At 65.4% G+C, this 51,942-nt stretch carries 57 protein-coding genes and 1 pseudogene; 29 read left to right on the forward strand and 29 right to left on the reverse strand.

The features are described from left to right. Window positions 1-66 precede the first annotated feature (66 nt). Window positions 67-363: a plasmid pRiA4b ORF-3 family protein gene (locus KBY96_RS14020; protein WP_254980122.1), complete on the reverse strand. Its 297-nt coding sequence runs from the start codon at window positions 361-363 to the stop codon at window positions 67-69. Window positions 364-567: 204 nt separating this feature from the next. Between KBY96_RS14020 and KBY96_RS14025 the strand changes: the two genes are divergently transcribed. Then, entirely contained in the window at window positions 568-1,239 is a 672-nt protein-coding gene (locus tag KBY96_RS14025; protein ID WP_254980124.1) for a hypothetical protein, read from the forward strand. A gap of 1,145 nt (window positions 1,240-2,384) precedes the next feature. Here KBY96_RS14025 and KBY96_RS14030 read toward each other — a convergent pair. After that, entirely contained in the window at window positions 2,385-3,329 is a 945-nt protein-coding gene (locus KBY96_RS14030; RefSeq protein ID WP_254980126.1) for a hypothetical protein, read from the reverse strand. A gap of 47 nt (window positions 3,330-3,376) precedes the next feature. On the opposite strand from KBY96_RS14030, the gene KBY96_RS14035 reads away from it, so the two are divergent. From KBY96_RS14035 to KBY96_RS14110, 16 genes are all read left to right on the forward strand, one after another. Then, window positions 3,377-4,129 carry a hypothetical protein gene (locus tag KBY96_RS14035; protein WP_254980127.1) on the forward strand — a complete coding sequence of 251 codons (753 nt, stop codon included), beginning with the start codon at window positions 3,377-3,379 and terminating at the stop codon, window positions 4,127-4,129. Window positions 4,130-4,214: 85 nt separating this feature from the next. Continuing rightward, complete coding sequence (locus tag KBY96_RS14040) at window positions 4,215-5,318, forward strand: tetratricopeptide repeat protein (RefSeq protein WP_254980129.1); 1,104 nt, start codon at window positions 4,215-4,217, stop codon at window positions 5,316-5,318. A 124-nt stretch (window positions 5,319-5,442) separates the two neighbouring features. Then, window positions 5,443-8,799 carry a DISARM system SNF2-like helicase DrmD gene (drmD, locus tag KBY96_RS14045; RefSeq protein WP_254980131.1) on the forward strand — a complete coding sequence of 1,119 codons (3,357 nt, stop codon included), beginning with the start codon at window positions 5,443-5,445 and terminating at the stop codon, window positions 8,797-8,799. Window positions 8,800-8,801: 2 nt separating this feature from the next. Next, window positions 8,802-9,947, forward strand: coding sequence for a Fic family protein (locus KBY96_RS14050; RefSeq protein WP_254980132.1), 1,146 nt, complete (start codon window positions 8,802-8,804; stop codon window positions 9,945-9,947). Between the two features lie 119 nt (window positions 9,948-10,066). Then, window positions 10,067-14,236 (forward strand): Eco57I restriction-modification methylase domain-containing protein, encoded by a 4,170-nt coding sequence (locus KBY96_RS14055; RefSeq protein WP_254980133.1) that lies wholly within the window; start codon window positions 10,067-10,069, stop codon window positions 14,234-14,236. Continuing rightward, window positions 14,233-14,550, forward strand: coding sequence for a type VII toxin-antitoxin system MntA family adenylyltransferase antitoxin (locus KBY96_RS14060; protein ID WP_254980134.1), 318 nt, complete (start codon window positions 14,233-14,235; stop codon window positions 14,548-14,550). Before KBY96_RS14055 ends, KBY96_RS14060 begins: the two co-directional genes overlap by 4 nt. After that, on the forward strand, window positions 14,547-14,921 hold the full coding sequence (locus KBY96_RS14065; protein WP_254980136.1) for a DUF86 domain-containing protein: 375 nt from the start codon (window positions 14,547-14,549) through the stop codon (window positions 14,919-14,921). The genes KBY96_RS14060 and KBY96_RS14065 overlap by 4 nt, the downstream gene beginning before the upstream one ends. A 3-nt stretch (window positions 14,922-14,924) precedes the next feature. Beyond that, complete coding sequence (locus tag KBY96_RS14070; protein ID WP_254980138.1) at window positions 14,925-15,056, forward strand: hypothetical protein; 132 nt, start codon at window positions 14,925-14,927, stop codon at window positions 15,054-15,056. Continuing rightward, on the forward strand, window positions 15,053-15,364 hold the full coding sequence (locus KBY96_RS14075; protein ID WP_254980141.1) for a nucleotidyltransferase family protein: 312 nt from the start codon (window positions 15,053-15,055) through the stop codon (window positions 15,362-15,364). The genes KBY96_RS14070 and KBY96_RS14075 overlap by 4 nt, the downstream gene beginning before the upstream one ends. Continuing rightward, window positions 15,354-15,710 carry a DUF86 domain-containing protein gene (locus KBY96_RS14080; RefSeq protein ID WP_254980143.1) on the forward strand — a complete coding sequence of 119 codons (357 nt, stop codon included), beginning with the start codon at window positions 15,354-15,356 and terminating at the stop codon, window positions 15,708-15,710. The genes KBY96_RS14075 and KBY96_RS14080 overlap by 11 nt, the downstream gene beginning before the upstream one ends. 2 nt (window positions 15,711-15,712) lie before the next feature. Then, window positions 15,713-19,252 (forward strand): DISARM system helicase DrmA, encoded by a 3,540-nt coding sequence (drmA, locus tag KBY96_RS14085; protein WP_254980145.1) that lies wholly within the window; start codon window positions 15,713-15,715, stop codon window positions 19,250-19,252. A gap of 19 nt (window positions 19,253-19,271) precedes the next feature. After that, on the forward strand, window positions 19,272-21,170 hold the full coding sequence (drmB, locus tag KBY96_RS14090; RefSeq protein WP_254980147.1) for a DUF1998 domain-containing protein: 1,899 nt from the start codon (window positions 19,272-19,274) through the stop codon (window positions 21,168-21,170). Then, a complete protein-coding gene (gene drmC / locus KBY96_RS14095) occupies window positions 21,167-21,952 on the forward strand; it encodes a DISARM system phospholipase D-like protein DrmC (RefSeq protein ID WP_254980148.1) in 786 nt (261 codons plus the stop codon). The genes drmB and drmC overlap by 4 nt, the downstream gene beginning before the upstream one ends. Window positions 21,953-22,167: 215 nt before the next feature. After that, window positions 22,168-22,656 (forward strand): hypothetical protein, encoded by a 489-nt coding sequence (locus KBY96_RS14100; protein WP_254980149.1) that lies wholly within the window; start codon window positions 22,168-22,170, stop codon window positions 22,654-22,656. Window positions 22,657-22,950: 294 nt separating this feature from the next. After that, window positions 22,951-23,307 (forward strand): hypothetical protein, encoded by a 357-nt coding sequence (locus tag KBY96_RS14105; RefSeq protein WP_254980150.1) that lies wholly within the window; start codon window positions 22,951-22,953, stop codon window positions 23,305-23,307. 85 nt (window positions 23,308-23,392) lie between these two features. Beyond that, window positions 23,393-23,575, forward strand: coding sequence for a hypothetical protein (locus KBY96_RS14110; protein WP_254980151.1), 183 nt, complete (start codon window positions 23,393-23,395; stop codon window positions 23,573-23,575). Between the two features lie 60 nt (window positions 23,576-23,635). Here the strand turns inward: KBY96_RS14110 and KBY96_RS14115 are convergent, their stop codons facing one another. The 6 genes from KBY96_RS14115 to KBY96_RS14140 all read right to left on the reverse strand — a co-directional run bounded on the left by KBY96_RS14115 (window position 23,636) and on the right by KBY96_RS14140 (window position 29,424). Next, window positions 23,636-24,463, reverse strand: coding sequence for a hypothetical protein (locus KBY96_RS14115; RefSeq protein WP_254980152.1), 828 nt, complete (start codon window positions 24,461-24,463; stop codon window positions 23,636-23,638). A gap of 488 nt (window positions 24,464-24,951) precedes the next feature. Continuing rightward, entirely contained in the window at window positions 24,952-25,182 is a 231-nt protein-coding gene (locus KBY96_RS14120; RefSeq protein WP_254980153.1) for a hypothetical protein, read from the reverse strand. Continuing rightward, window positions 25,182-26,093, reverse strand: a complete 912-nt coding sequence (locus KBY96_RS14125; protein WP_254980154.1) for a hypothetical protein — start codon at window positions 26,091-26,093, stop codon at window positions 25,182-25,184. The genes KBY96_RS14120 and KBY96_RS14125 overlap by 1 nt, the downstream gene beginning before the upstream one ends. 88 nt (window positions 26,094-26,181) lie before the next feature. Further along, a complete protein-coding gene (locus KBY96_RS16445) occupies window positions 26,182-27,339 on the reverse strand; it encodes a LysM peptidoglycan-binding domain-containing protein (RefSeq protein WP_254980155.1) in 1,158 nt (385 codons plus the stop codon). Continuing rightward, the gene (locus KBY96_RS14135) at window positions 27,332-27,844 is read right to left on the reverse strand and encodes a hypothetical protein (protein WP_254980156.1); all 513 of its coding nucleotides are present in this window, start codon (window positions 27,842-27,844) and stop codon (window positions 27,332-27,334) included. The genes KBY96_RS16445 and KBY96_RS14135 overlap by 8 nt, the downstream gene beginning before the upstream one ends. Then, a complete protein-coding gene (locus KBY96_RS14140) occupies window positions 27,841-29,424 on the reverse strand; it encodes a DUF4055 domain-containing protein (RefSeq protein WP_254980157.1) in 1,584 nt (527 codons plus the stop codon). The genes KBY96_RS14135 and KBY96_RS14140 overlap by 4 nt, the downstream gene beginning before the upstream one ends. Window positions 29,425-29,958: 534 nt before the next feature. Between KBY96_RS14140 and KBY96_RS14145 the strand changes: the two genes are divergently transcribed. The 3 genes from KBY96_RS14145 to KBY96_RS14155 all read left to right on the forward strand — a co-directional run bounded on the left by KBY96_RS14145 (window position 29,959) and on the right by KBY96_RS14155 (window position 32,391). After that, window positions 29,959-30,360 (forward strand): hypothetical protein, encoded by a 402-nt coding sequence (locus tag KBY96_RS14145; protein ID WP_254980158.1) that lies wholly within the window; start codon window positions 29,959-29,961, stop codon window positions 30,358-30,360. Further along, window positions 30,350-30,745: a hypothetical protein gene (locus KBY96_RS14150; protein WP_254980159.1), complete on the forward strand. Its 396-nt coding sequence runs from the start codon at window positions 30,350-30,352 to the stop codon at window positions 30,743-30,745. The genes KBY96_RS14145 and KBY96_RS14150 overlap by 11 nt, the downstream gene beginning before the upstream one ends. A gap of 137 nt (window positions 30,746-30,882) precedes the next feature. Beyond that, entirely contained in the window at window positions 30,883-32,391 is a 1,509-nt protein-coding gene (locus KBY96_RS14155; RefSeq protein WP_254980161.1) for an ATP-dependent endonuclease, read from the forward strand. Between the two features lie 96 nt (window positions 32,392-32,487). Here KBY96_RS14155 and KBY96_RS14160 read toward each other — a convergent pair whose 3' ends face one another. Genes KBY96_RS14160 through KBY96_RS14170 form a run of 3 tightly spaced genes read right to left on the reverse strand, consistent with a single transcriptional unit; the run spans window position 32,488 to window position 35,194 of the window. Further along, window positions 32,488-33,045 (reverse strand): sigma-70 family RNA polymerase sigma factor, encoded by a 558-nt coding sequence (locus KBY96_RS14160; RefSeq protein WP_254980163.1) that lies wholly within the window; start codon window positions 33,043-33,045, stop codon window positions 32,488-32,490. After that, on the reverse strand, window positions 33,045-34,643 hold the full coding sequence (locus tag KBY96_RS14165; protein ID WP_254980165.1) for a terminase: 1,599 nt from the start codon (window positions 34,641-34,643) through the stop codon (window positions 33,045-33,047). Before KBY96_RS14165 ends, KBY96_RS14160 begins: the two co-directional genes overlap by 1 nt. After that, entirely contained in the window at window positions 34,643-35,194 is a 552-nt protein-coding gene (locus tag KBY96_RS14170) for a hypothetical protein (RefSeq protein ID WP_254980166.1), read from the reverse strand. Before KBY96_RS14170 ends, KBY96_RS14165 begins: the two co-directional genes overlap by 1 nt. 340 nt (window positions 35,195-35,534) lie before the next feature. On the opposite strand from KBY96_RS14170, the gene KBY96_RS14175 reads away from it, so the two are divergent. Beyond that, complete coding sequence (locus KBY96_RS14175; RefSeq protein ID WP_254980167.1) at window positions 35,535-36,020, forward strand: hypothetical protein; 486 nt, start codon at window positions 35,535-35,537, stop codon at window positions 36,018-36,020. Window positions 36,021-36,539: 519 nt separating this feature from the next. Here KBY96_RS14175 and KBY96_RS14180 read toward each other — a convergent pair. The 17 genes and pseudogenes from KBY96_RS14180 to KBY96_RS14255 form a co-directional block, all read right to left on the reverse strand. Then, the gene (locus tag KBY96_RS14180; RefSeq protein WP_254980168.1) at window positions 36,540-37,007 is read right to left on the reverse strand and encodes a hypothetical protein; all 468 of its coding nucleotides are present in this window, start codon (window positions 37,005-37,007) and stop codon (window positions 36,540-36,542) included. A gap of 559 nt (window positions 37,008-37,566) precedes the next feature. Then, complete coding sequence (locus KBY96_RS14185) at window positions 37,567-37,899, reverse strand: hypothetical protein (protein WP_254980171.1); 333 nt, start codon at window positions 37,897-37,899, stop codon at window positions 37,567-37,569. Window positions 37,900-37,971: 72 nt separating this feature from the next. After that, complete coding sequence (locus KBY96_RS14190) at window positions 37,972-38,355, reverse strand: hypothetical protein (protein WP_254980172.1); 384 nt, start codon at window positions 38,353-38,355, stop codon at window positions 37,972-37,974. Window positions 38,356-38,622: 267 nt separating this feature from the next. Further along, a complete protein-coding gene (locus tag KBY96_RS14195) occupies window positions 38,623-38,889 on the reverse strand; it encodes a hypothetical protein (protein WP_254980174.1) in 267 nt (88 codons plus the stop codon). Beyond that, window positions 38,889-39,203 (reverse strand): hypothetical protein, encoded by a 315-nt coding sequence (locus tag KBY96_RS14200; protein WP_254980177.1) that lies wholly within the window; start codon window positions 39,201-39,203, stop codon window positions 38,889-38,891. The genes KBY96_RS14195 and KBY96_RS14200 overlap by 1 nt, the downstream gene beginning before the upstream one ends. Then, window positions 39,200-39,904, reverse strand: a complete 705-nt coding sequence (locus tag KBY96_RS14205) for an exonuclease domain-containing protein (protein ID WP_254980179.1) — start codon at window positions 39,902-39,904, stop codon at window positions 39,200-39,202. Before KBY96_RS14205 ends, KBY96_RS14200 begins: the two co-directional genes overlap by 4 nt. Continuing rightward, window positions 39,904-40,329: a hypothetical protein gene (locus tag KBY96_RS14210; RefSeq protein ID WP_254980180.1), complete on the reverse strand. Its 426-nt coding sequence runs from the start codon at window positions 40,327-40,329 to the stop codon at window positions 39,904-39,906. Before KBY96_RS14210 ends, KBY96_RS14205 begins: the two co-directional genes overlap by 1 nt. A 226-nt stretch (window positions 40,330-40,555) precedes the next feature. Further along, window positions 40,556-40,768 (reverse strand): hypothetical protein, encoded by a 213-nt coding sequence (locus KBY96_RS14215; RefSeq protein ID WP_254980182.1) that lies wholly within the window; start codon window positions 40,766-40,768, stop codon window positions 40,556-40,558. Window positions 40,769-40,776: 8 nt separating this feature from the next. Next, the gene (locus tag KBY96_RS14220) at window positions 40,777-41,151 is read right to left on the reverse strand and encodes a hypothetical protein (RefSeq protein WP_254980184.1); all 375 of its coding nucleotides are present in this window, start codon (window positions 41,149-41,151) and stop codon (window positions 40,777-40,779) included. A gap of 3 nt (window positions 41,152-41,154) precedes the next feature. Beyond that, complete coding sequence (locus KBY96_RS14225; protein ID WP_254980185.1) at window positions 41,155-41,532, reverse strand: hypothetical protein; 378 nt, start codon at window positions 41,530-41,532, stop codon at window positions 41,155-41,157. 40 nt (window positions 41,533-41,572) lie between these two features. After that, a complete protein-coding gene (locus KBY96_RS14230; RefSeq protein WP_254980186.1) occupies window positions 41,573-42,733 on the reverse strand; it encodes an ERF family protein in 1,161 nt (386 codons plus the stop codon). A gap of 43 nt (window positions 42,734-42,776) precedes the next feature. Beyond that, window positions 42,777-43,484 (reverse strand): hypothetical protein, encoded by a 708-nt coding sequence (locus tag KBY96_RS14235; RefSeq protein WP_254980188.1) that lies wholly within the window; start codon window positions 43,482-43,484, stop codon window positions 42,777-42,779. A 36-nt stretch (window positions 43,485-43,520) separates the two neighbouring features. Beyond that, window positions 43,521-43,928 (reverse strand): hypothetical protein, encoded by a 408-nt coding sequence (locus KBY96_RS14240; protein WP_254980189.1) that lies wholly within the window; start codon window positions 43,926-43,928, stop codon window positions 43,521-43,523. Window positions 43,929-44,254: 326 nt separating this feature from the next. Further along, a complete protein-coding gene (locus KBY96_RS14245; RefSeq protein WP_254980190.1) occupies window positions 44,255-44,947 on the reverse strand; it encodes a hypothetical protein in 693 nt (230 codons plus the stop codon). Window positions 44,948-45,025: 78 nt separating this feature from the next. After that, window positions 45,026-45,439 (reverse strand): hypothetical protein, encoded by a 414-nt coding sequence (locus tag KBY96_RS14250; RefSeq protein ID WP_254980191.1) that lies wholly within the window; start codon window positions 45,437-45,439, stop codon window positions 45,026-45,028. A 429-nt stretch (window positions 45,440-45,868) separates the two neighbouring features. Next, window positions 45,869-46,090: pseudogene (locus KBY96_RS16575) on the reverse strand (helix-turn-helix domain-containing protein); the annotation flags it as partial. Next, window positions 46,090-46,338, reverse strand: a complete 249-nt coding sequence (locus KBY96_RS14255) for a hypothetical protein (protein WP_254980192.1) — start codon at window positions 46,336-46,338, stop codon at window positions 46,090-46,092. The pseudogene KBY96_RS16575 and the gene KBY96_RS14255, both read right to left, overlap by 1 nt. 78 nt (window positions 46,339-46,416) lie before the next feature. On the opposite strand from KBY96_RS14255, the gene KBY96_RS14260 reads away from it, so the two are divergent. The 4 genes from KBY96_RS14260 (at window position 46,417) to KBY96_RS14275 (ending at window position 48,176) form a co-directional block, all read left to right on the forward strand. Further along, window positions 46,417-47,115: a hypothetical protein gene (locus tag KBY96_RS14260; RefSeq protein WP_254980194.1), complete on the forward strand. Its 699-nt coding sequence runs from the start codon at window positions 46,417-46,419 to the stop codon at window positions 47,113-47,115. 122 nt (window positions 47,116-47,237) lie between these two features. After that, a complete protein-coding gene (locus KBY96_RS14265) occupies window positions 47,238-47,723 on the forward strand; it encodes a hypothetical protein (RefSeq protein WP_254980195.1) in 486 nt (161 codons plus the stop codon). After that, complete coding sequence (locus KBY96_RS14270) at window positions 47,720-47,911, forward strand: hypothetical protein (RefSeq protein WP_254980196.1); 192 nt, start codon at window positions 47,720-47,722, stop codon at window positions 47,909-47,911. Before KBY96_RS14265 ends, KBY96_RS14270 begins: the two co-directional genes overlap by 4 nt. Before the next feature lie 4 nt (window positions 47,912-47,915). Beyond that, on the forward strand, window positions 47,916-48,176 hold the full coding sequence (locus KBY96_RS14275; protein WP_254980197.1) for a helix-turn-helix domain-containing protein: 261 nt from the start codon (window positions 47,916-47,918) through the stop codon (window positions 48,174-48,176). Here KBY96_RS14275 and KBY96_RS14280 read toward each other — a convergent pair. Continuing rightward, entirely contained in the window at window positions 48,149-49,399 is a 1,251-nt protein-coding gene (locus KBY96_RS14280) for a site-specific integrase (RefSeq protein WP_254980198.1), read from the reverse strand. The two genes, KBY96_RS14275 and KBY96_RS14280, sit on opposite strands and share 28 nt — an antisense overlap. A gap of 394 nt (window positions 49,400-49,793) precedes the next feature. Here KBY96_RS14280 and KBY96_RS14285 point away from each other — a divergent pair, with 394 nt between their 5' ends. The 4 genes from KBY96_RS14285 to KBY96_RS14300 all read left to right on the forward strand — a co-directional run bounded on the left by KBY96_RS14285 (window position 49,794) and on the right by KBY96_RS14300 (window position 51,673). Further along, complete coding sequence (locus tag KBY96_RS14285) at window positions 49,794-50,090, forward strand: DUF4326 domain-containing protein (protein WP_254980199.1); 297 nt, start codon at window positions 49,794-49,796, stop codon at window positions 50,088-50,090. Window positions 50,091-50,251: 161 nt separating this feature from the next. Further along, window positions 50,252-50,473, forward strand: a complete 222-nt coding sequence (locus tag KBY96_RS14290) for a type II toxin-antitoxin system Phd/YefM family antitoxin (RefSeq protein ID WP_254980200.1) — start codon at window positions 50,252-50,254, stop codon at window positions 50,471-50,473. Beyond that, a complete protein-coding gene (locus KBY96_RS14295; RefSeq protein ID WP_254980201.1) occupies window positions 50,473-50,919 on the forward strand; it encodes a type II toxin-antitoxin system VapC family toxin in 447 nt (148 codons plus the stop codon). The genes KBY96_RS14290 and KBY96_RS14295 overlap by 1 nt, the downstream gene beginning before the upstream one ends. A gap of 370 nt (window positions 50,920-51,289) precedes the next feature. Further along, window positions 51,290-51,673 carry an AbrB family transcriptional regulator gene (locus KBY96_RS14300; RefSeq protein ID WP_254980202.1) on the forward strand — a complete coding sequence of 128 codons (384 nt, stop codon included), beginning with the start codon at window positions 51,290-51,292 and terminating at the stop codon, window positions 51,671-51,673. Window positions 51,674-51,942 lie beyond the last annotated feature (269 nt).

The following is a 51,942-nucleotide window of genomic DNA, read 5'->3' on the forward strand; positions in this document are numbered from 1 at the left end:
TGCTCCGAACAGGGTCACAGACCGGCCCACCCATTGCCACAGCTGAGATCTGAGGGAGGCGAGCCGTCAGCCCCGGCGTAGCCGGGGCTGATCCTCCCGAGTTACACCACTCCATGGGACGCCGCTCTTGACGCGGGTTTCATCGCGCTGGCGGGCCATGAACTCCGGATCCCCGAAGCCGTCGTCCCAGGGCGGCATGAAGAACACCTGGTCTTCGAAGCGCTCACCGGTGATGAACTGGTGGAGGTGGTAGTCCTGCCAGCCCATCACGATCTGCAGCACCTCGTGGAGGCGGCCGAGGGTGATCGTCTCCTCCACCCAGAAGCGGCGCCAGATCGGCGGTTCGATGCCGTTGAGGCTCACCTGCAGCTGCCGAGGCGGAATCTCTACCGGGTTTGTATGGGTACGGGGATGACATGGCGTGCATGTGCTAAGGGCATTGCCCGCGTTTTAAGTCCAGGTTTGCGTTGCTTAGAAATCTATAAGTGGCACAGATCAGCCAGCCTGGGTAATGTGGTTTTTGATTGATGCGCTGCTATGCCTGCATATCCAACAGACAGTACGGGTATGGCCCTGAACTTTGAAGGCAGGCCTCCCGGAGGGCTCAGGGCTGACGCACTAAGCGCCAGAGCCAAAGTAGAGGCTCTCTACTATTCGCTTCTAAATCCTTATCTAAGTGACAGGCAGAAGGCCGTGCTGGAGGTCTGGTTCCAACTGCCAGTCGTTGTTTTTACATATGGGTATCTAGCTTTCAGCATTGTCTCAGATGCATTGCCAGTCAAACCAGTATTCTGCGCTATTTATCTCTCGTTGATAGCCGGATGGCTTATGACTGCAGCTGCCAACGAGGCCACTCTTGAACCGCTTGTTCCGGTACTAGCTGTAGCAAATAACGCCATCGTCAGCTTCGGGCTAATTATCTTGGTGGCTTTAACCGGGAACATAACCTGGTATTCGGCTGCTGGCCTTGGCGTAATATCTATGACGGGTCTTCCAAATGCGGGAATGCAGCTCGCGGGCACTTGGGCGACAAACAAATATCCAAGGCTGAACCCAAAGTATGGAGCAGCAAAGGAAATTTTTCGAAGAGAAGGATCACCTCTTGAATTTGCTTTTGAGAGGTATTTAGATTCGTCCGGGGAGGATGCGGGCATGGATGAAGCTTCGGCCAAAGGCAAAGCGATTTTGTGCTGGATATATCTAGCACTTTTGACTGCTGCCACTGTTTTGTGGGGATGAAGCCTGTACATGCCTCAGGTCATTCAGCCACTCAATCAGGAAAACCGCCGTTCTCAGTTGGTTGATCGCTTCTGATTCTTGATCGGATTACCACGGATCGGAGCAAACACGGCGCGGCGACCCACAACAGAAAGCTAGGCTCTGCTTCCCGAAAGAGTCTTGCCCGATGGCGCATTGACACCGGTATACAATTATGAAACTCCCCAAAGAAGCAGGATACCGCTAGAACTAGCAATGTGACTCTATAGCGACGCCGGAAGGAGTAGGTGTAGGCACCCAGCAAGATGCAGCGCTAATGAGACACAGTTCTACGGGAATAAGTTGAAAAGTCGAAGTTATATCCGGGCTGAGGCTAGGATCGCTGCTCGTCTTGCGTTGGAGTGCCTGGGTATAGACAGTAAAAACATAAGGCACCACACCCGAGGACCTGTGTCGCTCAGTGCTGCTAACAAGCAAGCCCATGGAGCGCATAGGATAGCAGGAGATTGTGAATAACGAGTCCCGCCATGGCTTGAATCAACCGTGAATCATACTGATGCGGGCACTTTCCGCTGCCGTCGCTCGAGTACAAGTGCTGAGGACGAAGTCCCCAGTTGACGAAGCAAAAGATCCTGGATACAATCGAGACTTGGAATACTATGCTGCATAGAGAAGAACAATATGCTACAAAATGTCAAAAGGAATGGCGCAGGCGTCTGATCCTCAACTCAATAGCCTGTACCAACAACTTGCTTTCCACAAAGGATGACCGCAGTTCAGCGGGAGCGCTAGTTTGTGGCCGATAGGCAAGAATACACTCTTCGTAAGCTCTTTGAACGTATAGAGTCGCAACAAGTTCGTCTTCAAGGTTCTTGATCGCTGGGGAACCAGAGACAGGAAAGACGGGATATATATCGAGGCTGCCGATACGCACTTTCACCAGGCTACCCCTTGAACGATCCACTGCTGAATAGGTGGCAAGATTGAAGAAAGTCTAGCTAGGTCAGAGTGTAATGCAGCAATGAAGCTGGGGTTATCTTAGGCCTAGGTTAATTGCCATTGCCTTGAGGGGTCTGGAAATCAAGCCAATGCACAGCATTGTTGCCTGCTCATGGTTTGCCGGTGGCCTTTGCTACCAGCCTTGACGTAGGTGCGTATCTATAGGGTCACCCCGCCAGCACTGGCTCCACCCACTCCAGTGGTGCCGCTAGTGGATCCTCCAGCGGCGACAGCGGCCGCCAGTGGCCCCGCTGCCAGCTCCCTGCCGGGAGGTCCGGCAGCTCAGCCGCCTGCCGTTGCAGCTGGTAGTCCTTCCCCAGCCACACCGGCCTGGGCACTTCGCCTCCCTTGCCGGCTGAGCTGCCTGCGGGCTTGCCGCCAAAGCCCTTGCCGCCACCTGCCGCCGGCACCTCGCCCTCGCTCACCAGCTCGGGAACGTAGAGCTGCACCAGCAGGGCATGGACGCACAGCTGCTCCATCCGGGCTGCGGTGCCCTTCACACCATCGGCATCCCACTCCCAGTGGGGGGCGCTGAAGTCGGTGTGCTCCGGCTGCTGGGCCTTGGCGGAGGGATCCAGCAGGGAACTGGCCTGCGTGGCGCCGTCCTCGCCCAGCCCCACGCAGGCCAGGCCGCCGCCGGCCAGCCGGAAGTTGTCGGGCAGCCAGCCCTCCATCGCGCGCACGTCGGCAACCAGCACTGAGCGGATCTCCGGGCCCTCCTCGCTGTACAGCGTCGCCTTCGGGAGGAACAGCCGGAAACAGGGCAGATCCCGCGGCAGGGAAGGGGTGAGCAGGGGCCGCTCGCTCTGCAGAAACGCCTGGGCCAGGGCCGGCGCGAGAAACCGCGGCTCGGCGTCCTGCTCCCGCGCCCAGCGGCACACCATCGCCCCCCAGATGCCCACGTGGTCGTGACGGCTTTCGGACTCCTCCAGCGACAGCTCCACCGCCACCGCCTTGCTCCAGTGCTCCGCCCAGCTGCCGAACCCCGCCGGGGAGCGGTGGCGGTGCTCATCGGCCATCAGGTCGGGCCGCAGCTGGCGCAGCAGCTTGGCCACATCCCGCATCATCCGCTCACGCCCGCGGGCGTCACCGAGATCGAAGTGCCGGGCCATCGCCTGCTCCCGCGTCACAGTGGGGCTCCCCCCAGTGTCCCGCCTGGATGGCTCCCTCCCCGGCCGCTGCCGCGCTGATCAATGAGGTGGAGCAGCGCAGCGGCTACCCGGTGCAGCTGCTGCAGGATCCAGAGCTGAAAGCGAAGGCCTCGATCCGGCGCGCCAGCGGCACCGTCACCGCCCATGTCCTGCGCTACCGCGACGAGGACGCCCTCACCGACTACTTCATTGCCTACCAGTGCGGCCTGCTGCTGCGCAGCCTGGCCGAGGATCCCGAGCCGCCCGTCAACCTCGCCAGCAAGCGCGACCGGCGCGAGCGGGTGATCAGCCAGGTGGAAAAGCTCAATCCCCACCTCAGTGCCGCCCAGAACCGGCAGGTGGGCGGCGGCTTATACGACGCCCTGATGAGCCAGCTGCGCTCCACCGCCCCGGGCCTGCTGGTGGACCGGCAGTTGCACCGTGCCTGGCCCGAGCTGCATCCGGCCCAGCGCCAGGCGATGGAGGCCGAGATCCGCAGCACCCTCCCGGCCCTGGCACCGGGCTTCGGGAAGGGGTTACCGCAGGAGCTGATCACCGCCAACCGGGCGATGATCAGCGCCTATGCCGTCGTGGCGGCTGATCTGTTCGCGGCGCCGGACCTGTCGGTGCCCTATCTGGCGGCGGGGCTGGAGCCCACCGCACGCCGGTTGATCGCCCTGGCGGACACAGCCGAGGCCGAAGGCCAGCGCGACTGCCAGCTGATCGATGCCTGGGCCAAGGTGATCGGCCTGGCCGGTTGGTACCGCTGGCAGCAGGCCTGAGCCACGACGCCAGCCCATCGCGGTGCCGGCCACATCCTGCATGCAGCTGCCTGGGGGAGACTGCCGGTGGCAGATCGCCAGAGCGATGGATACCAGCGCCGAAGAGCTGAGGTTCAGCCTGCCTGAGGCGGGCTTCGATCGCAGCCAGTTGCCGGCCGGCACCGGCGAGCCCGGCACCGGCAGCTTCCGCCAGACCGTCACCGCCTTCTTCCAGAACGCCTACCGCTCCCGCGGCGGCCGCCTCGATGTGGCCTTCAGCGAGGGCCGCATCGATGTGCACTGGAGCGGAGCCCAGGAGCAACAGGATGCGCTCCAGCGGGCCCTGGCGCTGATCGAGCAGGGCCGCCGCCCGGAAGCCCGCGAGCTGCTGGAGACCCTGCTGCAGCTCGAGCCCGGCAGCTCCGAGGCGCTCTACAACCTGGGCCTGCTCTGCTCCGATGCCGGTGAACTGGAGCGCGCGGCCGAGCTGCTGGAGCGCTGCGTGGCCCTCGATCCCACCCACGCCAATGCCTGGGTGGCGCTGGGGATGGCAGGCCTGCGGGGGGACACCCCGGAGCAGGCACGGCCGGCGCTGGAGAAGGCGGTGGAGCTGGAACCCGGCAACCCCGATGCCCTGCGGGCCTACGGCACCCTGCTGCTGATGCAGCACGAGCCCAGGGAGGCCGTGGCGGTGCTGCGCCGCGCGCAGGTCGCGGCTCCGGGCGACCCGGTGGTGTTGCTGACCGTGGCCCAGGCCTTGATGGCCGCGGATCTTGATGCCCATGCGGCTGAAGCCGACCAGCTGCTGCGCCGGGTGCTGGAGCTGGTGCCGCGGGGGGAGATCGCCGAGAAGGCCCGACGGGCCTCACAGCGCATCGCCAACCACAACCTGCGCCGCAGCCAGGGCGAAGGCCTACGCCCAATGGTGGTGGACGGTCTGCGGCAGGCCCTGCAGATCTACGAGGGCCTGAAGCCCGAGCAGCGCAAAGCGGTGCTGGTGGAGGTGAGCGCGATCGGCGAGAAGGGCTTGCCAGTGAACCAGCCGCTGATCGCCTACAACCTGGAAACCCTGCCCGGCTCCTTCTCGGCGTTGCAACTGGCCTGCCTGATTGAGATCGGCGCCCGGCAGGTGCTGGGGATGGCGGATGCAGGGTTTGGGTTTGAGGGGGAGGTGCAGGAGGCGCTCGAGGAGTACAAGGCAGGTCCTTGATCTAGGTCGCGACGACGGTGTTGGTTTACAGCCAAGCCAAGCGCCCTTGCAAAGGGGCTGACAGAGGGTGACAGCCCTTGAATCCTCAACTGACAGCTGCCCAGGCACAAACCAGGATTGGGTGATGACGAGCACCGCGACCGGCCGCCGCCAGAAACTCAAGCCCGGTGCCGTGGTGCGTTGCCGCACCCGTCGCTACCTGGTGGAGGACGTCCAAGCCCCTTTGGAGCCAGGCGCCGACACGGTTGTGTCGATGGCCTGCATGGAGGACGACGCCATCGGAGCCCGGCTGACGGTGTTCCGCGAGCGAGAGATCGACTTCGAAGTTCTGGGGGAGAGCAGCTGGGAGGCGGTGGCCCAGCGGGGCTTCGACCAACCCAAGCAGTTCTCCGCTTACCTCAACACCCTGCGCTGGAACTGCGTCACCGCCACCGACGCCGAGCTATTCCAGGCCCCCTACCGGGCTGGCATCGACGTCAAGGCGTACCAGCTCGAACCACTGCGCAAGGCCCTGCAGATGCCCCGGGTGGGCTTGTTCATCGCCGACGACGTGGGCCTGGGCAAGACGATCGAAGCAGGTCTGATCCTGCGGGAGATGCTGCTGCGCCAGCGGATCAAGCGTGTGGTGATCAGCTGCCCACCGTCGGTCTTGAGGCAGTGGCAGGAGGAGATGGCGAGCCGTTTCGGCCTGGCCTTCACCGTGATGGACCGGGCCTACCTGGCCAAGGTGCGCCAGGAGCGGGGCTATGGAACCAACCCCTGGAGCACCCACAGCCGCTTCCTGATCTCCCATGCCCTGCTGCGCAATTCGGAGTACTCCGCGCCGCTGCGGGTGTGGCTGGAGCAGGGCAAGGGTGGGGAAGACCAGGCTCCTGTCCAAAGCCTCCTGATCCTTGATGAAGCCCACAACGCCGCGCCGGCCAGCAACACGCTTCGCTATGCCATCGATTCCGGGCTGACCCGCAGCCTGCGGGACCTGGCGCCCCTGTTCGAGCACCGCATTTTTCTTTCGGCCACACCCCACAACGGCCACAGCAACAGCTTCACCGCCCTGCTGGAACTGCTCGATCCGGCCCGCTTTGTGCGCGGTGTGCCCTTCGAGCCCAGTGATCTGGACACTGTGCTGGTGCGGCGCCTCAAGGACGATCTGCGCCGCATCGGTGAGGAGTTCCCCGAGCGGATTGTTGAACCCCTCTCCGTACCCAAAGGCAGCTTGCCGGCAGATACCCCGGAGCTAGAGCTCTCCCGGTTGCTGCAGAAATACCGCAAGCAGCGGGAGCAACGGCTGATTCAGGGGGGTGCGACGAAGCGGCAGCTCAATGCCGACCGGCTGGTGATCACCAATCTGCAGAAGCGATTGCTCAGCTCGATCGAAGCCTTCGCCCGCACCCTCAAGGTGCACCGCAGGAGCTTGGATCAAAAGCAGGAGCAGCGCCGGGAAGCTTTGGCGGCAACGGGAGCTCAACTGGATCTGCTGCTCGGCGGTGCCGATAGCAACAGCGACCTGGCCGAACTCACGGAAGACGAACTGCTCAATCTGGAGGAAGCGCAAACCCGAGCGGCCCTGCGCCAGACCTTTGAGGCGGATCAGAGCGATCTGGCCCTGCTGGAGCGGATGGGCGAGATCGCAGCAGCCAATCGATCCCTACCCGATCCCCGCATCCATCTGCTGGAGACGTTTCTGCGCACCCACCTCTGCCCCAGCCTCGGCGAGGCCAAGGCTGCATGGAACCCAACCCGGCTGCTGATCTTCACGGACTACGTCGACACCAAGCGCTACCTGGAGCGGCAACTGCGGGACCTGCTCGGGAATGACGATGCCGATCGCCGCATCGCCTCCTTCACCGGCGGCATGAGTGAAGACAACCGCGAACGACTGAAGGCCCAGTTCAATGCCGACCCCGATCAGGAACCACTGCGGATCCTGATCGCCACCGACGCCGCCCGGGAGGGGGTGAACCTGCAGAACCACTGCAAGCACCTGATTCACTTCGACATCCCCTGGAACCCCAGCAAGCTGGAACAGCGCAATGGCCGCATCGACCGCAAGCTGCAGCGCGCTCCTCAGGTTTGGTGTCACTACTTCGTGCTGGAAGACCGGCCGGAAGACCGGGTGATGGATGTCCTGGTGAAGAAAACGGAGGTGATCCGCCAGGAGCTTGGCTCTCTTTCACCCCTGGTGCAGCGGCAGGTGGATGAAGTGCTCGAAGGCGGCATCGACACCGACGACACCGAGGCGGTGGAGCAGCAGCTGCTGGCGATGGATTCAGCCAGCACCGATCGCGGCGCGATGCTCAACCGCGCCCGCGAGGAGCTGGAAGCGACCCGGCGGGTGGAGAAGCTGCAGCAACAACAGGATGAGCTGCGCCAGCTGCTGGCCAAATCCCACGACTGGCTGGGATTCGATGACGACCCCTTCCGCGATGCCCTCAACTGCTCACTCGATCTGCTGGGCGTGAGTGGCCTGGTGAAAGGAAACGACGAGAAGGGGCAATCCTGCTGGCGGCTGGATCATCCCGAGGCCCTGGTGGCCGGCAGCAACGACCGCAGCTGGGAGAACACCCTCGACAGCCTGCGAGGCGTGTGGGATCGCAAGACACCCCTGTGGCAGTGGCGCCAGGAACACCCGGTGCGGCCGGTGATCTTCTCGGATCCAGGCCGGCTCAATGCCGAGGCTGTGCACCTGCATCTGGAGCACCGCTTGGTGCAGCGGTTGTTGAGCCGCTTCCTCAGCCAGGGGTTCCTGCACCACGAATTGAGTCGGGCCTGTGTGCTGGCCAGCACCGATCCGCAGCCGAAGGTGTTGGTGCTGGGGCGGCTGTCGCTGTTTGGCCAGGGGGCCACACGACTGCACGATCAATTGATCAGCGTGATCGCCGACTGGCATCCCGGCGACAACCGCGCTTCTGCGCTGAAGCCACTGGTGGGTGCTCAACAACAGCAGGCCTGGGCCGCCCTCACCAAGGCGATGGAGGCTGGAAACGCGGAGGCGATCTCGGCTGCCATCCGCAGCCAGTTGCAAGCCGATGCCCCAGCCGATGTCGCGGCCCTCAAACCAGCGTTGGATGCGGCAGCCGAACAAGCCCAGGCCACCGCGGCTGAACTGCTCAAGCAGCGGGGTGCCACCGAGGCCGATGCACTGAAGGAGGTGCTCCGGGCCCAGCGCAAACGCATCAATGCCACCGTGAGACAGCGCAACCGGGATCTGGCCAAGCTCGATCGCCAAGCCGCGGCAGCCGATCCCACCGCACTGATTCCAGGGCTGGAAGAGCAGCTGGAAGTGCCGGCCCTGGATCTGCAGAAGCTCTCCAGCCAGGAGCGCAAACAACTCTCGGCTGATCAGAAGCACTGGCAACGGCGGCTGGAAACGATCGAAACGGAGCTGGCCACCGAACCGAAGCGGATTCAGGAGAGCTATCGGGTGATCACCCACCGGCTGGAGCCGGCGGGGCTCGTCTACCTCTGGCCCATCAGTGGATAGGCATGAAGCGTTCCTCGCTCACGCCCTGGAAACCCCGCTTCTCCTACAGCGATGCGTTGGTGGCTGATCTCTGCGCCATCGCCGATGCCCGGGCCAGGGTTGCGTTGCTGCCTCTGCCAGCGGATGAAAGCCTGCGCTTGCGTCACGCGGCCTATCAGCGCAGCACCCGCAGCAGCACGCGCATCGAGGGCAACACGCTGGACGACGCAGCCGTGCGGGTCGCGATCGCGAAGGCGGATCGTGAGCGAAGCAAGGCGGAGCATGAGGTGCGCAACTACTGGCGTGCCCTCGATCGGGTGGAGGAATGGGCCCAAGGCAGCAGCCCCCTCAGTGAGGCATGGATTCAGGAGCTGCATGCTGTGGTAATCGTGCGCGGCCGCGGCAGGCGCCGACAGCGATCGCTGTTTCGCGACGAGGAAGTGCCAGTGGTGGACACGCTGAGCCGCCGCATCGACTACGCCCCGCCCAGACCCGACGATGTGGGCCCCTTGATGGAGCAGCTGTGCGACTGGTGGCAGGCCAGTGAGCAACTGCCGCCGCTGATCAGGGCGGGGTTGCTCAGCCATCGCTTCATTTCGATTCACCCCTTTCCCGACGGCAACGGGCGCTGTGGGCGTCTGCTGGCGACGGCCTCGCTCTGGCGCAGTGGCTACGCATTCCGGGGGTTGCTGAGCTTTGAGGAGTGGTTCGCGTCCGATCGGGAGCGCTACTACACAGCCCTGCAGCTCGGCTGTGCCGTCGACTTCTACGAAGGGCGCCATGACCCTGAGCACAGCGCCTGGCTCAGCTACTTCGTGGATGTGATCCAGCAGGCCGCTGCTGATCTGGCCCAGCGCGCCGAAGCCCTTCAGGGCCATCAGGAACCGCCCGATCCTCACCCGTGGGAGGGGCTGGATCGGCGCAGCCAGCAGCTGCTCACCCGCTTGCGGGCATGCGTCGCCGCTGGCGAGGGCCAGGCGGAACAGTTCAAGCCGTCTGATCTTGAGGAGTGGTTTGCCGTGTCGTCAACCACAGCCCAGGACTGGCTGCGTCATTGGCAGGAACAAGGATTCCTGGAGCCGGCCCGGCCGGGACAGCGCATCCGCGTCTGGCGCGTCTGCGAGCCCTGGGCGAGCTGGGTCTTAAGCCAACCGCAGCAGCGGGAATAAGCCAAGTGAATCCTGAGCTTTCCACCCGGTATCTACCCAGAAACCAAGCTTTTACGGGGCTCTGAGCCACTCGATAAGACAAGTGAACCGCCGATCCCCTCACCCATTTCCCTGAGCCCATGCCCCGCCGCCCCTCCACCATTGACCCCGAGCTCCTGGCCCACCAGGAGTGGCTGGGCTACCTGCAGCCGGTGGGCCTGGTGGTGGCTCCTGCGGCGATGCAGGACGCCGGCTGGGTGGTGACCCGCAGTGGCAGTGAGCTGATCGAGCGGCAGGAGCGCTACCGGGAATCACTTGAAGCCCTTGGCTCTGATGAAGAGGCGGATGCGGAAGACCGGGAGCTGGGTTTCTCCCGCATCGAGACCTTGCTGGTGGATCACCTGGGCTGGAGTGGCGATCAGGTCCAGAGCGACCCGAACCTGATCGAGGGTTACACCAGGGACCTGCCTGAACTCGGCGAAACCTTGCAACCTTCAGCCGTGGTGCCTGCTGCGGCCGGCGATGGTGCCCAGCTGCTCGTGCAGGACTTGCCATTACTCACGCCACTGGATCAGAAGGTCAGCGGCGGCGAGCACCTCTGGCGCGCGAGCGCCCAGGAGCGCTTTGAGCGGCTGCTGCGCGAAACAGGCGTGGAGGCGGGGCTGCTGTTCAACGGCAGCCAGCTGCGGCTGGTGGTGGCCCCGAAGGGTGAAAGCTCTGGGCACATCACCTTCTCACTCAAGGATCTCGCGGCGGTGAGCGGCCGGCTGATGTTCTCGGGCCTGGATCTGCTGCTGGGCCAGAGCCATATGTTCCTCGATCCCGATGGCTACCGGCTCGCTGATGTGCTGAGGAAAAGCCGCAGCTTCCAGGCGGTGGTGAGCAATGCCCTGGCCGATCAGGTGCTCGCCGCGCTGTGGGAGTTGCTGCGGGGCTTCCAACAGGCCGATGAACTCACCCAGCGCCAGGGCGGCCTGCTGCTGGGGCATCTGGCCGAGAACGAACCAAAGCAGCTCTATGGCGGCCTGATCACGGTGCTGATGCGGCTGGTGTTTCTGCTCTACGCGGAAGACAACGCCTTGCTGCCAAAGGATGCGGTGTATGAGCAGAACTACAAGGTGAGCGGTGTCTTTGAGCGGCTGGAGCAGGACGCCGCCGAATTTCCCGACACCATGGAGCAGCGCTACGGCGCCTGGGCCGGGTTGATGAGCCTCTGCCAGCTGGTGTTCGCCGGCGGTGGCGCCACGGTGGATTACCTGCCGGCGCGCAAAGGGCAGCTGTTTGATCCGGCGGTCTACCCCTGGCTGGAAACACCCTGGATCAGCGATGGGGTGGTGCACGAGGTGCTCTCCAACCTGCTGGTGGTGAAGGGCGAGCGCATCAGCTACCGGGCCCTCGATGTGGAGCAGATCGGCTCGGTGTACGAGGGGATCATGGGCTATGCGGTGCGTCGCATCCCCGGCCGCTGCATCGGCCTGAAGAGCAAGCCCCAGGGGGCCAAGAAGCAGCTCACCACGGCGGTGGACCTCGATGCCTTGCTGGCTCTTCCGGGTGCCAAGCGCAAGGCCTGGCTGGAGGAGCAGGCCGCCACCACCCTTCCAGCCAAGGCGGCCAATGCCCTGAAGGCGGCGACCAGCGAGACCGAGCTGTTGGAGGCTCTGGCGCCACGCATGAACCGCGAGCTGTTCGACGGGCCCCAGGCTGCCGGCAGCCTGGTGTTCCAGCCCACTGAGGAACGGCGCCGCAGCGGCAGCCACTACACACCCCGGGCGCTGACGAGGCCGATCGTGGAAGAAGCCCTGCGGCCCTGGTTGGAGCGCTGTGGCGGCAAGCCAACGGTCGCCCAGATCCTGGCGTTGAAGATCTGCGATCCGGCGATGGGCTCAGGCGCCTTCCTGGTGGAGTGCTGCCGTTACCTGGCCGAGCTGCTGGAGCTGGCCTGGAGCAGGGAGGGCATGCCAGATGGCATCAAGCCCGGTGGCTCTGCCCACGGGGAAGAGCCCTTGATCTATGCCCGCCGGCTGATCGCCCAGAGCTGCCTGTACGGGGTCGACAAGAACCCGTTTGCGGTGAACCTGGCCCGGCTGAGCCTGTGGCTGGTGAGCCTGAGCAAGGACGCGCCGTTCACCTTCGTGGATCACGCCCTCAAGTGCGGCGATTCGCTGGTGGGCATGGAGCGCACGGAGATTGAGAAGGCACTGAAAGGAGCTTCTCGGCAGGGTGAACTGCAGGAGGCCTACCTCGATCAGCTGCGGCAGCAGGAGGCCCGCAGCTTCGCGTTGTTCCATGCCGACAGCCGCAGCGATGCCGACGACGCCCAGAAGCGCGAGGCCCTGAACGATCTGAATGCCAGCACTGCCTACCTGCGCACGGTGGGCGATCTGCTGGTGGCAGCGTTTTTCAATGGCAAGAAGCCGAAGGACCGCGAGGAGCTGAAGAAGGACTACCTGGCCGAAACGGTGAAGACAAACTCAGCCACTGAGCTGAAGAGGGAGCTGGCGAACGAGCTTCAGCAGCTCTACGACGGCGAGAAGGGCATCACGCCCCTCCACTGGCAGTTGGCCTTCCCGGATGTGTTCGGCCGGCCGGAGCCAGGCTTCGACGTGTTCGTGGGCAACCCGCCCTTCGCTGGGAACAACACCCTCATCCAAGGCTACCCCGAGGGAATCCTCGACTGGTTCAAGCAGCTACATCCTGAGAGTGGTGGGCTTTGCGATCTTGTGGCCCACTTCTTCCGCCGCTGCTTCCAGTTACTGCGGCCAAGTGGATCCCTGGGGCTGATCGCTACCAACACCATCGCGCAGGGTGACACTCGCAGTAGCGGCCTACGCTGGATCTGTCTGAACGGCGGCACGATCTACTCCGCCCGCAAGCGCTACAAGTGGCCTGGCGTGGCAGCCGTGGTGGTGAGCGTGGTGCACCTATACAAGGGAGCCTACGCCGGCGTGAAGCTTTTGGAGAAGCGGCCAGTGAAGAAGATCACGGCCTTTCTGTTTGCCAACGGTGGCCACGATGATCCAATGCAATTGCTTTCCAATGCTGGCAAGAGCTTTCTTGGATCGAAGATCTACGGCCAGGGCTTTACCTTCGACGATTCTGGGCCGGCTGACAACGACACTCCTGGTATCCCCTCTCCAATCGCCACGATGGAGCGGCTGATTGCCGAGAACCCGAAGAATGCAGAGGTGGTCTTTCCGTATATCGGCGGCGAGGAGGTGAACAGCAGCCCCACTCATGCCCATCATCGCTATGTGATCAACTTCGGGGAGACGACCGAAGAAGCGTGTTGGCAGGAGTGGCCGGAACTGATGGGGATTGTGGAGCGGAAGGTGAAGCCTGAGCGTGATCAGTTGAATGACAACGCTGATGGCCGGCGACGCAAACAATTCTGGTGGCAGTTTGGTCGCGCCACACCTGCACTTGAAGCTGCAGCTGGGCACTGCGAACGCGTGCTTGCCTTGTCGAGAGTCAGAGCCACAGGCTTCGCATATTTGGCGCCAAGGGCTGTTATCTCAGAGCAAACCATTGTCTTCCCAGTCCAACAGTTTTGCTTTTTTGCCTCGCTTCAGTCTCAACTGCATCAACCTTGGTCATATGCCTTCAGTGGATCAGCTCTTGACCTGATTCGGTATTCCCCATCCGACTGCTTCGAGACGTTCCCTTTCCCCGCAGCCCTCCTCGATTCCGCCGCCAGGGATCCTGCCCACGAAGCCACCCACCAGAGCCTCGAAACCATCGGCGAGCGCTACCACCAGTGCCGCGCCGAGCTGATGGTGGACAACAACGAAGGCCTCACCAGCACCTACAACCGCTTCCACGATCCAGCCGAAACCAGCAGCGGCCTCCTGGAGCTGCGCCGCCTCCACGGCGAGATGGATCAGACGGTGCTGGCCGCCTACGGCTGGAGCGATGTGCCCACCGCCTGTGGCTTCGGGCTCGACTATCTCGACACCGAAGACGACGCCCAGCTCCCCGATGAGCTGCAGCAACGCATCGACAGCGGCGAGCTGTTCTTCTGGGATGCAGGCGCCGCGCTCGATTTCCAGGGCCAACTGCAGGCCTACGGCGCCATCACAGGCCGCCGCAAACTGCCCTGGCGCTATCGCTGGCCCGATGCCGTGCGTGACGACGTGCTGGCTCGGCTGCTGGCCCTGAACGCCGAGCGCTATGCGGAGGAGGTTGCGATGGGGTTGCACAGCAAGGGGGGCAAGAAAGCTGCCGCAGCCACAGCCGCAGGTGGCAAACGACCCGGCCGGCCACCCAGGGCCACTCAGGCTGTCGATACTGAGCAGATCGGTCTGGGGATATGACTAGCTCAGCCGCTCTGCCTGTTCTCAGCCCCGATCAGGTGCTGCCCCTGCTGCGAGAACGCCAGAACGAATGGCGACAGCGCTACCAGCTGCAACGCATCGGCCTGTTCGGCTCCACAGCCCGCAACGAAGCCACACCCCAGAGCGATGTTGATGTGTGGGTCGAACTCGATCCCCTCACCCCCTACGCCACCGTCCACCTGAAGCAGGAGCTGGAGGAGCTGCTGCAGCGCCCAGTCGACTTGGTGCGGCTGCGGGAGCGGATGAATCCCGCCCTGCGCCAGGCCATCCTCCGGGAGGGGATCAGCGCATGAGCGGTGATCGGCTTGTGCTGCTCACACCCCTCCGGCAGGCACTGGAGCGGATCGAGCGCAAGGCTGCGCCCCTGCTCGCCGATCCGGCGCTGCTGGACGGCGAAGAAGGCCAGGACCTGCTCGATGTCATCTGCATGCAGTTCCTCGCGGCGGGCGAGGCCCTCAAGCGGCTGGAGAAGCTTGAGCCTGGCCTGCTGGTTGCCAGGTTCCCCGACATCGATTGGAAGGGAGCCATGGGTTTCCGCGATGTGATCGCCCATCAGTACTTCGATCTGGACGCTGAGCAGGTGCTGCTGATCTGTCAGGACGCTTTGCCAGGCGTGCTCAGCGCGATTCGCTCCCTCGAAGAACAAGCCAGCAAGAGCACCTGAACCATGGCCACCTCCACCGAAATCCGCCAGCAGCTGGTCGCTGCCATGAACGGCTCAGTCAGCAGCGCTCAACGCGGCAGGCCTGCGAAGGCCGCTGATCCGGCCGATACTGAGCAGATCGGACTGGCGCTATGAGCCTCGCCCTCGCCCAACCCCAGCTCGACGCCATCGCTGACGCCTGCCGGCGGCATCAGGTGTTGCGCATGCACCTGTTCGGCTCGGCCCTGCGCGACGACTTCGACCCCAGCCGCAGCGACCTGGATCTGCTCGTTGAGTTCCAGCCGATCGAGCCGGGTGCCCTGGTGAAGGCCTATTTCGGCCTGGAGCGCCAACTGGCCGCGATCACCGGCAAACCAGTGGATCTGGTGATGGCCGATGCGGTACGCAATCCCTACGTGCGCCGCGATATCGAGGCCTCGAAGCAGTTGATCTATGAAGCGTGATCCTCGGGCCTTCCTCAGCGATGTGATCGAAGCCGGGCAAGCCATCCACCAGGCTATTGCTGGCATCAGCCTCGACGAGTACGGCAATAGTCGTCTGATCCGCTCCTCTGTTGAGCGTGAATTCATCACCATCGGTGAAGCGCTGATGCAGCTGTCTCAACGTGATCAGGCGTTGTTCGGAGAGATCGAACAGGCACCGCAGATCATCAGCTTTCGCAACAAGCTCACCCACGAGTACATCAACATCAACAACCAGTTGGTCTGGGGTGTCATCAAGACCAATCTGCCTGTGTTGGTCGATCAGTGCCGTCAGTTGCTCGATCGCCTCGATCGGGAGCTTCCCTGACCATGGCCACCTCCGCTGAAATCCGCTCCCAGCTCGTCGCTGCCCTCCGCAGCGATCTGATCGGCCCCAGCTGGGACGATGTTGCCCGCCGCCATGAGCAACTGCCCCAGCCGCCCTCGGTCTGGTTCACCACCGGCTTCCTGGTGCCCCATGTGTTCCAGCAGGAAGCTGGCCGCACCACAACAGACGAGCAACTCTCCTTCTCTGATCTCGCCGGAGAAGAACCCAGCAGCGATGCCGCCAACCGCCTGGAGAAGCAGGAAAAGGACGACGACGCCAACGATGCCCTGGATCAGGCCAACACGCGCCGCAGCTGGTTTACCTCCTCCTGCGGCTTGAGCTTCATCCTGGAGCGCGGCTCCACCATTGAAGCCACTGTCTCCTGGGGGGATTACACAGCCCCGGCCGATGGCGACGACGAGAAGCTCTGGCTGCGCAGCCCTCAGCGCCAAAATGCGACTCTGACGATTGCCGGCGAGGGCACCAGCCCAGACATCCCATTGGAGGCCAAACCTCAGGGCCTTTGCCTGCGCTGGATCGCCCGGCCAGCCCCCAGCAAGCTCGGCTATCCCAGTGATCAGCTGTCGGTGTCGCTCTTTCTGCTCAACAAGCGGGAGCCGCCCAAGACCAACCAGATCCGTCACCGCGATCCGGTGTCTGCTTTCCAGGTGGAGCTGAGCCTCCACTGCCCCCAGGGCTTCCCACCGCGTCGCGATGCCCTGCAGCAGGCCGCCAAGGATCCCGACGAACGCCTCGCAGCCCTTCAATACCGGCACGATACCTGCTTCGCGAGCGGCCACAACGTCGCCGTGATCGCCTCAGGCATCCCCGACGACAACCCCGCCCGCTGCCACACGCTCACCACCACCTGGCTCCCCACCGCCCGGGTGTTCCGCACCCTTCCCGAACCACCCCCCGGCACCAACGTGCCAATGGGGATGGAGGCCCTGGCGGATCTGGCCCGCAGCGAACGCATCGGCCAGCAGTTGATGCCGATGGTGACGGCCTACCGGGGTTGGATCACCCAGCAACCGAAACACCCCATCAGCGACAACGATCAGAACGAAACCGCCAAGCAGCTCCGGGCCCAGGCGGAAGCCTGCGCCAAGCGCATCGAAAACGGCATCAAGCTGCTGGCTGATCCCCTGGTGCGCGAGGCCTTCCGCACCATGAACGTGGTGATGGCCCGCGCCAGCCGCCAGCGCAGTGCCTTCAGCGCCAAGGTGCCGCCCGATCAGATCGGCATGGCTCCGAACACCCGCAGCCCGAAGTGGCGCTTCTTTCAGCTGGCCTTTGTGCTGATGAATCTGCCGGGCCTGGCGGCTCCAGAGACCCCCGATGGCCGGCTGGATCGTGAGGCCGTAGAGCTGCTGTTCTTCCCCACCGGTGGCGGCAAGACGGAGGCCTACCTCGGCCTGGCGGCCTTCCTCCTGGTGCACCGCCGCCTGCAGAGCCCGGGGATCGAATCAGCCGGCATCACGGTGCTGATGCGCTACACCCTGCGGCTGCTCACCCTCGATCAGCTCGGCCGCGCCGCCACCTTGATCTGCGCCCTGGAGCTCGAGCGCCTGGAGCGAATCGAGAAGAGCGCCCCCTACCTGCTGGGTGAATGGCCCTTCGAGATCGGCATGTGGGTGGGCAAGGCCGCCACCCCCAACAAGCTCGGCGGACAGGGCGACAGCGACCAACAGTCCACCCACGCCGTGCTCACCAAGTGGAAGGCGGGCAAGCGCGATCGGCCGATCCCGATCGAAACCTGCCCCTGGTGCAACCGCCCCCTCCAGCCGGAAGGCTTTCACCTGTTGCCCCCGAGGAATCCCGATCGATTGGAGATCTACTGCCGCGAACCCCGCTCTCCTGAGGCCAAGCAGGATTTCGCCCACATGGGGCCATGCCCCTTCCACAAGGGCACGCCATTGCCAGTGCTGGCGGTGGACGAGCAGATCTACCGCCGCCTGCCCTGCTTCCTGATCGCCACGATCGACAAGTTTGCCGCCCTCCCCTGGGTCGGCAAAACGTCTTCGCTGTTCGGCAACGTCAGCACCTATCAGTTGCCTACGAGGAGTGGACCTGCCGGTTTCTGGGGTCCGGCCGAGAAAAGCGCCGGTGGCCTCAAGATCCCCCATGGCCGCCTACTGCCGCCGGAACTCGTCATCCAGGACGAACTGCACCTGATCAGTGGCCCCCTCGGCACGCTCGCTGGCTTGTATGAAACGGTGATCGAGGGGCTGATGCGGCCGAACGCCTCCACCCCACCACCCAAGATCATTGCCTCCACCGCCACCGTGCGCCGGGCCGAGGCCCAGATCAAGGCCCTGTTCGCCCGCAGCCAGGTGCGGATCTTCCCGCCACCGGGCCCAGAGCGCGACGACAACTTCTTCTCTCGCACCATCCCCGATCCCGACCAGGCGCGGCTGTATGTGGGCCTCTCGGCGCCGGGCCGCAACCTCAAGGGTGTGCTGCTGCGCTCTTACCTGGGCCTGATGGCCGCAGCCCAGAAGGGCTGGAACGACAACAAGGCCATGGGCGCCAACAACTCAGCCGATCCCTACATGACCCTGCTGGGCTATTTCTCCAACCTCAAGGAGCTGGGCGTGACGCGCAGCATCCTGGAAGACGAACTCGGCGGCCAGCTGGAGCAATTTGCCAAAAACCGGTCCCTCGCCATGGAGGGTTTCGTCAATCCTTTTGCTTTCCGTAAGCGGCCCAATGAACCACAGGAACTCACGTCCCGGGTGAACACCGCCAAGATCAGCAGCACCAAAGACCGGCTCTCCAAGCCCTACATCGATAAAGACCACCTCGATGTGGCCCTGGCCACCAACATGATTTCCGTGGGCCTCGACATCTCGCGCCTCGGCTTGATGGTGGTGCTCAACCAGCCCAAGACCGCCGCCGAGTACATCCAGGCCACCAGCCGCGTTGGCCGGCAGCTCAGCGACAACCCGGAGCAGAACAAACCCGGCCTGGTGCTGGTGCTGCTCAATCCCAATCGCCCGCGGGATCGCTCCCACTTCGAGCTGTTTTCTTACTGGCACCAAACCTTTTACCGCCATGTGGAGGCCACCAGTTGCACGCCCTTCGCCAGCCGGGCTCTTGATCGCGGCCTGCCTGGGGTGGTGGTAGCGATGGCCCGCCACGGCGATCCAGCCCTGGCTGGGGCGAAGGGCGCCATGGCCGCAGATGCCCTGCAGAGCATCAAGGCTCAGATCGCCCAGGCGCTGCAGGATCGCTGCGTCGCCACCGGTGCCGCCGATGACAGCCTCGACGAACACCTACCCACAGAAGTGCGCGATCACGTGATCGATCTGCTCGAAGCCTGGTGGAAGCTCACCCAGGAGCCGGAAGCCAAACTGCAGTACTGGACCCATGAAGAAAAGGGTGCCGGTGCCGGCTTCCTGCACACCGCCCTCGACAACGATCCGATCTACCAAGCCGAGGGCTACAAGCAATTCACCACCAACTGGAGCCTGCGCGATGTGGAGCCCTCCGCACCGATTCGGATGGTGAATTTCAAGGAAGAGATCACCGCCGACGACTGAACCAGTCGCCCACATCCCCATGCCCCCCTCCACCCGCCGCAAAGCTGCTCCCCCGCCCCTCGGTGAGGCGCGTCAGAGCCAGGTGCTCCAGCTCTACGGACCTGGGGCGATGGTTGATCTGCCCGACTACTCGCTACTTATTGGCGGTTTGGATTTCTGGAACGATCGTGGCTGCGATCTGATCCATGAGCCGCGGCTGCTGAACCTGGTGCGGCAGGCCACGGGGATAGCACGCGTCGACCTGCGCACACCACCCAAGGAGGTGGATCCGCTCAAGAACATCAGCGGTTCGATCAAGGCGCTGCGCTTCCCCGAGTGGTCCGTCGCTCAGAAGGTCAGCGAGAGAATCGCCTTCGGGGTTCCCTGCCGCGCCAGGCCCCTGGTGCATTTCAACGACGGCTGCATCTCGGACTGGCGCACCTATCAGGACGACGAAGGAAAATACCAGCTGGTTCCTGTTCGCTTCGTGATGGCTTGCCCCCACGGCCACCTCAGCGACATCCGCTGGCGCGACTTCTGCTTCCGCCAGTTCGGCTGCAAGAACACCGAGCGTCTCTACCTGCTGGAAGCCGGCACCGGTAACGACTTCACCCAGATCTATGTGCAGTCAGAAGGCGGCACCACCCGCAAGCTTGCCGATGCCCTGGTCACAGAAATGAGTCCTCTGGGGCTTTGTCAGGGGTACACGCCCTGGCTGGGCCGCAACACCCGTGACTCCGAAAAGTGCACAACCGATGGTGAGCCCACCAAGAACCGCCTGTTGGTGCGTTCGGCCACCAACGCCTACTTCACCGAGACGATCTCGGTGATCTCGCTGCCGGAAGAAGCCAACTCCCTGGCCAAGCGCGTCACCGAACTCAAAGACGACCTCGCCTTGATTGAAGCGGAGGCTGATGTGTCCGCAGCCATCAAGTTCAACCCACGTCTCAAGAGTGTCTTCGCCGGGGTGGATCCAGCAGTCCTCTGGCAGACGATTGAGGCCCAGCGGGGCGGAACCAGCGGCCAGCTCGCCCAACCCAAGGATGAGGAGCTGGCGCTGCTGATCGGTCCGATGGATGGGGTCTCCAGCTCAGCCGAGGGGAGCTTGTTCGAGGCGGATGTGTGGCAGCCCCCCAATGCACCAGCCTGGTTCCGCAAAGCCATCAAGCGGGTGCTGCTCGTGCACCGTCTGCGGGAAGTGCAGGCCCTGGTGGGGTTTACCCGCTTCACGGCCCGTACCAGCAGCCTGGGCGGCCTGCCGATCGACACCACCAAGGTGAACCGCCGGGCAGCGCTGGCCAACGATCTGCGTTGGGTGCCGGCCAGTGAGAACAAGGGGGAAGGGATCTTCATCGAATTCGATCCCGCCACAATCAAGGCCTGGGCCGCCAGTGATCCGGTGGTGATGCGCGCCAGCCAGTTCACCAAGGCCTTCGAGAACGAGTGGCTCGCGTCCCGCGGCCTCGACGAAACCCAGTTCCCCTTCCCCGGAGCCCCCTACCTCCTGCTGCACAGCCTCAGCCACCTGTTGATCACCGAGATGGCCCTGGAGTGCGGCTATGGCGCCAGCTCGATCCGCGAGCGGATCTACGCCAACAGTGAGATCGGCTACGGCATCCTGCTGTTCACCAGCAGCTCTGGATCAGAAGGCACCCTGGGTGGCCTGGTGGGTGCCGGGAAGCGGATCGTGGCCTATCTGGACAAGGCCTTCGAGCGCGGTCAGCTCTGCAGCAATGATCCCTTCTGCTCCGAGCACGACCCCAACCACCCCTTTGACATCCGCCCCACCCATGGCGCCGCTTGCCATGGCTGCGAACTGATCGCCGAAACCTCCTGCGAGATCCGCAATGAGTTCCTCGATCGAGCCCTGGTGAGCCCGACCGTTTCGGCAAACCCCGAAATCGGTGATCCATCCTTCTGGGAGTTCATCAACGCATGAGCCTCACGCTGCCAGCTCAGACACTGCGGGCAGTCGCTACAGATCTCCGGCGTCTGAACTACACGCCCACCAGTTGGCAGGGATTGCTCTCCACCCACAGCGAAGCGATCCGCCTTCAGCTCGAGCCACTGTTGGTGGAGATGGTGCGAGAGGGAGCCCATCCCCGCCTCATGGCGTTGCTCCTTGATCGCCTCGCCGATGCCCAAGAAGCTCTCCAGATGGAGCGGAACGCCTGGAGCTTCGTGTGGTCTGGCCCGGATCCTCTCCATGCCAGAACTGCCGACACGTTTGCGACGGTGGATCAGCTGATCCGTAGGGCCCGCTCCAGCCTGCTGATCGCCACCTACAACATCGGCCTCTCCTCAGGGTTCCGCGAGCTGTTGGAGACCATCGCCCTGCGCCTGGAAGCGGGCCAACTGCAGCGCGTGGAGCTGTTCTTCCACCCTGTGCAGATCGCCCACCAGCTGGGCTCCGATCCCCTGGCGGCGATCAAGCAGTGGTTCCATGCCGAGGTGTGGCCCTGGCCCGCCAAACCTCGGGCCTATGTCGACCAGCGCCTGGTGTCTGGCTCTGCTGAGCGCTGCTACCAGCACGCCAAGGTGGTTGTCACAGATGCCGCAACCGACCACGCCAGCGCCCTGGTGTCCAGCGCCAACTTCAGCGAAACCGCCCAGCGCCACAACTTCGAGGCCGGCTGGCTGGTGCGAGAACCCTGGCGCGCGAACCAGGTGAATGATCACTTCATCAAGTTGGTGGCCGAGGGACTTTTTGTGCCCATCTGAAGCGAGGGTAAGCAATCAGCCACGCTTCCTGGTTCTTCAATGTCACGGATCAGCTCGGCGTGCAGCCTCGGTGCGCCGGTAGAGCTATCGGGACGAGGCTGCATTGCCTCTCAGATCAGGCAGTGACCGGAACCTGAGATGTTCGGCGTCGGCCTGCCTCAGCGTGCGCGGCGGGGCAAGGGCTTGGCAAGCGGCCTCGCTGCGCTCTGCCGCCCTTGCCCTCCCCGCGCCTGGCTTCGGCGTCCTTCGCCAGCTTCGCCATGGCGTCCACACCGTTTCCGGTTGTCCTCCACGATCACACCAAGGCCGGCATCCGCTGGCGGGTCTCCATCCATCCCGAGCACTGTGCTGAAGGCACCGTGGTGGTGCGCTTCCTCAAACGCGGCAGGTCCGGCAGGCTCCTCGATCAGCTCTGCCGTTGGAGTCCCCAGGGCGGCTGGGCTCCAGGTCACGCCCCCAGCGCCCGGGTGCCGCAGCTCCTGCGGAGGCGCATCGAAGCGGAGCTGCAGCGGCGCCATCGTCGTTCCAGGCAGTCCCCAGTGGCGGCAGCCACCAAGGCGCCGGTTCATCGCAGCAGCATCCCCGGGGTCACCGAGGCGGTGGGCTGCGGCCGGATGAGCTTCCCGGCCTTCCTGGCGATGGAGCTCATCGAGGCCTATCTGCCCCTCTGGGATCCGCGGCACACGGCATCCCAGGCCCACTGATCAGCCTTGCCGGGGGCGGCTGGCTTCGGCTGGCTGCCCCCTTTGAGGCGACGGTCGATCCGGCTGCGCCGGCCGGTTCGCGGGCGCACACACCAGCACGGGCGGGGTGGGCGGAGAGGCGCTCAGCAGGGCTGAGGCGGTGGTCCCTGGCGCTCGGCGCACACCTCCCCGATGGTGCAGCGGGTAGCCAGCAGCCGATCGCTGCGCTCACGGGCTGGCGGGTGCCGGGGGGTCAAGGGCAGGACAAGCGGCTGCGCCGCCCTTGACACCCCGGCTGGCCGCTGCGGAGGGGCGGTGTTCTTCGCCTCCATCGCCATGGAAGCCACCACCCTCCAGCGCAAAGCCCGCCTGGCTCTTGCCCACACCTTCGCCGCAATCTGGCTCGCGTGCGAGCTCACCCATCAGGCCGGATTCGCCTGCGGCTCTGCCGTCCATCGCCTCCATCAGTGGATGGCAGCCAAAGCCGAGAGGCCGGCCCCCGATCCCCAGCTGCAGGGCGTGATCGATGGCTGGGAAGAAGCCTGCGCCGCCGGCCAGTGGCAGGAGCCCGAGCCCGTCGAGCCCCTCTGCCCAGGGGCCTGGTGGGATCTGATCGATCCCGGCAGCGCAGCTGAGGCCGATCCGGAGCAGCCCCTGCGCTGGGCCGTCTGAGCACGGCCTTCCCCGGCGGGGGAAGCCCCGCTGCCGATGGGCTCAGCCGTGGCAATGCTGGAGCTGTTGCCTCCCGCCCGACGCCATGGATGCCACCGATTCCCGCCATCAGCGGCTCGCTGAGCTGCGCCTCCAGCTGGCCGAGCTGAACGACAGGGGCCGGCAGCCAGCTCCCGGCTCACCCGAACGCGATGCCGTGCTGCAGGAGTGGGCACCAGTCCACACCGCGGTGCTGGCGCTGGCCGATGAGCTGGAGGGCGAGGCGTGATCTGTGGCAGCACCCTGCTGATCAAGCAGCAGGGTGCTTCATTCAGCACACGATCGGACCTCAGCGTTTGACCCTGGCCACGATGTGGAGATCCACGAGGCGACTCAGGCAACGGAAGCGGTGCCGGGAGCCATCAATCCGCCAGCGTCGATCCCGCACCCAGTGCAGCTTGCGGCGTCTGTTGCTCAGAAGCGGCAGACCCACCAACCCTGAGTCGTCCAGCTGAGGGCGGGCCGGTGTGATCCCGAGGGTGACGTTTGTGGGCCCCCTCGGGAAAGCGGCGAAGCGGCGGCGATCCAACCACTCCCTCACGATCGCCGTCACATCCACAGAAGGGAGACCGGTCTGGATCAACTCGCCAGCCACACCCTCCGAGCTGAACCGGGGAAACCTCTGCTCCGTCTCCAGGCTCGCCTCGGTGATCGGCACGCCGATGAGCACCGCACCACCCACCTTCACCGCCGCGCAGCCGGCATCCGAGTTCGGTGTCTCATCGCCATCAGGCAGCCAGGGCTGCTCGCGGAAAAACAGTTGGGCCTCAGCAATCTGGGAAGAATCGACATCTGCAGCGGGGAAGATATCAAACCGCACCGCCGGGTAGTAGCGCACCTCGGTGTTGATGGTCAGGCTCCGCACCTTCAGAGGTCCGCACTCATCACTGGAAAACACATCCAGGCCCACCACGGCACCGAGCTGCTCTGCACGGTCGACGACAGTGCTGAGACCAGGACCGGGCCAGGGCGCTTCACTCCCTGGCAGGTATTCAGCCCGAGCGAAGGGCCCACCCAGCCCCCCCCGATCCACGTAAAAGGGCCCTTGTGGTGCCTGCCGAAACCGGCTGCTGAAGGTGCGGGTTCCGGTGGGGCGGAACAATCGGAGATCGGCCATCAGCACAGGCGACAATCGCAGCCAACGCTAAGTGGCTCACGAGCTGATGCAATCCGCACGGCCTGCTGCGCTATGCCCTTGCGCCTGCTGCGGGCTGCGCTGGCCCGGGCGGCGCCGACGATCGCGGGAAGTTCGCAATACCAATTTCCAGATTTTGCGACATTTCGAGAGCTGGTCCGCGCCGGAACCGAATTAGGGGGTGTAATACGGCTGCACCTTTTTAGAGGAGGTGTATTTATTCGGTTGCCAAACAGTATTCCTGGGCTGGCGTATCTGGGGGCTGGGATTGTTTGCTTGCTGCGGGTTGGCTCAGCTGGTTCGATTGGTAGCGGTGCAGGTGATTGGTTGAGCGTGGCGGATTGGCTGTGCCTCGCTCCGCTCGGCGCCGTGTGTCTGCTCCCTCGCTGCGCTCGCTCGCTCGGCCGCTGCGCCCGCCCCGCTGGTGTGTGGCGCGGGGAGAGACGGGCGCTCGTGCGGCCGGGGAAGCGCTACGGGCTGGAGCGGTAGCGGCTGCGCTGGCCGATCAGCCTGCGGTCCTGCGCGTTGGCCCGCTGCACGCTGAGCAGTCGGCCGTAGCCGGCCTTCCGTCTCGCATTGGCGCGTGTGCGTGCGGACGCGGATGTCGCAGCACGCACCACCGTGGCAGTGCTGCGACGGCTCCAGAAGACCAGGAACCAGGCCATGGCGGTGATGGCCCGGTTGCCCCGGCCAGGAGGCATCAGCCGCGGGAGCCGGCGGGCTTGGTGGCAAACGAGGCGCGGTAGAGCTCCGAGGGGCTCATGTCCTGCAGGTTGCTGATCTGCCCGTTGCCGTCGAATTCGGCGATCGTCGTGGCCGGGCCGAGGCCACCGCGCTGGGCGAACAGGAAGCTCAGCACCGGGTGGGTGCGCAGGCTCTCCACGTGCTCACTGGCGCTGAGCGTGCCGCCATCACCGAGGAGCACGTTGCCTTTGGAGTCGGTGGGCTCCAGCCGGTCACGGCCGTTGGCGTCCTTCACCAGGCGGAACTCGCCGCCCACCTGCTGCTTGAAGATCTCGAAGAAGCTGCCGCGGTTGTCGCCACCGGGGCGGCCTTCCGCGTCGATGAACAGGCGCTCCAGCAGGCGGTCCTTGCGCAGCTCCTCCACCTGACGCAGAGCATCGTCGCGTTCCTTGGCCACGGTGCGCACCTTGCGGTCGGCATTGGCCTGCAGCTGCCGCTCGCGGCTGGCGATCTCCCGCTCCAGCTGCACCTTCTGGCGCTCGGTCTCCTGGAGGCGCTCGTACTCATCGGGGTTGATCTTGGAGAACTGGGCCAGCTGGCGGCGCATGGTGCGCAGCTCCCGCTCCAGCTGGTTGGTGCGGCGGCGCTCGGCCTTAAGCGCCTCGTTGATGCCATCGCTCGGCGGCGGCTCATCGGCGGGCTCATCCGCCGGATCGTCGGCATCGAGGTCGTCGGGATCGCCGCCGAGATCATCGTCCTCACCGTCGAGATCGTCGTCGAGGCCGGCGGCGGCGTCGGGGTCGGTGTCGTCGCCGTCGTCAGCAGCAGGGGGCTGGTTGGGCCATTGCTGCTGCTGGCTGTAGCTCACCAGGGCCTGCGGCAGCGGGTGCTGCAGGGCCTGGAGGTCTTGGAAGAAGCGCTTACTCATGGGTCCACCCATCGCGGCTGTGGTTGGTGTGAGCACCCCGTCCGGGCTGCGCCCACGCCTTCTATTGCCACCGTCACCGGCAGCAGCCTCAGGGCGCCGGCTCCGGTTCAGGCTCCGGCTCTGGTTCGGGCTCCAGCTCGGGCTCCGGCTCATCCAGATACGAGCGATCGTCCGGGTCCGCAAAGGACCGCCGCCGCGGCGGCAGGTGCAGCCAGCCGTCAGGTAGCAGCGTGGAGGGCCTGAACAGCGGCACCAGCAGCTCCTGTCCCGGATCGAGCGGTGTCGAGGGCCGGGTCAGCGGCACCACCAGCTCCGCGCCCACTGGCAAGGGCTCCGACTGGCTCCAGAAGTCGTAGGTCGGGGCGTTGTACTTCCGCAGCGACGCCGGGCTCGTCCCGTAGAGCTCAGACAGCGAACTGAGCGTGTCGCCTGCCGCCACCACATGAACGCCCCAGCGATGCACGTCGGGGTTGTTGGCCATCAGCCACTCCACCGTGGTGCCGTACTGGCCGGCGAGCGAAAGCAGGGTGTCGCCCTCTGCGGTCAGCACCGTGTCGAGGGGCAGCAGGAACGGGTTGATCCTGCGCAGGGTCTGCACCGTGGTGCCGTAGCGATCGGCCAGGCCCTGCAAGCTGTCGCCGGGCTCGGTGGCGATCACCCGCTGGGGCTTGAGCACGAAGTCGATCGCCTCCCCCAGCTGGGGCTGCACCAGGCGGCCGATGCCGCCCTCGCCAAAGGGGAAGCCAGCGGTGAGCAGGGAGCAGCCGAGCAGCTGAGCACGGGGCTGGGGCGGCAGCACACCAGGCGACTGGAGCGCCTCGAGATCCCCCAGCCAGGCCACACCCAGATCCACCGGGGGCTGGAGCACCCGCGGCCGTGGCGTCCAAGTGCTCTGGGGTGCCTGCGGATCGCCCGGGCTGAGCGGCTCCGGTAGCGGCTGCGCCGCCGGCTGGTGCACGGGTCGCAGCGCATTGGTCTGCCAGGCCATGTCGGCAGCAAGCCAGGCCCAAGGGCTGGAGAGGCTCGCCGGCAGCTCCGCGCCACGGGTGATGAAGCCGCTGCAGAGCACATCACCGTTGTCCTGGCCGGGGCCGGCGTCACGGCTGGTGAGCAGCTTGCGCTGCTTGATGAAGGCCTCCAGCACATGCCAGGCGATGGTGAGCGGTGACTTGGCACGCGGGTGATCCAGCAGCGGCAGCAGCAGCCGCACCGAGGCATGGAGGTGGAGCGGCGTCGGCTCAGCCACGGATCATCTGCCCCTCGAACAGGGAGCGCGGCCTGGGCATCCAGCCCTCGAGACGGGGCAGGATCAGCAGCAGCTGCTCCACATGCCGCTGCCGCTGGCGGGCCGGATCAGCAGCAGCGGCAGCCGCCGAGGTGGCATCGGCCGGGATGGCGTACTCGGTGGACACCTCCTCCAGCAACAGCTCGGTGGCGTACTCGATCACATCGAGCTTCTTCTGCGGCAGCTGCTCCGGCACCGGCCCGGCCGCACCCTTGCGCGTCACCTTGCGGATCACCGGCTCCGCCGGCAGCTGCCCGCCCGGCTCACCCGGCGGTGGCGGGGTGTCGATCAGGGCGATGGCATCGAGGTGGGCCTTGGCCGCCGGGATGGCGTCGGGGTAGGTGCGCTCCAGCGCCGCCATTTCGTCATTGATCACCCGGATCGAGGCCGGTGACACCGGGATGCGCAGGGCAACCCGGATCGCCTCCAGGTCGCTGGGCCGCCAGGCGTGGGTGGGGGTGCTCATTGGCTTGCAGGGACATGGAGGGTGTCACTGCTGCCATCACCAGCGGGGTTCACCACACCCGGCATGGCGGCCAGATCCAGCTGGTGCCGCAGTTCGGCATCGGTGACGATTCCGCGCTCATGCAGCTGCAGCCACTCGCCGATCGACGGCAGCGGCCGCGGCGGTGGTGTCAGCGGCGAGACGGTGAGCGACACCCCCGATTCGGGGTTGTGCTTCTCGCCGGTGAGCGCGCACCAGTGCTCAAGCAGCAGGGAGAACACCGAGGTCTTGCGGGCCGCAAGCGACTGCAGCAGCGCAAAGGCCTGGCCGGCCGTGAGGCTCACCTCTGATTCGCTGCGGCCCGGGCCGCGGTTCTCGGTCGGCACCAGCGCATCGCGGCGCATGGTGTCCTCCAGGTGCAGCAGGTGGGCGCGGTGCTCAGCGAGGCTGCGGGCGCGGATCTCCTTCCAGTTGAAGTCCGCCCCATCCGGCAGATCGAGGAAGGAGTTGGTGGAGAGCACCAGCTGCTCGGGCTGACGCGCTTCTCCCTCCTCGGACGGCACCGTGCCGTAGCGGTCCACCACGCCGGTGCGCACCCCCACCGGCAGGGCGCAACGGCTGAGCAGGTCCTCGTACTCGGTCTTGAGCCGGAAGTGAGTCAGGTACTGGTGCGCCAGCCCCAGGTGCGGCAGGTCGCCCTCACCGAACTGGGCGCCATCAGTGGCGTACCAGACCGCCGGCAGACGGCTGTGGCCCTGAAGCTCCTGGGGTTTGCCCGCCGGCCGGGCCTGATAGCCGCTCGGGTGAGCCGTGGAGCGCTCGGCCGCGACCGTGCGAACCGTGAAGCCCTCGGTGGTGAGCAGGAAGCGGGTGTAGAGCCAGTCCTCGATCCGCGGGGCCTCCAGCAGCTGCCCGTCGGGACCAACCATCAGCACCGGCGTGGCGCCGTACTGCAGGGGCCGGACCGGACGCCGCTCATCGCGGCGGATCCAGAACTCCAGCAGTGCCCGGCTGTCAGTGGCCAGGCGCCAGTGGAGCAGATCAGCGCGGGGCACCAGCAGCAGCCGGGGCAGGGAGGCCCGATCGCCCCGGGCGATCGCTTCCAGCCGGTGTCCTTCTGACTCGTGGCTGGTGACAGGCGGCAGCACCAGCACCAGACAGCCGCCATCACGCAGCACCAGCAGGTCAGCGATGAACAGGAACACCGCCAGGTCGGTGCCCATCCCGTCCACATCACCGATCACCCGCTTGAGCGAAGCCGGCAGCGCCCGCCAGTGCAGGAAGCTGAGCATCCCGGCGTAGGTGCGCAGGGCATCACGGAAGAAGCCGGTGGGCTGGGCGTGCTGGATCCGGGAGGCGTAGACCGGATCGGGCTCCTTGATCCCCTGCGGCAGGTAGGGCTTGCGCCGGCAGGCCCCATCCGGCGCGCGGAGCAGGTTCCAGGCATCGAGCACCAGCTGCAGCCGGTCGCTGATCGCGGTCAGGGTCGGGTGGACACGGGCCCAGGGGGCATCCTCGGCCGCATTGGTGAGCCTGGTGGCCTCCTCTTCAGCAGAGAGCTTGCGGAAGCGGTTGCGCTTCTGGTGGCTGCGGGTGGGCAAGGGAGCAGCGCGGGGGGCTGCTGGCTATTGCCACTGAGGTTTGGCTGCCCCCCCCCCTCAAGCACGGGGGGTGTGGGACGTCGCGCAGATCCAATGGGCTCGCAGGGGGATCGATGACTGTCCGATGTGCGGGGATACCCGAGGGGGACTGTCAGTTGTTACGCAGAGAACGTGACAGATCAAGCGATCGATGGGCCTTTGCGAAGATCTGAGAGGTCCAGCCCTGCGTCCAACTCATGAGGCATGTTGTCTGCGCCCTCGTCAAGAGCGTGAACCTCGAGGGCGTGAAGACAGAGGGACGTGCAACTGGTGGCAGAGCCGACAGGATCGGCAGCGGCGAAGGATCTGTAGCGAGACGAACTGATTTCTGCAGATCTACCCAAGAAACTGGAACTCGGAAGAACCCATCGAAGATGCCTTGGCGCAACAAGTCTCTGCCGATTTTGTTCTGCTGGCCGAGCGCTCTTATGCTGCCATGGGCACCGAGACAGCAGCTTTAGAGGGATCGACCCAAAGTTTGCTAGCGAGATTAAGATGATCGAACTTGCCGAACTCCATCAGGTCGTCAGTAATCGCCGCCAAGAACTGACAATGCAGTGGGATCTTCCCCGCCACCTGGGCCAGTTTTCCGATGCCCTTGTCACTCGTCCTCCTAGAAAGACAGTTAGCGCATTTGCTCTTCCGTACTCCCGGAGTGGCGCCAGGCCAGACTGGGCAAAGATTGTTGCATTTGGGCGATTTCGAATTCCTTTTTCGGTTATTGAAGAATTAGCCAAGTTGTTGGCTCCTCAGGTTGTTCAAACCGGTGTGGTGCCTGTTATTCTCCCAATTGAAGTCCAAGAGCTTCGGTCGATGACTTGGAGAACACCGATTATCAAGTCTCTCAGAAAATATGGCGTTGCACTCTTTGAAGGAGGTCTAACTAATGAGCGTTGATGATGCCTATGTAGAGGTGGCTGAAAGGGCCCTATTGGCCGCTCAAGGGGCTCAGTCCAACTCAGTACACGAAAAAGCCGCCTTCATGGGGTATCACGCGTTTGAGTCAATTGGTGGGGCTTATTGCAGGAACCGTGGCACGAGGTATCCCAAAAGCCATCCAGGAAAGGTCCGCGAGTTCGTGAATAAATCATCGAGAGAGCGCTTTGCCCTACAAGCTGCTGAGTTGGCAATAGCATATGGCTCACTGAGAAATTCTGTGCTTTATCCAGCGGAAGTGAATGGGCACGTTTCGAGACCCAAAGATGCCATTTCTCCAGTACAAGCGGTTCGCTTAATTGGAAGAACAAGAACGCTAGTGGAAAAGGTTAAAAAAGTACTGTGATCAGGCATCCCACTAACAACGCTTTTGTGATCGGTACACTTTCGTGCGCGTGGCTCAACGTGCGCGTAAGCTTGTTACGGGTGCATGCACCCGTAAGATAGTGAGAGATCCTGTTCCCCTCCTATTGGAGCTTAGCCTTGTTCCAAAGCGAAATTCGACCGAGCCAGGTAAATGACCTATTCGAGAAGGTTCGCAATCACAATTACGGTAAATATTTGCTAAAGATGATTATTGCCAAGGCAAGAGGAATTGAAAACCGAACAATCGATTTCGAGTTTCCTGTCACTGCAATTGTTGGGCCCAATGGAGGTGGCAAGACCACGATTATAGGGGCAGCTGCTATTCTCTACAAAAGTGTGACTCCGGCCCTCTTTTTCGCAAAAAGTGGGAAGTATGACGCCAGCATGCTTAACTGGAAGATTGAGTATGAAGCCATAGATCAAGAAGCTCGCACGAACGATACCGTCCGACGGACTGCTAAGTATCACAATCTCAAATGGGCAAGAAATACATTGGATCGGGAGGTGCTGGTTTTTGGTGTATCGAGAACCGTTCCAGCTGCAGAAAGAAAAGAGCTGAGGCGTTGTGTATCGAATAAGTTTGAAGTTCCCGATGATCGCATTGATAATTTATCAGAGTCAGTGGCGCGATCAGTGGCAGCAGTACTCGATAAGGACGTAAGTGGCTACAGACACATTCGAGTGGATGACCGAGGTAATGTAACGCTGCTCAGCGGTATCAACGATACCGGTGAATCCTTTTCTGAATTCCATTTTGGCGCTGGAGAGTCGAGCGTAATTCGGATGGTACTAGAGTTAGAAGCGGCGGGCAATAATGCTCTCGTGTTGATCGAGGAGATCGAAAATGGGCTGCATCCCGTTGCAACTATTCGTATGGTCGAATACTTGATCGAACTTGCTGAGCGCAAAAGACTACAAGCTATATTTACTACACATTCGAATGACGCACTCCTCCCTTTGCCGAATAATGCAATCTGGGCATCTGTAAAGGGCGAGCTCTATAAAGGAAAGCTTGACATCCGCTCCCTACGAGCGATCAGCGGTCAAATAAGCTCCAGGCTAGTAGCCTTTGTTGAAGATGACTTTGCAGCACTATGGGTCCAACACATTTTTTCGGCGATACCAGATGTTGCCTTGGACTCGATTTCAATTCATCCCATGAAAGGTGACGGAACCGCGCTTAAGGTACATAATCACCACAGAATCGACCCAAGCGCGCAGCAGGCATCTGTTTGCGTAATTGATGGTGATTCCAGACAACAAGACTCTGCAGCGGATTTCGTGCTTCGATTGCCAGGTCAATGTCCTGAGTCCTCAGTTTTTGATAATGTATACGAGAATATCAAAAACGTTTCAGGGGTACTTGCCGTGTCTCTTCTGAAACCATATGAGTTTGAGTCGCGTCTGCAACAAGACATGGAGAGCGTGCGAAACACAAACCGCGACCCACATCTACTCTTTGCACAGTTGGGAAAGAAAATTGGCTTTGTTGCTGAGGCAAGAGTCAAAGAGGCATTTCTTTCTGTTTGGGTCAGCCTTAATGAACCCTATATTAATTACTTCTCTGAAGCCCTTGGGGAGCTTATTCCTAAAGAGACTGACACTGTTAATATGGGACAAGGCTGATATCAGGTTCTAATGGCAGATGCTAATGATTCATGAGCGCTACACAAGAATACTTCCGCCGCTGATCTTGGCATTCAGGCTATCTCTGGAACAAACCTAAGTTTCTGGCGGCAACGCCACAACTGTGATCGAACAAGCTTCCTGAATCTCCTGCCAGCGTTGAGGCGTGATGCCAAGCCGTTGGGGCAGCTGGCCAGGCGGTAGGCCTTGGCGCAGCAGCTTCTGCCCGCTGGCGTACTGATCCCTCCATGTGGGGGGCACCTTGATCGCAAAGCCCGAATCACGCAGGTAGTGGATCACTTCTCCATTGGCATAGGTGCGGGCATAGGGCCGGAACGGCCGGCCGCCTGAGGGATTGAACCGCTCTGCTGCCTTGAGCAGCCCGATGATCGCCACCTGGCGCAGATCCTCAATGGGATGGATGGTGCGGCGGGCGAAGTTGCCGGCGATCGCATCGGCCAGGTCCAGGTGCTGCAGCGCCAGGGCGTGAGCGGCAGCACGGGGATGGGGCCTGCGACGACGCCGGCGGCCGGCACCCGATGGGGTGGCCGGTGCCGCCGGCAGATGCCCAGTCGTGGACTGCTCTGGTGCCGTCGCATCCGGTGAGTCCTCCAACGGCGACGGAGTGTGAAAGAGCGAGAGCTGCTGGCCCATCAGCGCGACAGCAGCAGCGGCACCGGCGCGTCCTTGACGCCCAGGCCCTTCCAGTAGCGCTCCTCCAGCCACAGCGCCCCGTGGCAGAAGGCGTCGGTGAGGTCCTTGCTGCCCTTGGGGAACCGCGGCAGCTCCTCGCTGAGCGGCTCGGCGCGGTGGTGGAAGCCCACCTGTCCTGCCTCCAGCAGCGGGGCGACCGCATGGGCGCGCAGCTCCTTGCTCCCGCGGGCCGGCACCGGCAGCAGGCCCCGGATCTTGCGCTTGAGCGTCTGGACCACGGCCGGGCCGTTGGCCGCGTCCTCCACCAGCACCGCATGGGGCCGCAGACCCTGCTGCTGCAGCGCCGCGCTGGCGGCCAGCAGGAAGTGGATGGTGCCGGGCAGTCCCAGCCGTTTGCGCACCGCCCACAGCACCTCGATCTCCAGCTTCTGCACCTGGCCCGGGTCCGGTGCCAGCAGCCCCATCAGCACGAAGCCGCAGTAGCAGCTGTCGTCCTCGTCCTTGAAGGTCAGATCGCAGGCCAGCACCAATGGCGCAAAGCGGCGCTTCTGCTTGCGGGGGAAAGCTCCCCGCAGCCAGGCGCGCTGGAAGATCCCCCCGGTGGCCGGAGCAGGCCGCTGCTGGTAGAGCGCCGACCACCAGAAGGCCCCGGTGCGGGCCCGGATCTTGAGCAGCTCCTGCAGCGGGAAGCGCTCCGGACACAGCGCCTCGCCTGGCTGCCGCCAGTCCGGCTCCACGGTGACCGTGGGTGGGTAGGTGGGCCGGTCGGCCGGATGCTCGGCGATGGCCGGCAAGTCGAGCACATGCCAGTGCTGCGGCGCCTCCTCCAGCTCCTGAGCCAGCAGCCAGCCGACCATGTCCTCCTCGTCCCAGCGGGTGAGCACGATCACCTGGGCCGAGAGGTTGCGCTGCAGTGCCCCCTCGCCGGCATCGACGTAGGAGGGCTCAGCCCGGAGGAACCAGACGGACTTGAGCCACTCGACAATCCGCGAACGGACGCTGGGAGAGCCAGCGTCGTGGGGACCCTTGTAGGGGTCATCAATGATCCCGAGGCTGTAGCCCTTGCCGTTGAAGGGGCCGTCGACACCGGCGGCGATGCAGCCGCCGCGCATAGGGGTGAGCCAGTTGCCCACCGCCGCTGAGTCCTTGGAGAGCGGGTTCCCGGTGGCGCGGTAGAAGTGCCGCGCCTCACGGGAGTGGGCATAGGCCAGTTCACCGCTGTAGCTGGCTATCGCCGAGAAGAGCTGCGGGTGGCGGTAGACGAAGTAGGCGAGGAACAGCTTGCTGATCAGCAGGGATTTGCCGAGCCGCGGCGGGCAGGTGACGATCAGGCGCGAGAGCTCGCCATCGGCGATCTGCTGCAGCAGCGCGATCAGCACCAGCGCCCAGCGGTGGAAGCCGTAGGCGGGGAAGGCCCCGGCGATGAACTCCCGCAGGCTCAGGGGCGCCGCGCTGTCGGCAGCCAGCGATGGGTCGCGGAAGCCGAGCACGCCGCAGTCGTGCCAGGGGTCGCCATGGGCCGGAGAGCCCAGCACGCCACCAGCAAGGCCAGGCGCCAGTCGCGGGGCAAGAATCGCTGGAGCAGGGAGGGCCAGCATCAGGTCCCCGTCGGCGGCTTGACCGGAGCGCGGAGCATCCCGGTGATCTCGGCCAGCACGCGGTGAGCACCGACGGCAGCGGAGAACTGTTCAGCGTCCGCAGCACGCCGCGCCACGTCCTGCAGCGAGAAGATCGCCTCGGCCTGGTGAACCAGCCGGTCCTCAACAAGCTCCTCGACCATGCGCGCACGGGCGACGCGCAGGTACTTCTTGAGGGTGCAGTAGGAGGTCATGCCCCAGAGCAGGGCCGCTTGGTCGCGGATGTCGCTGCTGGGGAGGCGCTGGGCGAGCCAGAACTGGAGCTGAGCGATGCGCTGCTCCACTTCCGCCCGGGTGGGCCGCTTGGAGGAGGCCTGGCCCGGGAAACGGTGACCCGCGCCTTCGGCAGCGGGGTTGCGTTTGCGGCGGCCCTTGGGGCGTTCCTCGGGGGCCGGCTCAGGCCAGCAGGGATTGCCGTCGGCGTCCTCGAGGGGAGCCGAATCGCGCAGCAGCTCCACGGCGGGATCGTCGGGCGTGATCTCGCCGAGGGCGAACATCAGCGCCACACGCACCTGGTGGCGAGGATCAGCCGTGGTGGGTTCGGGAGCCGTAGCCGCTATGCAGTAGCGAGCCCAAGCCTACAGAGAAAGAAAGAGGGGGAGCTCAGCAGCGCGGGCCGGCCTGCGAGTCGGGCAGCGTGTCACCCGGCGCAAGGGCTGCGCGAGTTCGGCCTGCGGCCTCACCCTTGCGCTCGGGCGATTGGATCGCCTCGCCGCCACCCGGCTGGGGCGGCTGGGTCATGGCCGCACGGGGCCTGCCGCTGCGCGGGGGCTCGGCGCCCGCAGGCCACTGCTGTCAGTACCAGGCCCTAAGCCGTGTCACTGCTAGGATAGTGTTCGCTAGGTTTCAGGTATGGCAGTGGATCTCAGCGGGCAGGCGCTGCTGCCCGCCGCCGCCGTGCCCCGGATCGGTGAGTTGGTGATGGTCACCACCGGCAGCCGCTCGCTGGCCTGGCCGTCAGCGCAGATCGAAGCGGCGCTGCACTCGGCCGCCGGCGGGCAGCGGGTGCTGGCGTTGTTCCACGGCGCGGCCCGCGGCGCCGATGCCCTGGTGGATCAGGCCGCCCGGCGGATCGCCTGGTCGGTGCGGCCTGTGCCCGCCGCCTGGTCGGTGTTCGGGCCGGCGGCCGGGCCAATCCGCAACCGCCAGATGCTCGAGGCCGCCGCTGCGCTTGCCCTGGGCCATGGCGCCGGGCTGCTGGTGCTCGCGTTCCCTGGCGGCAACGGCACCGCCAGCTGCCTGCGGGAGGCACAGCGCTGGCACCGCCTCGCTAAGCGGCCGGTGGCACTGGAGGTGGTCGATCTGAGTAGGCGGATCGATTGGCTCGACCAGGGCTGACGCAACCAGCATTCCACTTCTATGAAGGTGCTGATGGGGAGCCAGTGAATGAGCTGCGCGAAAAGGCTACGCCGCTCCATCCTGCCCAATCCCGCAACCCTCCGGCGCTGAGAACCTTCTCATTGAAGGAGATGGTGTGGGCGATGTGGAAGTCGGCCTGCCGCACCGCGGAGTGGAGGCTGTACAGCACCAAGGTGAGGGGCTGGCCCTCGGCGAATGCTCACGCGGTGGTGATGCCATTCACGGTACGGGTGTGCGTGTCAATTGCGGGGGGCAGGATCGCCCGGCCGCTCTGGGTGGTGGTGGATCTTGAGGTGGCCGTGGGCCAGGGTGATGTGCTTTTTGTTGAGGGAGATTGTGCGTTGCCGGCAGCGCCGTTGGGGTCGACAAACGTGCTCGGTCGGCTTGTTGTTCGCCTTGGTCTACTTGCTATCACTGGAGCTGGACTACCAAACAAACTCCTATTGGCTGGAGATCCTAACAGCGTTGCTTTCTTGTAAGAGGGCCTCCAAGTGCACCCTATCCAAGTCCGGTTAAGAGGTCTTGGATAATTGGAATCTGCGGACCACCTGAATCATCCTTGCACCAGTGGTGGCATTGAATAGAGAGACTCTCAGAAGTCACAACAAGTGCATAGCCTCCGCAACCGCCCCTACGCGAGCATTCGGCATGGCACCTTTGGTGACAGGCTATGAATTGATCAGCTATCCAGTCGGGTTTCTTCTTTTTCCCAAATGCTGCAACCTCTGCATTGCCAGTAATCAGGGCTGGGACCTTCCCGCTTTCAGGGTCGACAACAATCAACATGTTGACGGGGGTTTGCTTGAGCCGATCTGACGCATCGCGAATCGACGCCTTTGCGGATATGGACCAAGGCGCTAACTTAAGAAGGGCTAATGCCTCAGTAGTAGAGAATGACTGTATCAGCGAATTGGCGACGAGAATGATGCCTGGCGATGATTTACTCGGCGCATCGGATTCAATCATTTTCGATCAAGGAAGATCAATTCCTGGCTCAGCGTAGACAAGATGGATTTTTCGCGCATCACACTTAATGTTCCTTAGCATCGCTGCACAGGTTGCAAAGTGGCGGTGGCAAGGGCAGTAAAAGCCGAGGGTTATGCAGGGGCCGAGAGGATCAAACCACCTATGCCCTCAGGAGTAAGCATGCGGGCGTCGGGGTTGTCCAGAGCCACAGCTTTAATGTCCCCAGCAGCAAGGGGTAACGGCATCTCAGCCTCTGTGGCCACCACCTCAAAGGGATGTCCGGTGCGTTTAGAGAGCATGGCGTCACGGATTCGCCTGTCCAGCAAGTCGTGGTAAGGCTCGTAGGGGTGATCGAGGGTGAGGACAAGCCGGCCCAGGTTGCGCTGCCGAAGATCTCCATGTCGTGCAACGGCCGCATCCTCAGCAACGCCATCACATTCTTCGGGTCCTCGAGCAGCTGGGAGACGTTGGGCCGCCAGGCGATGAACAGATCCGCCTGGTCACGGCGCCGCTGGCGCTGGATCCAGAGCTCACCATCGGGTGGAGGTGATCGTGCTGCTCATCGGCGCCGGTGGTGGAGAGCAACTGCCGCATGGTCGCCAGGATCCGGCGCGGCGGCAGGTGGAGCAGCCTGGATCAGCTCGAAGCAAAATGGGGTGGGATCAGCACCAGGGGGAATCTCGGCCCACTCCCAGATCGTGGTGCCCCAGTCGGCCAGGCCGTCCAGCTGCGGCACGCGGCGGACGACAAGGAGATACCAGGCCGGGCCCCGGTAAGGATCAGTCGCCAGGGCGAGCCTGCGGGCCCGGCGGCGCCTGCGGGCGTAGATGTAGCCGCAGTGGTGCTCGGCCCGGGCGGGCCAGACCAGCCAGGCCCGGGTGAGCTCAGCCATCGGCCGGGAGCGGTCCGATCAGCCACCAGTGGCCACGGCCGGCCAGGTGCAGCGCCTCACTGCGCTGGTGGCTCACGACACCAGCTCACGCAGCAGGCGGGGCTGGCGCACCAGGTCGAGGGCCCAGTGGACCACCGCCAGCTCCCGCTTCCAGACTTCCGGCACCGCGGTGCCGGCCTGGCCGTAGCGCTCGATGGCCGCCAGCAGCTCGGTGCGGCGGTCATGGACAGCGAACTCCAGGGGCCGCAGGCCGAGCGGTGGCTGCTGCTGCGACTGAGCAGGCGGATCCGTGTGGGAGGCAGCTGGGGCAGCGGCTGGCGCTGGCGCCGCGTGCATCGCATCGAGGAAGCGGTGAACGACCGAAGCGGAAGCACCGCCGAGCTGCCGGGCGGCAGCCTTCGCCTCCGAGAGGGAGGGCGCCGGATGAAGGTATGGAGCAGAAGGGTCGTGCGCCATCTGGATGGAGTCAGGCATCCGCCCACTCCATGAGCGAAGCCGGGGGGTGCGGGGTGATGCGTTGATCGTGTCGCAGCGTGATCTGAAGCGCTGAATGACGGCCGCAGTAGCCGCACTGAAATCCGATCAGCACGGCGTCCGTACCGGCCTGTTTCTGTGTAGTGGGCGCTGCATTCGTGGGGCTCAGGGCGTCGGCGTGACAATGGGGGCACAGAAGCGCCCCCACGTGTGGGGACTAGGTAATTGCGTGGGCGAAGTTGTCGGTGGTCATGGCAGTTGTGCGGGTGGATCCTGCAGCTGCTGTAGCAGGTGGCGGACGAAGGACACGCGGGCGGCAGCCACCGCCAGGCGGGAGCCGGAGGCGCGCGGCCTGTCGGCCGGAGCACGGAAGGCGATCAGGCCATCAGCCGGAAGCTCGATGGTCTTGACCTTGCGGCCGCAGGCGCTGCAGCAGCGCTGCCGCAGGCGCCAGGCGGGGCCGTGGTTGCCGGTGACCACCCGCAGATCGGGGTGGCCGCAGCTGGGGCAGCGCATCAGTAGTTCAGGGATTGGCGAGCCTCGGCCTCACGCCGATGGCGTCGGAAGTAGACAGCCCCGATCTGCTCCTCAGCGCTGTGGAGCAGGGAGCGGAGGCGGTTGAGGGTGTCGTCGCAGTAGTCGATGTGCCGCTGCTGACCCGGATCGTTGAGGCGCTCGTAGCCGGAGCGCTGGTGCTCGAAAAAGCGGATGCGCACCGACAGGGCGTGCAGCAGGGCCCACCAGTCGTCCTCAGCAAGCTGCTCGAAGGTGACGGTCTTGGGGCCCTGGGGGTAGTCGGCGGGCGGGGTGTCCTTCTTGGTGCGGCTCATGGGGTGTCCTCCAGGGGAATCACAGCGAAGGGCAGGGCTTCGATCTGATCGGCCGTGCAGCGGCGCTGCCACTGCTTGGCCTCGGGCACCCAGCGGAAGCCGGCCGCCTTGGCCTCGTCCTTGCGCGAGAAGGGCAGATCGGCCGCCACCAGTTGCCGGGGCTGCAGTCCCTCGGCCAGGTGCTCCTCCAGCAGCGGATCGCGCTGCAGGATCTGGGCCAGGTAGATGCAATCGGTGAGCGCCCGGTGGGCCGCCCACACCGGGATGCCATGGGCCAGGGCCAGGGTCGCCAGCGACGGATTGGGCCTGATCCCCTCCCAGCTGATGCCCTCGCAGGTGCAGATCCAGGGTTTGCCCTGGGCCCTGGTGTCGCCTTTGCTGGTGGTGCTCAGCCAGGCGTCAATCCAGGGCCGATCGAAGGCGGCGTTGTGGGCCACCAGGGCGTCAGCACTGGCCACCATCGCCAGGAACAGGGCGCGAGCCTCCACGGCGGGCTGCTCCTCCAGCGTCAGAGCTGGGGCAATGCCGTTGACGTCCTCGGCCGGGTTGGTCACGACCGGCAGCAGGAAAGAGAGCTGCTGCAGCACCGAGCGATGGGGCACCGAGAACAGCACGGCGCCGATCTCGCAGAGCTCAGCGGTGCCGGGCTCCAGGCCGGTGGTTTCGCAGTCGAGCAGCAGCAGGCGGGAGAGCGAGGCCATCAGTGGCGCGCCTGGGGCGGGTTGCGGGGATCAGGGCCGGAGCGGATGGCAGCGGCAAGAATCCGCTCGACCAGCTCCTCGGCATCGCTATGGATGCCCCATGCAGCCGCGATCGTGGCCTGCGTCGGCCGGGTGAACACCAGCGCAGTGCCGGCCGGGTGGCGGCTACCTGCGGCGGCGGCAAAGCCATGGCGGTAGGCCGTGAAATAGAGCAGTCGGGTGGAGAGGAGGTCAACGTCACCGGGCGGCACCGGATTGCGGAGCCGCATCCACACCGCAAAGGCCCAGCGCAGCAGGTGGTTCAGCGGGATCGGCGCCACCCAGTGCTGGTGGGCGTAGAGGTCGCTGACCACCAGGCCGTAGCCGCGGGGCAGGCGCTGATTGGGGGGATGGCGGTGGAGCACCTGGGGGAGAGGGGAGGCCATCAGAAAGGGGCGGGGGCGATGAGTCGGTGGCGATCTCGAAAGCGGGGATCAGGCATGGGAAGGAGGTGGCGGAAGGATTGGCCGGAAGCAGGCCACTGCCCTCCCGCAGCCGGGGCATAGCGCGGTGAGCAGGCGGAGGGTGTCGTGCTGAACCGTGGTGAGGTGCAGCAGCACTCGCGGCATTCCCACGACAGGGCGGAGGCGGGTGGTGGGCCCGGTGCCGCCCTCACGCGGTGGGGGTCCCCGATTCGAGGGTCTGGAGCACAGAGGCCATCAGCGGCGCGGGATCAGCGCTGGTGTCCATGGCCTGGTGCAACACCCGCAGTGGCGCGGAGAGCAGGCGAGCGCGGTCGTGGTGACCGGCCCAGAACTCGCGCTCAAAGGCATCGAGGACGCGCCGAGCGAGCTGGTGATCCGTGGTCTGCAGGTGGGTCGGCATAGGTCCAGTCAGAAGGGGATCTCCTCGTCGTCAAAACCGCCGCAGCCCTCATCGGAGCGCGGGGTCCATCCAGGAGGTGGAGAGCTGTACGAGCGATTGCCACGCCCAGCGCTCGCTGGCGCCTGGGGGCCCTCAAGGTCTGCTGGATCGCGGAGCTGAATGGTGCGGTAGGTGTTGCCACCCTTGCTGGTGTTGTTGTATTCGAAGGCCAGCAGCTTCACGACGGTCTGCTGGAGGTAGGCGTCGTGTTCGCCGTGTTGGCCAAGGAGCCACTCAGCGAAGGCGTGAACATCAGAAATGGCGATCGAGAGATTGCCGCTTGATGCGTAAGCCTTTCCCGGCTTGGGCGGAAACAGTTTGATGGTGAGTTTCGGTAGTCCCATCGATCAGCAGGCGAGCGGGATAGAGAGTTGGCCTGGCAGCTCACCGGCGAGCCTCATCGCCTCGGGATCAAAGAGGTACGGCGCTGCAGTGGCTTTGGGCGGGAGCTTGGTGAGGATCTGATCCGAGAGGATCATCTGGCCGGGGGTGTCGGGGTTGCTGGCGACGCGGATCTTGAGGGTGATCTCACCCGGCCGCTCGTTCTCAGCGCAGGCGAGCAGCACCTTGGCCAGGGCCTCGGTGAGGTCGGCCTGGAGCTGGCCCTGGCGGTGCTGAACGATCCAGCCGGCAGCGCCGGTGGGGTGGCGCAGGGCGCGGGTGAGAAGGTCGCCGTCGATCTCCAGCGGATCGAGGGCGGCGGCGGTGAGGGTTTGCTCAGCCATCGAGGGATTGGGTGCGAATGAACAGGAAAGCTGCGAGCGATCAGAGCCCCGCCTGTGCAGGCTTGAGCGCGTCGACGTGCTGGCGGATGAAGAGCGCATGGGCCGCCGTCTTGATGTAATCGGAGACGAGTGCCGAGCTGGGCAACTGGAACTGCTGGCGGAAGCCGGCGACAAGGTGCGGCACCTTCTCGGTGGGCAGGGTGCGGATCAGGGCGATCAGCTGCTGCACCTCGGCAGGGGTGAGGGCGTGGTCGCCGCTGCCGTTGGCCGCGGCGGGCGGTGCGGCGGCCTTTGGATCCGCCTGCGGGGCTGGCTGGGGCGCGGGCTGGGACGTGGGCTGTGGCGCGGGCTGGGTCGCCGGAACTGGCTGCTGTTGAGCTGGTAGTTGATCTGCTTGGCTGGCTGCCGGCTGCGGCGGCGGTGTGGGTTGTGGCTTGGGAGCCGTAGTCCGGCGGCTACGCGAGCGCGGCGGCGGCGGATCCTGGGGGGCGTGCTGGCTCTGCTGGGAGCGATCCGCCTGCGCGCCGTTGCCGTTGGCGGCGGTGAAGCTCTCGCCGTCGTCGTCGCTGGCGGCCAGCGAGAGGATGGAGAGCACCTGGTAGCGGCGCAGGTAGGTGATGATCCCGCCGAAACCATGCAGCGGGTTGGTGGTGGTGCCCAGCTGGCCCAGCAGGGTGTAGAGGCCCTTGATCTGGTCCTCGATCCGCAGGCCCGGCTGCCGCGGGGGCGGGGGCGGCAGCTCGGCGCTGGGGGTTGCACCGCTGGGCGCACCTGGCGGTGCGACGTTGCGGGGCGGCAGCACCGGCGGCAGGGCGCCGATGGCGGCGAGCTGGAGATCGAGGGGGAAGCTGGAGAGCACCTCGCCGCGGAGCTGGTGCACCCGCTCCAGGAGCTGCTGGAGGGTGGGGATGGGGCAGGCGGAGGAGAGCTTGTCGCCGGTGGGCGCGTGGATCAGCTCGGTGATCAGCAGGCAGCTGCCGCCATCGGCCTCGGTGATGGTCTGGGTGAGCAGCAGGCCCTGCTCGATCAGCACCGGGGTCACGGCCTCGAGGACGGTGTGCAGATCGGCGAACTTGCCGTACTTGGCGTCCGACTGCTTGCGGATGGGGCCGATGGTGCGGTGGAAGGCCAGGAGCGCCAGCTCCAGGGATTCCGGGAAAGCACTGTGCTGCTCAGGAGCAGCTACAACTTGAGCGGTCATGGGGGCTGACCCTTCAGCTTCTCCCAGAATACGCTATCGAGCGCTAACGCGGCTGATCAGCTGCGTCTTTCCAATAGTCAAGAAGCACCAAGGGGCGGAGGTTGCCGTCCAGGTCGCGCAGCTCCCGCAGTTGCTCGGGCGTCCAGGTGTGCCAGCCGGAGAGCACCATCCGCAGGGTCTCCAGCTCCTCGCCGCTCAGCGGCGGCAGCACCGGGCCCTGGCCCACCGCCGCCAGGGCCGCCAGCGCCTGCCAGGCCTGCGGCAGGGTCAGCTCCGCCGCCTCGGCCGTGGCCTTGAACGCCTCCATCGCCTGGCCACTGGCGGCGACCGCCTCCTCCAGGGTGGGCAGCGGTTGCTCGCCGGCCCAGCTGGGGGCCTCCAGCTCGCCGATGAAGTGCGAGAAGAAGTCGGTGGCGGTCCAGATCCGGCCGTCCTCGTGCTCGATCGGCCGCTGACGGGCGATGCGCGGCAGCAGGGGATCGCTGTCGGCCAGGCCGTAGTCATGGCGCGCCAGCCGGTCGTTGATGATCCCGAACTGGATGAACGTCACCGGGTAGGGCTGGGCGATCTTGCCGCGCTGCAGGCGGTTGAAGGTCGAGTCCGCCACGGTCGGGAAGTCGGCCGCCTTGCCCCAGCGCAGGGGGATGTCATGGCTCCAGCCGGCACGCTCCACCCAGGCGGAGAGCGTCTGCCCGAAGCGGTCGCGTGCCTCCTGGGTGGGGAGGTTGATGTGGGCAGCGTTGGTGCTCATGGCGGCGGGCAGGGGGACGGACAGGGTGAGAGAAATTCAGGCGGCCAGCCGATCTGCCGGCTCGCTGAGATGAACCAGGGCCGCCGGAGCTGCCGGGCGCGCAGCTGCAGGGGCGCGCAGCTCGAGCACCAGCCGGGCCCACTGCTCAGGGGTGAGCGCCACGCGCCAGCAGCCGCCGCGGAATCGCACCAGGGTTGCCGCGTGCGGCGCCTGGGCATTGAGCCGTTGCTGTTCGGCGCCTTCCGGCTTCTCACGCACCGCCCGGGCCGCGTCCTTCCAGTCCGCGACCTGGAGCACGAAATCGCTGAGGCCATCGAGGTCGCCGACGTCGTCGCTGCGGCCGGCACCGAGCTTGCGGCGGATCGGCAGGCCCAGCAGCAGGGTGAGCAGCTCGGCGGCCTCACGCTCCGCGCGATCACCGCGTCCCTTCTGGGCGTTAGGCATCAGTGCCGCAGAAAAACCGGATCCTAGCTTCCGCTAGGGAGGCTGCAATGGCGCTAAGTGCTCAGGCAGCTGGCGGCGGAGTGCTTACCGCTCGGTACTGGAGAGCATGGGGAGTGGTTCACCCGCTGCTCGCGCCAGGGGGTACCCGGAGCCCTGCCAGGAATCCGAGAGGGGGCTTGCGGCTGCTCCTGGCTCTCGCTCCGGCAGCGGAGAGTGCGGGGATCCGGGCCGCCATCGCAGCCAGAGACCGGCGACGGCAGGGCTGTGTGACGCAACAGAGCGGCGTGAACCGTCAGGCCGTCGGTGGCGGGCCAGTCCTGATGGGTTCAGGCCGCCGCATCCGGAGGTGGGCCTGGGTGAACCGCCTCAGCGGCAGGCACCACCTCCAGCGGTGCTGTGCTCCGTTGAACCGCGGCCTCGGGGTCGGCACTGGCCAGGGTTTCAGCGATCACGCCGCCCAGGGGCTGAAGACGCCTGGCTGTGGGACTGGGTTGATCCCCATCGCCGCCACCGTTGCCGTAGCGGGCCTGCTGGGCGGCGACGGCATGGCGCACCTCGGCGATGAACCAGGGCACCGCGTCGTGGTCTCCGGCAGCGCGGGCCATGCGGGCATCGCGCATCTGCCTCTCGGTCTGGCGCCAGGACTCCACCCGGCGCTCATGAAGCTCGCTCACCTGCTCGCGCGTCAGCTCGGAGGCCAGGCCCCGGGCCACCAGGCCATCACCGCCGCGCAGCCCGCTCTGCGGTCTGGGGCCCTGCGGCTCGCCGCTCTGAGGCGTGCCTCCTTGGCCGGGGGGCGCGTAGGCGGCGGGGCAGTGGCAGATCAGCGGTAGATCCTGACCCGCGATCCGTCTGCCATCGAGGTTGCGGTCGTAGTCCGGCAGCAGCTCGTTGAGCAAGCCGTCGCCGTTGGTGATCACGCCGGTGTCGTAGCAGGCGAAGCAGGCGCAGTTGGGGCGACGGAAGGTCAGGTCGCGGTCCAGCCCCTCGCGCTTGTGGCCCACGGGTCGCCTGAACATCTGCGTATCCCGTTCGCTAGCGCAAGCGTAGCCCTGATTAGCGGCCTATGACCCACACGAGCTTGGCGTGGTTGGTCGCTATAGAGCCCGGAATACCTGGTAAGCCGAGCGGTTCACCATCGCCAGTTCCTCGCGGTGCTGAGACAGCCAGGCCTGGCCGTTCAGCGTCGGCCAGCCCGCCTGCGTCGCCTGCCGCAGCAGCTGGCTCACGCCCTGGTGGCCGGCGCGGACAGCCACCGCGCTGAGCTCCTCGAGCATCGCGCTGAACGCCTGGCGGCTGCGGCTGCCGCCCTTGGCCAGCCAGTAGCCCTCGATCCGATCGGCCACGCACTGCAGCTCCACCGGCAGGGCACCCACCGGCACCGGCAGGTGGTCCGCCTGGGCCGGGGGCGGCAGCGGCGGTGGCGGGGGTGGCCCCAGGGGCGGAACGGGGTGGGCCCGATGCCAGGCCTGCTTGTCCCAGTGGTCGTAGGCCTCCGCCTCTGCCGTCATGGCGGCCAGAGCATCGGCATCGGCATGGGCTTGGCTCTGGGTCTGGCCAGGGCCGGCGGTCGGCGGCTGTTCCCTCTGTCGCGCTTCATGCCCCCCTGTCTCTGCGGCGTCAGCCGCTCCCGTAGAGACAGACAACGGGGAAAGAGATCTGGAAGAAGAGGGGATCTTGTTCCTGGGTTCTTGTTCTGGGGATCTTGTTTGTGTCCCCTTTTGGGGGGTGGGTGCCGTCCCCTTTTGGGGGATGGGTGGTGTCCCCCTTCTGGGGGGTGCCCCCCTTTTGGGGTGTCCCCCTGTTGGGGGATGGGTGCCGTCCCCCTTTCCGGGGGTGTCCCCCTGTTGGGTGGTGTCCCCCTTCTGGGGGACGGGTGAGCGGCAGCAGCGATACAGCGATGGCAGCCCCGGTCGTGACTCACGAGCCAGCCAGCCGTGCTCCACAAGCCAGCGCAGAGCCGCAAACACGTCGTCGCGTTTCATCGCGGCCTCCCTTGCCAGGGTGGCCGCCGATGCCCAGCAACCGTCCCGGCTGCCGTTGCCGTGGCGATGGATCAGTAGATACACCACCAGGCGGCCCTTGCCGCCGCTCTGGCTGGCGGTGTCGAGCAGCTGGTGCGGCAGCGGCGACCAGCCGCCACCTGCGGCGGAGCCCCGCATCAGATCTGGCCTGTTGGCACCTCTGCAGGCTCCTGTTGCCGCTGGTGGCGCGCCTCCAGCAGCCGCTGCACTTCACGCCGCTCCTGCTCCATCTGCTGATCCAGCAGCTGGCGCATGAACAGCGAGGCATTGCGCCGCGCATGGGCCTTGATCCAGGCCACCTGCTCGGGGCGCAGCAGGAAGCCGACCTGCACCGTCGCCTCCGGCTCCAGCGGCCGGGGCAGGGCATGGGTCCCCGCGTGATCCATCGTCCAGTCTCCAGACTTGCTGACGCTACTTGCAGGAGGCTTGGGTTAGGTAGTCTGTTTGTTGGTTGCCTGGAGGCCGTGCTCACGCTCACCAGCACCTCCGCCTGGCTCCAGCCACTGCCGATCGAGCGCGACGACAGCACCTGGACCTACCGCCTCACCGATCGCCACCACTGGTTCCCGGTCTCGATCACCGGCGTCATCACCAAGGTCTGCAAGAACGAGGACGCCCTGGGCTGGATCGAGGCCTGGCGCGATGTCTGGGAGCCACGCGGCAACACCTGCCACGCCGCCCTGCAGCACTTCGCCCTCCTCAACTGGCAGGCGCCAGCGCACCTCTGGCCCCAGGGCCTGGATGCCTCCCGGCCTGTCGATCCCCGCGGCGAGCTCTACGGCGCCTACGGCGACTGGATCGAGCCGCTGCTGGCCGAGCCCCTCTGGGCCTGCGTGCAGGTGGTGGCCGCCGAGCTGATGCTCTACGACCTGGAGCGCAACGTCGCCGGAACCCTCGATCTGCTGCTGCGCTTCCCCGATGGCAGCTACGGGATCGCCGACCTCAAGAGCCTCTCGGACAAGGGCAGGAAGTACGACACCAGGCCCCAGCTGGGGGCCGGCATCGTCATGGCCGAGCACCACTACCGGCTGCCCATCAGCCGCGCTCTGACGATCTGGGCCGCGCCGGGGCAGTGCGAGATCAAGACCCACACGGCCGCCGAGTGCCGGCGGCGCTGGGGGGAGGTGTTCGCCGCCTACCTGCGGGAGTGGCGTCCCTTCTGATAGTGGCCATTAGGGGTCACTAGGGCTTAGACTGTTTGTCCTCGCTAATGGAGGTCACTCCGTCTTGACCGGTCCTCATCTGCCGGCCTTTGCCCGCTCACGCCTCACCCGCCAGCAACCCCATGCCGTCCCCTTCTGCCGTCGCCGCGTTGCGCGATCTCCTCGACACCAGCGACTCCTCGCCCTCCTGTTCGCCGGCTCCAGCGGATTCCTCACCGGCGTCGGAGCCGCCACAGCCCTTTTCGCTCTCGCAGGAGGCCGCTGAGGCGCTCCACGCCGCCGCCGAGGCCAAGGCCGTCCTCGAGCACGCCAAGGCCCAGCTGGCCCAGGCCACCACTGCCCTCGATGCCCTGGTGGAGGCCGGCCTGCTGCCCGAGAAGGGCCTGCCCGTCGTCAGCGGCTACACCCTCTACCGCCAGGAGGGCCGCCCGTCGTGGACCTATCCCGCCGCCATCAAGGAGCTGGAGACGCAGCTCAAGAAGCGCAAGCAGCTGGCCGAACAGCTGGGCGAAGCCACCCAGAAGCGCGGCGATCCCTTCTGGACGATCAAGGAGGCGACGCCGCTCAAGCCCGACTCACCCCTGCTCAGGGGCCAGGAGTCGATGTGAGCCCCGATCCCGTCACCGATGCGGCCACCCAGGTGGTGGCCCTGCACCTGCGCGAGCTGCCCAGCGATGCCCTGGAGGCCCTGATGGATCTGATCACCAGCGGCGGCCCCCAGGCGCTGGTGTTCGCCATCACCGAGGAGATCGCCTCCCGTCACCCCGCTCGCCACCCCCAGCAATTCCGCATCTGAGCCCATGCACCCCTCCCCCTGGACCACTGGCCCTTGGCCCCCCGGCCCTTGGCTGACGGCACCCCAGGCCGCCGCCGCCCTCAGCGTCTCGATCTCAACCCTCTACCGCTGGCGCACCCAGGGCCTGCTGGTGGCCGGTGAGGACTGGATGCGCAAATGGCCCAGCGGTAGGAGCCCCGTGCTCTATCACGTCGAACGGGTGCAGCAGCGGATCGCCGCGCTCACAGCCCACAGCGCTCAGGAACTGGAGGCGGTGGCCGGCTGAGCATTGGCGGGGCCGGCGAGGGCCCGGGCAAAGGCAGCCGCTGCGCCCTGGCCCGAAGCCCATGGATAGCTGCGCAGGTGCACCTCGAGGGAATGCCCCATGCTCAGCGCCACGCTTCCGGGATCGATCCCCAGCTGGTGGCCGCGCAGGCTGTAGCCGTGGCGGAACGAGTACGGCACCACGCGCTCGCCCCGCGATGCCAGGCGCTCGCGCAGCTCCTGCCAGCCCCGCTGCCGCTTGAGGTAGGTGCCGATCGCATCGGCCGCTCCAGGCCCACCACCGAGGGGTGGCAGGTCGATCTCACCCGATCGCCAGCGCTCCAGCAGCCGCCACTCCATCCGCCGACCGTCCCAGTCCGTCAGGGGCAGCGGATGCACCCAACGCGGCGCCGTCATACCCCCGCCGCTGCGCTTGCGGTAGCTGCACCACCACAGCGGCTGACCGCTGCTCGGGTCGGTGCGCACCGCCAGGTGCTGCAGCTCGATCGGCCGCAGGCCCAGTTCCGCCAGCAGGCGGAGCGCGTCGGCCCACCTCCGGCCCGCGGGGTCGTTGGGAAGCGCATCCAACAGGTGCAGCACATCCAGGTCACCGAGCGGATCGCCCTTGCGGTGACCCGGAGCGGTCTGAGCAGCCGAAACCCCAATGTGCGGCCGCAGATCAGCCGGTGGCCGCCAGCCCTCCGGGAACCGCTCTCGCTCGACGCAGTGGCGCAGGAACTGGGCCAGCGACTGGGCACGGATCTGCCGCATCCGGCTCCCGGGCGGCCAGCCCCGCAGGCAGGCGTCCAGCAGCGTGGCCGCATCCGGCGGGCGCTTCGGGCCTTCCAGCAGCTGGACCGCCAGCTCCAGCACCGGGACGTAGTACCTGTCCCAGCTGGCTGGCTTGATCGCATTGCCGTGCTCCAGCTTCTGCCGGCGGAAATGCTCCAGAGCCTCCGTCCAGCTGTCCTGCCGCTTGGGGCCCCTGCCATCGGCGATCGCCGCAGCTTCCTGGAGGGCGTGGCCCTCGAGGGTCAGCAGGTAGATGTTGCGCACCCGGGCCAGGATCGGCCCCACCTGCTCCTGGTTCCAGCGAAAGGGCAGGGCGACGGTCTGGCGGGGGCGTTCAGCGCCTCGAAACTCAAGCCGCGCGTAACCGTCCTGCTCTCGCAAGGTCCAGCCGCGGGCCGCGGACTTACGAACGGCGACCCGCAGGGCCAGCTCCCAGCTCTCCGCACGGCGCACTCGGGGCACAGAATCCGCGCAAAATCCGCGCAAAACTTACTGCAGCCGCTTGTTCAGCCTCGGTCAAGGCCAGTCAGCAAGCCAGGTCTGACGGGAGATCCCCCATCACCACTGGCTCCGTCTCTTGCTTTGGGAGCACTAGGTCGCAGGTTCGAATCCTGTCGCCCCGACTGACTTCTCAGGGATTGGCCCTGAGCCGTGCGCACAAACCGCGCACAAAACCAAGCGAAACGCTCAGGCTCAGCGGAAGCTCCAGCCGCCGGCCCGGCCTCTGCGGGCAGGGCGAGCTGGACGTGCGCGGCTGCCGAACGCGCTTCCATTTCGTCCGCCGGGACACCCCTCAGGATCGCCGCCAGGGGGCAGCGGGGTCGGGCCGTTCACCGGCGGAGGCGCCATGGAGATCACGATCGGCAAGGCACAGCGCGGCCGGCTCTCTTATGCCCTTCCCGGCCAGGCCTATGTGGGCCGGCCCAGCCCGCTCGGCAATCCCTTCCAGCTCGGCCGCGATGGCAGCCGCGCCGAGGTGATTACCCGCTACAGGCGCTGGCTCTGGGCCCGGATGCAAGCTCCGGGCTCCACAGAGCGCCGTGAGCTGGAGCGGCTGCTGGGCCGGGCCCAGGCCGGCCGGCTGGAGCTGCTGTGCTGGTGCGCCTGGCCACAGCAATTAGCCCCATGTAGAGCAGCGCTATAGCATACACCCACCTCAACCTGCGCGAGCAGCGCCAGCGCAGGATCCTTACCGACAGCAAAGGCGACCGGCCGCATCTTGGCCCTGCTGCGACGACGTGCGGCCTTCCGTGGCATGCCTAGAGTTGGTCACCCAGATGGTCAACGGCTGTGGCGCAGGTAACGGTGGCAGAGGCCAAGGCCCAGCTCTCCAGCCTTCTGGATGCGGTGGAGGCCGGCAAGGCCGTGGTGATCACCCGCCGCGGCAAGGCCATCGCCGAGCTGGTGCCACGCTGCCGCGTGCGTGATCTGCTCCCGCAGCTTGAGGCCCTGCGCGCCTCTCTGCCCGAGCAACCGACCAGCGGCGTGGAGACCATCCGGGCGTTGCGGGATGAGCCCGTCGCCTGATGCTCTACATCGACACCTGTGTGCTGCTGGCGGTGCTGACGCCGGAGGCACACTCGGCCAACGCGGCCGCTTTTCTGGCGCAGGCCCGTGCACCGCTTGCGATCAGCAGCTGGAGTGTCACCGAGCTGCATTCCGCCCTCGGCCTCAAGGTGCGCACCAAGAACCTGAGCCAGGCCCAGGCTGAGGCGGTGCTGCAGGGCTTTGAGCGCAGCCTGGTGCCGGGCCTGCTGGTGCTGGAACTGGAGCCCCAGGACTTCCGCAATGCCAATGCCTGCCTGCGCGGCTGGACCACAACCATGCGGGCAGCCGATGCCCTGCACCTGGCCATCGCCAGCGGACGTGGCGCCACCCTCTTCACCCTGGATGCCCCGTTCGTGGCGGCGGCCCGACAGCTGGGGCTGGACGCTCAGTTGCTTGGTGCAGGGGAAGGCCCCAGCAGCGATTAAGCGCATCAGGATCGCGCCCCCACTGAAGCGGTGTCGAGCCCGGCGATCATGCGTTTGCGCTCTTCAGCTGGGATGCAGCAGAAGCAGAAGGCAGTGGCCCAATGCAGCCAGCGCGGGTCGTGCGAGACGGCATCGCCGATCGCGGCCCGATCCCGTCTGGATCAGCCTGCTCGACGTTGATACGGGAGAGCGGCGCTCGGCCCAGCTCCCGCATGTGGTGGGCAAGCTGAAGGACCATGACCCGGCGCCACAACCAGTTCCGGCTCCTTTACTTGGCCCACCACCAGCAGATGCAGACGGCAGTGCGCAGATTCGCTCCATTGCACGGGCTCAGCTATGCGTTAAGGTCAATACATCCCTCCCGAATCCCATGCTCACCGGCCCCGAACTGCTTGCCAAGGTCAAGGAATTTGGCGATGCCAGCAAGTCTGAACTGGTGCGCGAGTGCGGCTACGTGAGCAGCAAGAAGGACGGCAGCGAGCGGCTGAACTTCACCGCCTTCTATGAAGCCCTGCTGGAAGCCAAGGGCGTGACCCTAGGCGAAACGGGCCAGGGTCGGGGCAAGGCCGGCCGCAAGCTCAGCTATGAAACCAAGGTGCAGTTCAACGGCAACCTGCTGGTGGGCAAGGCCTACACCGCCCAGCTGGGCCTCCAGCCCGGCGATGAGTTCGAGATCAAGCTCGGCCGCAAACAGATCAAGCTCATGCCCATCGGGGCTGCCGACGAGGACGAGGCCGGAGCGGCGGCGGCGTGATCGTTCGTGAAGGCCGGCGTCGCCCGATCGCGACCTTCAGCACACTTGAAACCAGGCGTCCGCGTTCCCACGACGCCGACATGAGCGCCGCCCGTCTGGCGCGGCAGCTCCGGAGAACCCCCGCGCCAGACGGGGGTTTTCTCAGGGCCTATTAGAAGTCTGTCCCAGTAGCGCTGGCTCGCAGGTGCCGCCTGCGGTTTTGTGCGCAGGAACAGCTCCTGACCGTTGGCATCCCCGCTCGAAACCCCATCTGCTGCAACCGATCTGAT

The sequence above is a fragment of the Cyanobium sp. ATX 6A2 genome (assembly GCF_024346355.1).
Taxonomy (GTDB): domain Bacteria; phylum Cyanobacteriota; class Cyanobacteriia; order PCC-6307; family Cyanobiaceae; genus NIES-981.

Bases quoted from the DNA above. Each gene is read 5' to 3' on its own strand.
- KBY96_RS14025 (WP_254980124.1), top strand. From the start codon at position 568: ATGGCCCTGAACTTTGAAGGCAGGCCTCCCGGAGGGCTCAGGGCTGAC.
- KBY96_RS14030 (WP_254980126.1), bottom strand. From the start codon at position 3,329: ATGGCCCGGCACTTCGATCTCGGTGACGCCCGCGGGCGTGAGCGGATG.
- KBY96_RS14035 (WP_254980127.1), top strand. From the start codon at position 3,377: ATGGCTCCCTCCCCGGCCGCTGCCGCGCTGATCAATGAGGTGGAGCAG.
- KBY96_RS14040 (WP_254980129.1), top strand. From the start codon at position 4,215: ATGGATACCAGCGCCGAAGAGCTGAGGTTCAGCCTGCCTGAGGCGGGC.
- drmD (WP_254980131.1), top strand. From the start codon at position 5,443: ATGACGAGCACCGCGACCGGCCGCCGCCAGAAACTCAAGCCCGGTGCC.
- KBY96_RS14050 (WP_254980132.1), top strand. From the start codon at position 8,802: ATGAAGCGTTCCTCGCTCACGCCCTGGAAACCCCGCTTCTCCTACAGC.
- KBY96_RS14055 (WP_254980133.1), top strand. From the start codon at position 10,067: ATGCCCCGCCGCCCCTCCACCATTGACCCCGAGCTCCTGGCCCACCAG.
- KBY96_RS14060 (WP_254980134.1), top strand. From the start codon at position 14,233: ATGACTAGCTCAGCCGCTCTGCCTGTTCTCAGCCCCGATCAGGTGCTG.
- KBY96_RS14065 (WP_254980136.1), top strand. From the start codon at position 14,547: ATGAGCGGTGATCGGCTTGTGCTGCTCACACCCCTCCGGCAGGCACTG.
- KBY96_RS14070 (WP_254980138.1), top strand. From the start codon at position 14,925: ATGGCCACCTCCACCGAAATCCGCCAGCAGCTGGTCGCTGCCATGAAC.
- KBY96_RS14075 (WP_254980141.1), top strand. From the start codon at position 15,053: ATGAGCCTCGCCCTCGCCCAACCCCAGCTCGACGCCATCGCTGACGCC.
- KBY96_RS14080 (WP_254980143.1), top strand. From the start codon at position 15,354: ATGAAGCGTGATCCTCGGGCCTTCCTCAGCGATGTGATCGAAGCCGGG.
- drmA (WP_254980145.1), top strand. From the start codon at position 15,713: ATGGCCACCTCCGCTGAAATCCGCTCCCAGCTCGTCGCTGCCCTCCGC.
- drmB (WP_254980147.1), top strand. From the start codon at position 19,272: ATGCCCCCCTCCACCCGCCGCAAAGCTGCTCCCCCGCCCCTCGGTGAG.
- drmC (WP_254980148.1), top strand. From the start codon at position 21,167: ATGAGCCTCACGCTGCCAGCTCAGACACTGCGGGCAGTCGCTACAGAT.
- KBY96_RS14110 (WP_254980151.1), top strand. From the start codon at position 23,393: ATGGATGCCACCGATTCCCGCCATCAGCGGCTCGCTGAGCTGCGCCTC.
- KBY96_RS14115 (WP_254980152.1), bottom strand. From the start codon at position 24,463: ATGGCCGATCTCCGATTGTTCCGCCCCACCGGAACCCGCACCTTCAGC.
- KBY96_RS14120 (WP_254980153.1), bottom strand. From the start codon at position 25,182: ATGCCTCCTGGCCGGGGCAACCGGGCCATCACCGCCATGGCCTGGTTC.
- KBY96_RS14125 (WP_254980154.1), bottom strand. From the start codon at position 26,093: ATGAGTAAGCGCTTCTTCCAAGACCTCCAGGCCCTGCAGCACCCGCTG.
- KBY96_RS14135 (WP_254980156.1), bottom strand. From the start codon at position 27,844: ATGAGCACCCCCACCCACGCCTGGCGGCCCAGCGACCTGGAGGCGATC.
- KBY96_RS14145 (WP_254980158.1), top strand. From the start codon at position 29,959: ATGATCGAACTTGCCGAACTCCATCAGGTCGTCAGTAATCGCCGCCAA.
- KBY96_RS14150 (WP_254980159.1), top strand. From the start codon at position 30,350: ATGAGCGTTGATGATGCCTATGTAGAGGTGGCTGAAAGGGCCCTATTG.
- KBY96_RS14160 (WP_254980163.1), bottom strand. From the start codon at position 33,045: ATGGGCCAGCAGCTCTCGCTCTTTCACACTCCGTCGCCGTTGGAGGAC.
- KBY96_RS14165 (WP_254980165.1), bottom strand. From the start codon at position 34,643: ATGCTGGCCCTCCCTGCTCCAGCGATTCTTGCCCCGCGACTGGCGCCT.
- KBY96_RS14175 (WP_254980167.1), top strand. From the start codon at position 35,535: ATGGCAGTGGATCTCAGCGGGCAGGCGCTGCTGCCCGCCGCCGCCGTG.
- KBY96_RS14180 (WP_254980168.1), bottom strand. From the start codon at position 37,007: ATGATTGAATCCGATGCGCCGAGTAAATCATCGCCAGGCATCATTCTC.
- KBY96_RS14185 (WP_254980171.1), bottom strand. From the start codon at position 37,899: ATGGCTGAGCTCACCCGGGCCTGGCTGGTCTGGCCCGCCCGGGCCGAG.
- KBY96_RS14190 (WP_254980172.1), bottom strand. From the start codon at position 38,355: ATGGCGCACGACCCTTCTGCTCCATACCTTCATCCGGCGCCCTCCCTC.
- KBY96_RS14195 (WP_254980174.1), bottom strand. From the start codon at position 38,889: ATGCGCTGCCCCAGCTGCGGCCACCCCGATCTGCGGGTGGTCACCGGC.
- KBY96_RS14200 (WP_254980177.1), bottom strand. From the start codon at position 39,203: ATGAGCCGCACCAAGAAGGACACCCCGCCCGCCGACTACCCCCAGGGC.
- KBY96_RS14205 (WP_254980179.1), bottom strand. From the start codon at position 39,904: ATGGCCTCGCTCTCCCGCCTGCTGCTGCTCGACTGCGAAACCACCGGC.
- KBY96_RS14210 (WP_254980180.1), bottom strand. From the start codon at position 40,329: ATGGCCTCCCCTCTCCCCCAGGTGCTCCACCGCCATCCCCCCAATCAG.
- KBY96_RS14215 (WP_254980182.1), bottom strand. From the start codon at position 40,768: ATGCCGACCCACCTGCAGACCACGGATCACCAGCTCGCTCGGCGCGTC.
- KBY96_RS14220 (WP_254980184.1), bottom strand. From the start codon at position 41,151: ATGGGACTACCGAAACTCACCATCAAACTGTTTCCGCCCAAGCCGGGA.
- KBY96_RS14225 (WP_254980185.1), bottom strand. From the start codon at position 41,532: ATGGCTGAGCAAACCCTCACCGCCGCCGCCCTCGATCCGCTGGAGATC.
- KBY96_RS14230 (WP_254980186.1), bottom strand. From the start codon at position 42,733: ATGACCGCTCAAGTTGTAGCTGCTCCTGAGCAGCACAGTGCTTTCCCG.
- KBY96_RS14235 (WP_254980188.1), bottom strand. From the start codon at position 43,484: ATGAGCACCAACGCTGCCCACATCAACCTCCCCACCCAGGAGGCACGC.
- KBY96_RS14240 (WP_254980189.1), bottom strand. From the start codon at position 43,928: ATGCCTAACGCCCAGAAGGGACGCGGTGATCGCGCGGAGCGTGAGGCC.
- KBY96_RS14245 (WP_254980190.1), bottom strand. From the start codon at position 44,947: ATGTTCAGGCGACCCGTGGGCCACAAGCGCGAGGGGCTGGACCGCGAC.
- KBY96_RS14250 (WP_254980191.1), bottom strand. From the start codon at position 45,439: ATGACGGCAGAGGCGGAGGCCTACGACCACTGGGACAAGCAGGCCTGG.
- KBY96_RS14255 (WP_254980192.1), bottom strand. From the start codon at position 46,338: ATGGATCACGCGGGGACCCATGCCCTGCCCCGGCCGCTGGAGCCGGAG.
- KBY96_RS14265 (WP_254980195.1), top strand. From the start codon at position 47,238: ATGCCGTCCCCTTCTGCCGTCGCCGCGTTGCGCGATCTCCTCGACACC.
- KBY96_RS14275 (WP_254980197.1), top strand. From the start codon at position 47,916: ATGCACCCCTCCCCCTGGACCACTGGCCCTTGGCCCCCCGGCCCTTGG.
- KBY96_RS14285 (WP_254980199.1), top strand. From the start codon at position 49,794: ATGGAGATCACGATCGGCAAGGCACAGCGCGGCCGGCTCTCTTATGCC.
- KBY96_RS14295 (WP_254980201.1), top strand. From the start codon at position 50,473: ATGCTCTACATCGACACCTGTGTGCTGCTGGCGGTGCTGACGCCGGAG.
- KBY96_RS14300 (WP_254980202.1), top strand. From the start codon at position 51,290: ATGCTCACCGGCCCCGAACTGCTTGCCAAGGTCAAGGAATTTGGCGAT.